Genomic DNA, 55,833 nt, shown 5'->3' on the forward strand with positions numbered 1-55,833 from the left:
GCATGCGGCTCGAGGAGGAGAAGGTGATCGCGGGCTATCATGCCGACCTCTCCAGCGAGGCGCTCGGCTTCGGCGTCGTCGCCTTCATCCAGGTGACGCTGGCGACGCACTCGCCCGACAATGCCAAGCGATTCCGCACCCTCGTCGGCCGCATCGACGAGATCCAGGAGGCCTATTCACTCACCGGCGATGCCGACTATGTGCTGAAGGCCGTGCTGCGCGATCTCAAGGGCCTCTCCAACCTCGTCAACGACGTGCTGATGCCGCACCAGAGCGTGGCGCATGTGCGCTCCTCGATCGTGCTCGACCGCCTGAAGGAAAGCTCGCGGCTGCCGTTGAAAGGGCTCGCACCTGGCTGAAATCGAGGGAAATGCGGCATTCGCGCATGGTGCGCGATCTGCGATGATCGATGCCGACCTAATTGTTTGAGCATGATCTTTTCGGAAAACCGCTGCACACTTTTGCGGATCATGCTCCGGGAGATTGCGTCATGGCCCTGCAGCTTCGGCCGAACTGCGAATATTGCGACTGCGACCTGCCGCCGAATGCTGCGAACGCGCGGATCTGCTCGTATGAATGCACGTTCTGTGCAGACTGCGTGGAGACGAAACTCTTCAATGTCTGTCCGAACTGCGGCGGTGGTTTCACGCCGCGCCCGATCCGGCCCGCCAAGGAATGGCGGCCGGGCGTGTGCGTGGCCAAGCACGTGCCGTCAGACAAGCGGGTGCATTTGAAGTACAGCCCGGAGGATGTCGCGGCGCATTGCGCAAGGATTCGCGGCGTACCGCCGGCGGAGCGCTGAACTCGTAGGGTGGGCAAAGGCGCGTCAGCGCCGTGCCCACCATCTCTCCGCGAATGCAGCAGACGTGGTGGGCACGGCGCGCGAAGAGCGCGCCTTTGCCCACCCTACAATTCGTGGCGCCGTCCTATTCCGCCGGAAGAATCGTCCCCTCGACCTCGCCGAAGCCGACGCGGTAGCCGTCGCCCTGGCACCAGCCGCGCATCACGAGGCTGTCGCCATCCTCCAGGAACGAACGTTTGGTGCCGCCGGGCAATTCCACGGGCTCGGTGCCATTCCAGGAAATCTCCAGCAGGCTGCCGCGCTGGTTCTTCTCCGGCCCTGATATCGTGCCGCTCCCCAGGAGATCGCCGACATTCATCGCGCAGCCTGAGGAGGCGTGGTGCATCAATTGCTGGACCGAGGACCAGTACATGTACTTGAAATTGGTGCGGCTGATGCTGGCGGGCGCGTTCGTGCCGGCGGCGCGCAAGGAGACGTCGAGCTCGACATCATAGTTCTGCGGCCGGGCTTGCGCGAGATAATCGAGTGGCGCCGGGCTCTGCTCGGGACCTTTAGTGCGGAACGGCTCCAGCGCCTCGCGCGTCACCACCCACGGGCTGATCGAGGTCGCGAAGGCCTTTGCGAGGAACGGGCCGAGCGGCACATATTCCCATTGCTGGATGTCGCGGGCGCTCCAGTCGTTGAGCAGCACGAAGCCGAAAATCATCTCCTCGGCCTGTTGCTCGCTGAGCATGCCGCCCATCGGCGACGGCTGTCCGATGACGACGCCCATCTCCAGTTCGAAATCGAGCCGCTTGCAGGCTGCGAAGCTCGGTACCTCGACATTCGGCGGCTTCAACTGCCCCCGCGGCCGCCTCACCTTGGTGCCGCTGACGACGACGGTCGAGGCGCGTCCGTTATAGCCGATCGGCATGTAGAGCCAGTTCGGCTGCAGCGCGTTGTCCTTGCCGCGGAACATCACGCCGACATTGGTGGCGTGCTCCTTCGACGAGTAGAAATCGGTGTAGCCGGAAACCGCGAATGGCAGATGCAGCCGCACGTCGCGCATCGGCAGCAGAGCCTGCTTGCGCAGCTCCTCGTTGTCGCGCAGCTCCGGATGGTCGTGGCGGAGCAGCTCACTGATCCGCGCCCGCGTCTTTGCCCAGACTTTTGGCCCCAGCGCCATGAACGGATTGAGCGACGGCGCCGAGAACACGCCGAGCGGGCCGACATCCAGGCGGGAGTCCTGCTCGAGCTCCCAGAGGTCGAGCACGTAGTCGCCGATCGCAACGCCGACGCGCGGCGCCGGATAGGCCGCGGTCGAGAACACACCATAGGGGAGGTTCTGGATCGGGAAGTCGGAGGAGGGATCGACGTCGATGAAGGAGCGGAGGCTGGGGTCGTTGGGGTGGGGCACTCATTTCTCCAATCGGAAAATCGTCGTGCCCGGGCTTGACCCGGGCATCCATCACCTCGAAGAGTGATGGATCGCCGGGTCAAGCCCGGCGATGACGAGCAAAACAAATCATCACAGCCTGTTCGGATCGAAGCGCTTCTCCAGGCCTTTCCAGCAATCGGCATAATCGTCCTGCAACATCGACGACTTCGCGGCATGCGCGGTGACGCGCTGGGGGTAGCGGGTCTCGAACATGAAGGCGAGCGTGCCGGTGAGCTTGACCGGCTTGAGCTCGCCGTTGCTGGCGTGATCGAAGGCGTCGCGGTCGGGGCCGTGCGGCAGCATGCAATTGTGGAGCGAGATACCGCCCGGCACAAACCCTTGCGGCTTGGCATCGTAGACGCCGTACACCAGCCCCATGAACTCGCTCATGATGTTCATGTGATACCAGGGCGGCCGGAAGGTGTTGTCCGCGACCATCCAGCGTTCCGGAAAGATGACGAAGTCGATATTCGCCGTGCCCGCCGTCTCCGACGGCGAGGTCAGCACCGTGAAGATCGAGGGATCGGGATGGTCGAAGGCGATCGCGCCGACCGGCGAGAAGGTGCGCAAATCGTATTTGTACGGCGCGTAATTGCCGTGCCAGGCGACCACGTCGATCGGCGAATGGGCTAGCTGCGTCTTGAACAGCGAGCCGCCCCATTTGACGTAGAGCTCGGTCGGCGTGTCCTTGTCTTCGTAGCAGGCGACCGGCGTCAGGAAGTCGCGCGCATTGGCAAGGCAATTGGCGCCGATCGGCCCACGCTCGGGCAGCGTGAAGGCGCCGCCATAGTTTTCGCAGAGGTACCCGCGGGCCGGACCGTTCGGAATCTCCACGCGGAATTTTACGCCGCGCGGGATCACCACGATCTCGCCGGGCTCGGCGTCGATGCGGCCGAACTCGGTGACGAGACGAAGATTGCCCTGCTGGAGCACGAACATCAGCTCGCCGTCGGCATTGTAGAAATGCTGGTCCACCATCGATTTGGTGATGAGGTAGACGTGCGCGGCCATGCCGGCCTGCGTATTGACGTCGCCGGCTGTCGTCATGGTCTGCACGCCCCCAAGGAACGTCACCTCCTCCTGCGGGATCGGCGTCGGGTCCCAGCGCAATTGCGCGATCGGCAGGTCGTATTCATGACACGGCGCCGAGCGCCACAGTCCGGCGTCGACTTTCTCAAAGCGTCCCGAATGCTTGACTGACGGGCGGATGCGATAGAGCCAGGAGCGCTCATTGGTGCCGCGCGGCGCGGTGAAGGGCGAGCCTGACAATTGCTCGGCGTAGAGCCCATAGGCGCAGCGCTGCGGCGAGTTGCGCCCCATCGGCAGCGCGCCCGGCAGCGCCTCCGTTTCAAAGCTGTTGCCGAAGCCGGACATGTAGCCCGGCGTGACCTGGGCCGTGCTGCGAACGATCTGGTCAGGCGAGGTATTGACGTTCATGACTATCCTCCTCCTTGCAAGGCAGCCCACATCTCCTGGTCGCGCTTGTCGGTCCAGATCACGGGGTCGTCGATCCCGGACGCCTCGTCAAAGGCGCGCGACACGTTGAACGGCAGGCAGTGCTCGTAGATGGCAAAGCTCGAAAACTTGGGATCCATCACCTCGCGCGCTGCCGCCATCGTCTCCTTCAGCGTGCGGCCCTTGGCGACGGAGATTTCCGCCGCGCCATAGAGCGTGGTGACGAAGTCGCGTGTCATCGCGATCGCTTCGCGCGCGGTGGTGGTGCCTTTCAGCGCATCGCCGCGGCCCGGCGCGATCGCCTTGGGATTGAAGTTGCGGATCTCGGTCAGCGTCAGCGGCCATTCGCGCAAATGCGCGTCGCCGCAATAACAGGCCGAGTGGTATTCGATGAGATCGCCGGAGAACATCACCTCGGCATCCGGCACCCAGGCGACGATGTCGCCGGAGGTATGGCCGGCCCCGAGCTGCAGCAGCCGCACCTCGCGCTTGCCGAGATAGAGCGACATCTCGCCTTCGAAGGTGAGCGTCGGCCAGGTCAGCCCGGGAATGCTCTGCGCATCCTGGAATAGACGAGGAAATCGACCATACTCGGAATCCCAGTCCTGCTTGCCGCGCTCCTCGATCAGCCGATAGGTCTCCTGTGAGGCGACGATACCTTGCGCCTTGTAGGCGGATGCGCCGAGCACGCGCACGGCGTGATAATGCGACAGCACGACGTATTTGATCGGCTTGTCGGTGACCGTGCGCACGCGCTCGATCACCTTGTTCGCCATCGCCGGCGTTGCCTGCGCGTCGAACACCAGACAGCCGTCCTCACCGACGATGACGGCGGAGTTCGGATCGCCCTCGGCGGTGAAGGCATAGAGATCGGGACCGATCTCGGAGAAGGTGACCTTCTTCTCCGCGAGATCGCCGGTGGATGCGAAGTTCTTCGCCATCAGTTCGTTCCTTGCACGGTTATTGTTGTTGCTGTTGCTGCTGCTGGCCATCGACCATGCGGCGCCTGGCGAGCACGATCGCTTCCTTGAGCACCTCGATGTCGCCGATATGGTTGGCGAGGATCAGGACCAGAGCGGCATCAAAGTCTGCACTCTGCTCCTCCGTCAGACCGCGATGCGCCTCGACGATGGCGCGGAAGGCGTCATCAGGCCGCGCGAAGTTCGAGCTGGTGGAGAGAGCCATTCGCAAAACCTTCAATTCAAGCCTTGAGCGCGCGACAATGCCGCTGCGATTTTCGCTTGCGTTGGATGGCGGAATCGCGCTGCGACGTAGCCGTCGGGCCGCAGCAGATAGGCCGTGTCAGGCTCGGCGTCGTAGCGCTTCGCCAAGAGCCCGTCGGGGTCGATCAGTCCGTTCTCGCGGCCGATACGGATGTCCTTCAAGCCGTCGGGCAGCTCGATGGCCGCATCATTGCCAAACCCGAGCACGGCAAATCCCGTTCCACCCTTGCGGAACATATCGGTCAGATACGCGCCCTCGCCCGCACGCGTCGTGATCGGCGCATCCAGCATGGAACAGCCGGGACGCGGACCACCGCTCCACGGCTCCGCGTCGGCGGAGGACAGCGGCGAGTCATAGCTGCAAGGCACCGAGAGCCGACCGCCATTGACCATGCGCTTGCCGAACTCGGTTTCCTTCGCCAGCGACAGCACCGCCTTGCGCAGCCGCGCCTCCTGATGCGAGTTCGGCGCCATGAAATCCGTCGAGCGGGTCGATTCGCGGATGTTCTCGTCCGCCGCCATGCTGCGTTCGACGTGGTAGCTCTCGAGCAAGGTCACCGGCGATTGGCCGCGCAGCACCCGATCGAGCTTCCAGGACAGATTCTCTGCGTCCTCAAGCCCCGAATTGGCGCCGCGCGCGCCGAAGGGCGAGACCTGGTGCGCGGAGTCGCCGGCGAAGATCACGCGGCCATGGATGAAGCGATCCATACGCCGGCACTGGAATTTGTAAAGCGAGATCCATTCGAAATCGAACTGGTCGTGCCCAAGCATGCGCGCAATCCGCGGCCGCACGTTTTCCGGCTTCTTCTCGACGCTGGGGTCGGCATAGCGATTGAGCTGGAGGTCGATGCGCCAGACGTCGTCAGGCTGCTTGTGCAAGAGCGCCGAGCGCCCGGCATGAAACGGCGGATCGAACCAGAACCAGCGTTCGGTCGGGAATTCTGCGGTCATCTTGACGTCGGCGATCAGGAATTGATCCTCGAACACCTGGCCGGCGAATTCCGCACCGACCATCTGCCGCAGCGAGGAGCGCGCGCCGTCGCAGGCGACGACGTACTGCGCGGAGATGCGATAGGCGCCTTCGGGCGTCTCGATCGTCAGCACGGCGGAATCGTTGCGCTGCTCGAGCGCCGTCACCTTGTTGCGCCAGCGCAGGTCGATCTCCGACAGATCCCTAATGCGATCGACGAGATAGGCTTCGGCGTAATATTGCTGGAGGTTGATGAAGGCGGGCCGCTTGTGCCCCTCCTCCGGCAAGAGGTTGAACTGGTAGAGCTGGGACTCGCCGTGGAAGATCCTGCCGACGCTCCACACCACGCCCTTCTCGACCATGCGGTCGCCGACGCCGAGCCGATCCCAATATTCCAGCGAGCGTTTTGAAAAGCAGATCGCACGCGAGCCCTCGCCGATGCGATCCGCGTCATCCAGCAGCACCACGCGCTGGCCGCGCTGCGCCAGATCGATCGCAAGCGACAGCCCAACCGGCCCGGCACCCACGACCACGGTCGCGTGCTCGGCCGGAGTCTGGTCGGGGCGATCCTGGTCGGGGTGGCGGCGATAGCCGAACTGGGTTTTTGCCTGCGCCATGCGCTAACCTTTCGCTCTGGTCAGGAGGGGACTTATCTGCTAGATAGTCTCACGTGCAACTATCTTGGACCGGCGACCGCCGTCCGTCAACTGGCATTCGGAGCGATTTTTGACGAGGACATTGGGCGATACCGCGCTGAAGGCGAAGGAAGCGGAAGAGGCATCGCCGAAGCCCAAGGCGCGGCTCGATCTGTTCAAGTTCGTGCCGTTCCGCCTCAACCGGCTGGCGGCGGAGGTGAGCTCCGCGCTTGCGGTCGAGTACCAGGAGCAGCACGGGCTCGACATTCCGGCCTGGCGCGTGCTTGCCACGCTGGGCTTCCGCAACGACGCCTGTAGCGCGCAGTTCATCTCGCAATGCACCCGCACGCACAAATCCACGATCAGCCGCGCGGTCACTGCGCTGCTGCATGACGCCCTGATCGAGCGCGTCGAGAACGAAGCCGACCGCCGCGAATTCCGCCTGCAGCTCACGAAGAAGGGTCGCGCGCTCTATGAAGAGCTGTTCCCGCAATTGTTGCGGCGGGAGGACGAAATCCTCAGCTGCCTTTCCACGCAAGAGCGCAAGCAATTGTCGGCGCTGCTCGGCAAGATCGAGCAGAGTCTGGATCTGATCCAGACCAGCGAAGAGGCGGATGCCAAGCAGGCGTATTAGTACTCGTAAGCATGGGCGAAATCGCTCGGCACCTCGCTGAGATCTGCTGTCCGTGAGCGAACCCGGTTCGTCCGCAACGATCCCGGCGCTTTTGCCCCCGCCGCATTGTCAATTTCCCAGACGCTCGCAAACGTAACTAACGCTCTCTTCGATCGAAATCTTCGATGTGTCCAACAATTCGAATCCGCCCGCCTCGGCCTCGCGTCGAAGAAATTTTGCCCAATTCATCATCTCTGCATTGGCCAAATCCGGTTGGTTGCGCTCGCTACAAAGGCGATGCGTTCGGGTCGCATCGTCACAATGCACCAGCACTATGCGAGCCCGCGCAATTCCAGCAATTGCCAGCCCCTCCTTTATGAACGACAGGCGCATCTGGCCTTCAAACAGGATAGGATGAGCGTCAGGTTCGTTCGCGATCCGAACCAGCCACTCAATGGTCATCGCGCGCTGCCAACCGCCTCCGGACCCCCACCCCGCTAACCGTTCCTCTGGTGACGGCACACCAATGCTATCGAACAGGAACACGCGAGCCAGTTCGGGATGTTGCTGCTGTATCCTGTCTGCAATCGTCGTCTTGCCCGAGCCCGATGCACCTGTAAGGATGACTAGCCCCATAGTCGACTCACGCGCGACGACACTGCGCAATCATCGTTCGGCGCCATCATCGCCTTCTCTAAGTCCGCACGCATGGCAGTACCGTATTATACTCGACCGATTTACACAACTTACGCTTGCAACCCCAACTGGGGCCCGCATCCTTCGTGACGGCCGCTGCGCGGCCTCCTCAGGATGGGGGATTGAGAGCGGGGTTTCGCTCCCTCACCTCTTCATTCCGGGGCGCGACGAAGTCGCGAGCCCCGGAATGACGGAGATACATCACTTCACAAACGACCGCGTCGGCGGCAGATGCAGCGCCCAGGCATCGACCTTGTCGCTGGCGCGCGGATAGAGCTCGGTGACGAGTGGATCATGTCCGGGGATGAAGCGATCTGGATGACCGGCGAGGCGCTCGATCGTTTCCCAGCCTGCGGCCATGTCGCCGACATTGTAGACGATCGGGAACGGGCTGCGCCGCTGCAGATTGGCGTAGTAATGCGCGGCGTCGGAGGCGAGCACCACAGGCCCGCGCGCCGTCTCGACCCTGACGACCTGCAAGCCGTCGGAATGGCCGCCAACGCGGTGCACGGTCACGCCGGGCGCGACCTCGCCATCGCCCGCATAGAACGTGACGCGCTCGCCATAGACATGGCGCACCATCTGCGTGACGTGCTCGACCGAGAACGGATGTCGCAATAAGCCGTTGCATATGCAGCGGCCTGTCGCGTAAGCCATCTCGCGCTCCTGCAGATGGAAGCGCGCGTTCGGGAAGCGATCGAGATTGCCGGCGTGGTCGTAATGCAGATGCGTCACGATGATGTCGGCAATGGCTGATGCCTTGACGCCAAAGCGCTCCAGCGCGTCGACCGGATTGAGCGTCAGCTTGCGGGCGCGCAAGGACGCTTCCTCGGCGTTGAAGCCGGTATCGACGAGGATGTCGCGGCCCTGCCCTCGGATCAGCCAGACGAAATAGTCAAGATCCTGCGCGGCGCTCTCATGCGGGTCCGGCGACAGGAAGTTCATGTGGGGGGTGCGGGGCGACATCGTCGCGTAGCGCAGCGCGTAGACTTCGTAGAGGTTTCCCATGGTTGCACTTTTTTCGTTGAGGGGAGCCTGAAGATCACCAAGCCACCGCCGGACGCAAAGGTCAAACGCGCCTCGCGTGCGGCCGAGATGTGAGACCGATCACATTTTTGTCGCGATGGCTGCGCTAAGAGATATATCCGCCGGACCCTCCCCCTCCGATCGAGCAATGCCGTGACAGCCGCTTTGGCCCCTCCATCTTTCCCCAGCGTCGCGGTCAATTGTCGCGATAATGCCGTGTCTCCAAGCGGTTGACGCCCCCACCCCCCGGTTTGATAATGCAAATTGCGTAAGTTAAGGTCGCCGCGGCGCAAAGCTTGCGAACGGCGCCTTTTTGGCTGGACCGCGCTCGTTATGAAGATTCGCTTTCTTTCGCTTCTGCTCCCGATGTTCTGGGTCGTCCTGACCGCGCCATCCTTTGCCGCCGGCGACCGCTATGCGCTGGTCATCGGCAATGCCAAATACCCGGATGCCGACAGCCCGCTGAAGGAGCCGATCAACGACGCACGCGACGTCGCCGACGAGCTCAAGCATGACGGATTTACCGTCGATGTCGGCGAGAACCTGACCGGCGACGGCATGCGCCGCGCCTTCGACAAGCTCTATGGCAAGGTCAAGCCCGGCGCGGTCGTGCTGGTGTTCTACAGTGGCTTCGGCATCCAGTCGGCACGCCAGAGCTACATGATCCCGGTCGACGCCCAGATCTGGACCGAGTCCGACGTGCGCCGCGACGGCTTCAGCATCGAGACCGTGCTCGGCGAGATCAACACCCGCGGCGCGGGCGTCAAGATCGCGCTGATCGATGCCTCCCGGCGCAACCCGTTCGAGCGTCGGTTCCGCAGCTTCTCCGCGGGCCTCGCCCCCGTGATCGCGCCGAACGGCACGCTGGTGATGTATTCGGCGGCGTTGAGCTCGGTGACCTCGGATGCCGGTGGTGACCGCAGCCTGTTCGTCCAGGAGCTTTTGAAGGAAATCCGCGTCCCCGACCTGATGGCGGAGGAAACGCTGAACCGCACCAAGATGGGCGTCACCCGTGCCTCGCGCAACGAGCAGGTGCCGTGGATCTCGTCCTCGCTGGCCGAGGATTTCTCCTTCATTCCCGGCGCCGGCGGATCGCGGCCGACCGCCACGGCGCAGCCGCCGAACCCACCCGCGCCCACGCCGCCGGTGGTTGCCAACAACCCGCCGCCTGCGCCGACGCCTGCACAAACTCCGGCACAAACTCCCGCTGCCCCGGCACCGCCCGCCCCGCCGAAGCCGCAGGTCGAAGCAAATGTCGCTCCGCCTCCCGCTCCCGCGCCGGCTCCTGCGCCGTCACCGAAGCCGCAGGTTGAGGCGGCTATTCCCCCGCCGCAGCCGCCGGCGAAGCCGGCCGACGCCGGCACCAGCCCCAATACCGGCGACACCGGACCGAGCCAGGCCACGCTGGCCGACGATCCGACCATCAAGGGCCTGACCGCCAAGATTGCGGCCAACCCCGACGACGTGAACGCGCTGTACCGGCGGGGCCAGGTCTATGCCAGCAAGGGCGCCTATAACCTTGCGATCAAGGATTTCGACGATACGATCCGGATCAATCCCAAGGACGTCGAGGCCCTGAACAACCGTTGCTGGACCCGCACCGTGATCGGCGACCTCCAGGGCGCGCTGAAGGATTGCAACGAGGCCCTGCGGCTGCGCCCGAACTTCGTCGATGCGCTCGACAGCCGGGGCCTGGTCAACCTGAAATCCGGCGCGGTGAAGAACGCCATCGCGGATTTCGATGCGGCGCTGAAGATCAACCCGCGCCTGACCTCATCGCTTTATGGACGGGGCCTTGCCAAGCAGCGCAACGGCTCGGCCCCAGAAGGCGCGCTGGACATTGCGAACGCCAAGGCGATGGATCCGAACATCGTCCAGGAGTTTGCAAGCTACGGAGTCCGTTGATATTTTTTTGAGATTCGAGGCGCGGCCTCGAACCCCCGAGAGCCCCGCGGAGACCAAGGGAAGGATGCCGCAAGGGCTCTTCCGGGCTCGTTGCAGGAATTTTTTGCAGGAGGGACTGGCAATGAGATTGGCTGCAAAGGGTGTGACCGCGATCCTCTCGATCCTCACGATCGGCGCCGCACTGACGCTGCCGCTATCGAGCGCATTCGCTGGCGACGACAAGGACACCAATAACAACGTCACCGAGGACCAGATCGTCCGGGCGCTGGCGCCGCCGAAGAAGCCCCTGACCCGTGGCCTCTCGATCGGACCGCAAACCACCGATCCAGCGCCGAGCGCCGCCGAGACCAAATTGCTCCAGAGCGTGCGGGGCCGCGCCACGCGCTCGCTCTCAGTGGCCGAACGCGAGGAAATCGCAACCGCCGCCAAGGACAAGCCGAATATCGATCTCGAGATCACCTTCGACTACAACTCAGCCAACATCAGTGCCAAGTCGATGCCATCCGTGCAGGCGCTCGGCCGCGCGCTGACCAATCCCGACCTCAAGGGCTCGACCTTCGTCGTCGCCGGCCACACCGACGCCGCCGGCGGCGAGGCCTATAACCAGGACCTGTCGGAGCGCCGCGCGGACGCGATCAAGCGCTACCTCATCGACAAGTACAGCATTTCCGCAGGTGATCTCGTCACCGTCGGCTATGGCAAGAGCAAGCTGAAGGATCCGAGCCAGCCGATGGCGGAGGTCAATCGCCGGGTGCAGGTCGTCAATATGGAAAACAAGACTACTGCGGCCAAATAACCCCGACACGTTGTGCAAGTGACCGGTCGTGTGGTGTAAGTTCGTGCGTCCGACGCGCGTCCCGCAGCCTTGCGGGACGCAGCTTCGTTTCGGGGAAACTCTTTCAGTGGCAGGCCGCGAGCCGGCGACAGCGAGCCAGGCCAGGATGATCCGGCGATGAACATCACCGAATATATCAAGCCCGCGGGAACCGCGGCGTTCATCGTTGTGCTCGGCGTCGGCTATTACTGGTTCGAGAACCGCCATCGCCCGGAGGTGAAGGAAACACCCGGAGACGCCGTCGTGGTCGTGACGAAATCGACCAATGCCTGCTTTTCCGATCTGGTGCGCGTGACCGGCTTTTTCGTGCCGCGCCGCGAGGCCGTGGTGACCGTCGACCAGGAAGGGTCGCGCGTCACCGACCTCTTCGTCGCCGAAGGCGCCACGGTCACTGAGAACCAGGAACTGGCGCGATTGAGCCCGCCCCCGCAGATGCCAGGACAGCCGGCACGGCCGGGACCGCAAGGACCGATCTCGCTCAAGGCGCCTGCCGCGGGCCTCGTCACCGAAGTCCGCACCGTCGTCGGTGCCCCGGCCTCGCCGCAGGCGGGTCCGATGTTCCGCATTGCCGTGGGCGGTGAGATCGAGCTCGATGCGCAGGTGCCGGCCGTGCATATGACCAAGCTCAATCCCGGCGCCACGGTGCGGATCAGCAGGGACGATGCTCCCGACCTGATCGGGCGCGTCCGGCTGGTCTCACCCGAGATCGACCGCGCCACGCAGCTCGGCCACGTCCGGATCAGCGTTGCCAACAATCCGTCACTGAGGGTCGGCATGTTCGCCCGCGCCTCCATCGACGCCAAGCGGAGCTGCGGCGTTGCGGTTCCCAAAACCGCCATTGACCATCTCACCGTCCAGGTGGTCAAAGGGAACACGGTCGAGACGCGACGGGTGCGGGTCGGGCTGACGTCCGACACCGCAACGGAAATCCTGGAAGGTCTCGACGTCGGCGAAATCGTCGTGGCCGACGCCGGCTCTTCGCTCCATGACGGCGACCAGATCAAGACCGTCTTCGCCGATGAACTCGATCGATCGCGAGTACGCTGATGGCTCTCAATATCTCGGCATGGTCGATCCGCAATCCGCTGCCGTCGGTCGTCTTCTCCATCATTCTCCTGATCCTGGGCTGGGTGTCCTTCACCAAGCTCGCGGTGACGCGATTGCCTTCGGCCGACATCCCCGTGATCTCGGTCGCGGTGTCGCAATTCGGCGCAGCTCCCGCCGAGCTTGAATCCCAGGTCACGAAGACGGTTGAAGACGCGGTCTCCGGCGTCGAGGGCGTGCGACACATCACTTCGCAGATCACCGACGGCCTGTCGGTGACCACGATCCAGTTCGCGCTCGAAACCAACACCGACCGCGCGCTGAACGACGTCAAGGACGCGGTCACGCGGGTGCGCTCCAACCTGCCGCAGAACGTCACCGAGCCCTTGATCCAGCGCGTCGACGTCATCGGCCTGCCGATCGTCACCTATGCCGCGATCTCGCCCGGCAAGACACCAGAACAGCTCTCCTATTTCGTCGACGACGTGGTCAAACGCGCGCTGCAGGGCGTGCGCGGCGTCGCCCAGGTCGAGCGCATCGGCGGTGTCGAGCGCGAGATTCTGGTCTCGCTCGATCCCGACCGGTTACAGGCCATGGGGCTGACGGCCGTCAATGTCAGCCAGAGCCTGCGCGGCACCAATGTCGACGTCGCCGGTGGCCGCGCCGAGATCGGCAAGAACGACCAGGCGATCCGGACACTGGCCGGCGCCAAGACGCTGAGCGATCTGGCCGGCACCATGATCCCGCTGTTCGGCGGCGGCGAGGTCCGGCTCGACGATCTCGGCACCGTCACCGACACCATCGCCGACCGCCGCACCTTCGCCCGCTTCAACGGCGAGCCGGTCGTCGCCCTCGGCATCAAGCGCTCCAAGGGCGCCAGCGACGTGGTGGTGGCCGCCGCCGTGCAGAAGCGCATCGATGCGCTCAAGATCGCCTATCCCGACGTCGACCTGAAATTGATCGACACCTCGGTCGAATATACCAAGGGCAATTACGAGGCGGCGATCTCGACCCTGTTCGAGGGTGCGATCCTTGCCGTCATCATCGTGCTGCTGTTCCTGCGCGACCTGCGCGCCACCATCATCGCCGCGATCTCGCTGCCGCTGTCGATCTTCCCGGCCTTCTGGGCGATGGACCTGCTCGGCTTCTCGCTCAACCTCGTCAGCTTCCTCGCCATCACGCTGTCGACCGGTATTCTGGTCGACGACGCCATCGTCGAGATCGAGAACATCGTGCGGCACATGAACATGGGCAAGTCGCCCTACCGTGCCGCGCTGGAAGCTGCCGACGAGATCGGGCTCGCGGTCATCGCGATCTCGTTGACGATCATCGCGATCTTTGCCCCCGCGAGCTTCATGTCCGGCATCGCCGGGCAGTTCTTCAAGCAGTTCGGCATCACCGTCTCGGTACAGGTGTTCTTCTCGCTGCTTGCCGCGCGCTTCGTCACCCCGATGCTGGCCGCCTATTTCCTCAAGCATCACAATCACCAGGAGCCGCCACCCGGCCGCGTGCTGCGCACCTACCACAAGATCGTGGCATGGTCGGTGAAGCACTATTTCATCACCGTGCTGATCGGCTTCGGCATTTTCGCTGCCTCGATCTGGAGCATCACGCTGTTGCCGCAGGGCTTCCTGCCGGCGCAGGACAGCGCACGATCGCTGCTTGCGATCGAGCTGCCGCCGGGCACCCAGCTCTCCTATACCGAGAAGGTCACCGAGGACATCGTCGCGCGCCTGCGCCAGCGGCCCGAGGTCAAGAGCATATTCGTCGACGGCGGCCGAGTCCCGCCGGGCACGCAGGAGGTCCGGCGCGCCTCCCTGATTATCAACTATACACCGAAGCGCGACCGCAAGATCACCCAGCGCGAGCTGGAATCCTCGATCAGCCAGGAGCTCGAGAGCATCCCCGACATCCGCTTCTGGTTCCTCGACGAGAACGGCCTGCGCGCAATCTCGCTGGTCGTCACCGGCGTCGACGCCAACATCGTCAACAACGTCGCGAGCGAGCTTGCGACGCAGATGAAGCGGATCCCGACCATCTCCGACGTGATCTCGGAAACCGCGCTCGAACGGCCCGAGCTGCGTATCGAGCCCCGCGCCGAGCTTGCGGCGCGGCTCGGCGTCTCGACCGAAATCCTGTCGCAGACCATCCGCGTCGCGACCATCGGCGACGTCGGACCTGCGCTCGCGAAGTTCGACGTCGGCGACCGGCTGGTGCCGATCCGCGTTCAGCTCGAAGATGCCGCGCGTGGCAATCTGAAAACGCTCGAACAGTTGCGGGTGCCGCTCGGCGAGCATGGCGAGAAGGGCGGCGTGCCACTCTCGGTCATCGCCGACGTCAAGCTCGACCAGGGTCCGACCACCATCAACCGCTATGACCGGGAACGCCAGGCGACCGTCGCCGCCGACCTCGTCGGCCACGCCGCCCTCGGCGATGCCACCAAGAAGATCTACGAGCTGCCGGTGATGAAGAGCCTGCCGAAGGGCGTGAGGGTCAGCCCGTCCGGCGACGCCGAAAGCCTGAACGAGCTGTCGGATGGCTTTGCCACCGCGATCACCGCCGGCCTGTTGATGGTCTACGCCGTGCTGGTGCTGCTGTTCGGCACCTTCCTGCAGCCGATCACCATCTTGTTCTCGCTGCCGCTGTCGATCGGCGGCGCGATCGCGGCGCTGCTCGTGACCGGCAAGCAACTGACCACGCCGGTGTGGATCGGGATTTTGATGCTGATGGGCATCGTGACCAAGAACGCGATCATGCTGGTCGAATTCGCGATCGAAGCGATCCACGCGGGCAAGCCGCGCGACGAAGCCATGATCGACGCCGGCATGAAGCGCGCCCGCCCGATCGTGATGACCACGATCGCAATGGTCGCCGGCATGATGCCGAGCGCGCTCGCGGTCGGCGCCGGCGGCGAGTTCCGCTCGCCGATGGCGCTCGCGGTGATCGGCGGCCTGATCTTCTCGACCGTGCTGTCGCTGGTCTTCGTGCCCGCGATGTTCATGGTGATGGACGACATCGGCGCGCTGATCTGGCGCTTCGGCAAGCGACTGATCGTGCACAGCGCCGATACGGACGCCGACGAGCACCATGCTGCGCCGACGGCTGCGGCTGCGCCTACTCAAGCGACGCCGGTGCCGAAGAGCATTGTGCATCCGGCCGCGGAGTAGGTGTTACCTACCCCTATTCATTCCGCGCGATCGACGTCAGCTTGGGCATGTTCTTGAGCAGGATCCGACCGCGCTGCAGGTCGAGGATCGCTTCCTTGCGCCAGGCCTGGAGCTGACGGTTGACGCTTTCGCGGGCGGCGCCGACGAAGATGCCGAGCTGCTCCTGCGAAATATGCACCTCCGAGCCGAAATCGGCGGCGAGCGCGCAGAGCCTGCGGGCAAGCCGCACCGGCAGAGGCTGGAGCATGGATTCTTCCATGCGCTCGCTCTGCCAGCGGATGCGCTGGCAGAGCAGCATGATGATCTTGATCGCGACCTTCGGCTCGCGCTCCAGGAAGGTGAGGAAGTCCTCGCGCCGCAGCACGAACAACTCGCTGGCCTCGCCCGCGGTTGCATCCGCGGTGCGGTCCTGGCCGTCGAGCACGGCGACCTCGCCGAACAGGTCTCCCGGTCCCATGAAATTCAGCGTCAGCCGACTGCCGTCGGAGGCACCGGTTTCGATCCGGACCTGGCCGCGGCGGACGCCGAACAGCGCATCGCCGGGGTCGCCCTTCTGGAACAGCACTTCGCCATTCGCCAGATGCTGGGTGTGGCAGAGATTGGACAAGCGCTGAAGTTCGTCCGCACCGAGGTCGGCGAACATCGCATTCATTTTCAGAATGACCGCAAATTCGGCCTGTTTGCTCATTGCAATTCCCTTTTTCAGATTTCTTGGTAGTCCCCCTGGCAAATCCCCCTCGGCAATCCCTTGGCAAACCCTTGGCAATTCCCTTGGAACCATCAACATCAGATTTCGCGGAAAACCCGCGGAGGGAAGTGTGTCATAAGTCACATAACTTTGCAGCACCCCCTGTTTATTTTTGGCAGCTTGGAGCGGTTTCCCCTCCCGGGATAGACTGACGGGCAACGGACGGGTTATCGGCCCGGCCGGGTTCGACGCCGCTATCCGTTTGGAAAGTCGACATGAGAGCAGTGAAATTCGCCGGCGCTGCGGTCGCCGCCGTCATCATCGTCATCGCGCTTCTACTGGTGATCGGGGTCCCCTCCGGATTCCTGACCTCGGCGATTACCTCGCGGGTGGAAAGCGCGACCGGCTACCGCCTGACGATCGCCGGCAACACGAAGGTCAGCCTGTGGCCGACGCTGAACGTGACGCTGAGCGACCTCACGCTCCAGGATCCGAAGGACCGCACCGGCATCAGCCGCCTCACCGTCGATAGCGTTCAGGCCGACATGTCGCTGGCGAGCGTGTGGTCGGGCCATCCGAGGATCGGCGATCTCCTCGTCACCCATCCCGTACTCTACCAGCCGCTGCTGCGCGAGCGCATGCCGAACGCGGCCGCGGCATCGAAGCCGGCGGTGCCGCTGGCCGCCGGTGACGTCAGCATCGATCGCATCAAGGTCACCGACGGTGAAGTGGCGTTCTCGGTCGCGCGCGACCGTGTCGAGAGCCGGCTCAGCGCGATCAATGCGGACGCGACCGTGAATGCCGATCGCAAGGTCAACTTCAAGGGCACGGCGCGGGCTGGCGATCACGGGATCAAGTTCGACATCAAGGCCGTGGTGCCCACGGCGCCGGTCGAGCGGCAGACGATTCCGCTCGACTTCGCCGTCGACGCGCCGAGCCTGCTGCAATCGCAGCTCGGCGGCCACGCCGAGGCGCGGCTGAACGGCTCAATCGTGATGATCAACGGCATCACCGGCACGCTCGGCGATGGCGCGTTCAACGGCTGGGCCTCGGTCGACATCGCCAGCAAACCGCTGCTCAAGCTCGATCTCGACTTCCAGCGGCTCGACATTCCCCTGTCGAAATCCGCCGACGGTGCCGCCGGTCAACCCTGGAGCGATGCGCCGATCAGCGTCTCCGGACTCAACTATGTCGACGCGCAGATGAGGGTCTCGGCGACCGAGGCCAATATCGGCGAAGCACGTTTTGCGCCTCTCGCGGTTGATGCAAAGCTCGCCGGCGGCGTGCTGAAGGCCGGCACGACCGATCTCGGCGCCTATGGCGGCCAGGTCTCCGGCGAGGTGATTTTGGATGCGACCGGCGGTGCGCCGAACTTTGCCATGCATTCCGACCTCGTCGGCGTGCGCGCATTGCCGCTGCTCAAGGGGCTCGCCGATTTCGACCGGCTCGACGGCAAGCTGCAGGCAAAGATCGCGGTGCGCTCCGCAGGCACCAGCCAGCGCGCGCTGATGGCGAACATGCAGGGCACGGTGTTCGCCAACTTCCAGGACGGCGCCATCCGCGGCATCAATGTCGCGCAGATGATCCGATCGCTAACCACGTCCACCTTGTCCGGCTGGCAGGACAGCCAGGAGCAGAGCACGGATCTGACGCAGCTCTCTGCCTCCTTCCGCATCGACAAGGGCCAGGCGGTGACGACCGATCTCAACCTGATCGGCCCGCTGGTGCGCGTGACCGGCGCCGGCACGATCGCGCTCGACACCAAGATGATGGGTTTTCGCGTCGAACCGAAACTGGTGATGACCACCGAGGGCCAGGGCCGCACCTCCGATCCCGTCGGCTTCGGCATTCCCGTGATGATCGAGGGCTCCTGGTCGCAGCCGAAAATCTATCCGGACATGGCGGGCGTGCTCGACAATCCGGAGGCGGCCTACGCAAAGCTGCGCGAAATGGGCAAGGGCCTGTTTGGTCCCGATGGCGCCGGACTCGGCAACATCCTGGGCAGCTTCGGTCTCGGCGGCACTGCGCCAAGCGGAAACAATGCCGGCAATGCCAATCCTCAAGGCCAGCCGTCGCAAAACAATCCGCTCGGCGGCGCGCTGGGCGAGGCGATCGGCAATCTGATCCAGCAGGGCCTGTCCGGCGCCGCCCCCGGGACCAGCACCGGCCGCAGCCGCGGCCTGCCCGGAACGCCGGCGCATCCGGCGCCGCAAGCCTCGCCGACGCCGCCGGCCCAGAACACCCCGCCCGACAATCCGCCCGCCGAGCAGCAAGACAGCCAGCCGATGAATGACGTGCTGCGTCAGTTGTTTAACCGGTAGTTTTTGCAACAGCGGGTGTTCCTTTGGGCAGCCTTTGCCGGGGTACTGCCCTCCCCCGCAACGGGGGGCGGGAACGGAAAGAGCTGGGTTGCAGCGACAATTAATCTCCTGTTCGGCCAGCGCCTTATCCCATATCCGGCAGGCTTGGGCGGCTGTGCAGGCGGAACTGTGCTAGAACGGCCGGCAGCCCCTGCATCGGCCGTGGCGCGTGAGGATCTGGATGGCGGGAGCGAAAGACAAGACCTGGTTTTTCCGCGAGGGCCTGTTCGCCAAATATGTCGCGTCCCTCGTCGGCCTCGTCGTGTTCGTGCTCGCGGTCAATGGCGCGATGGAGACCTGGATCTCTTATCGCGCCACCAGGACAAGTCTGACCGACGGCCTCGAGGAGAAGGCGCAGGCCGTCTCCAAGCGCATCGAGCAATCGATGTTCGATCTCGAGCGCCAGATCAGCTGGGTGACGCGCGCCTCGCAGGACACCATCGAGAAACGCCGCGCCGACTATGTCCAGCTCCTGAACCAGGTTTCGGCCGTGAGCAGGCTCACCCAACTCGACGGCGAGGGCCAGGTGGTGCAGCGCGTGTCGCGCGCCGCGGTCTCCAGCGGCAGCAGCACGGACTACGCGCGCGACATGCGCTTCACCGACGCCGTCGCCCGCGGCACCAGTTACGCACCGGCTCATTTCGTCGACCAGGAGCCGTTCATGTCGATCTCGGTCGCTCATTCCGGCTTCAAGCCCGGCGTCACGCTCGCCGAGGTCGACCTCGGCTTCATCGCCGACTTCCTGTCCGACGCCCAGGTCGGCAAGGTTGCGTTTGCCTATGTGGTCGATCCGCATGGCAGGGTGCTGGCGACATCGTCGAAGGGGCCCGAAGTCGCCGCCGACCTTTCGAAGCTGCCACAGGTCGCAGCCGCGATCGCCTCCGATCGCGACGGTGCGTCCTCCGGCACCGACTTCAACGGCCACGCGGTGCTGACGGCCACAAGCGAAGTGCCAAAGCTCGGCTGGACGGTGCTGTTCGAGCAGCCGACTGCGCAGGCGCTGACGCCGATCCGCGACCAGCTGGTGCGGGTCGCGCTCCTGATCGGCATGGGCCTGCTGGTCGCGATCCTTGCCGGCACGCTGCTGGCGCGGCGCATGCTCATCCCGATCACCGCGCTCAGCGCCGGCGCGCATCGGCTTGGCGAGGGCGATTTCAGCCACCGCATCGACGTGCGCACCTCCGACGAGCTGGAGGGACTGGCAAATCAGTTCAACAGCATGGCGAACCAGATCCAGGAGACCTATTCGAGCCTGGAGACCAAAGTTGAAGAGCGCACGCGCGACCTCGCACAGTCGATCAACGAGCTCAAAGTGCTGGAAGAGGTCGGCCGCGCCGTCGCCTCCTCGCTCGATCTCGATGCCGTGCTGCCGACGATCGCAGCGCGCGCGCTCGAGATCACCCAGGCCGATGCGGTCTTGATCTACGGTTACGATGCCGAGAAGCACCAGTTCAACCTGGTCGAGGCCAATGGCATCGACAAGTCGGCCGACGGCGCGCACGTCACCATCGACGAGGGCGCGAGCCTGCTCAGCGATGCCGCAAGGAGCGGCGAGCCGATCGCGCTTCCCGATCTCGATGAGGCGACCGGGCAGCCATTGCGCGACGTCGCCGTCAACGCCGGCTTCCATTCCGTGCTCGTGGTGCCATTGGTCGACCAGCAGGGCACGCTCGGCTCGCTGGTGGTCTTGCGTCGCGCGAGCGGCGAGTTCGCAAGCAGCCTCACCGGATTGATGCGCACCTTCGCGCATCAGGCGGTGCTGGCGATGCGCAATGCGCGCCTCTTCACCGAGGTCGACCACAAGGGCCGCGAGCTCGCGGCTGCCCATGAGACGGTGCAGCAGCAAGCTGCGAAGCTTCAGGAGCAGACCGAGCAGCTGCGCAACTGGAACCGCTCGCTGGAGGAGCGCGTCGAGAAGCAGCTCGGCGAGATCGGCCGCATCAAGCGCCTCGAGCGCTTCCTCGCCCCGCAGGTCGCGCAGCTCATCGCCTCCTCCGACGGCCACGATGCGCTGCTCGACAGCCACCGCCGCGAGGTCACCGTCGTATTCTGCGATCTGCGCGGCTTCACTTCATTCACCGAAGCGACCGAGCCGGAAGAGGCGATGAACGTGCTGCGGGAATACCACGCAGCGCTCGGCGAATTGATCCATCGCTACGAGGGCACGCTCGACCGCTTCGCAGGCGACGGCGTGATGATCCTGTTCAACGCACCGATTCAATTCGCCGACCACACCAAGCGCGCGGTGAAGATGGCGGTCGAGATGCGCGATGCGGTCGGCAAGCTGACCGAGAAATGGAAGAACCGCGGCCATTCGCTCGGCTTCGGCGTCGGCGTCGCGCTCGGCTATGCCACGCTCGGCCAGATCGGCTTCGAGCAGCGACTGGAATATGCCGCGATCGGCAGCGTCACCAACCTCGCCTCGCGCCTGTGCGACGAGGCCAAGGCCGGCCAGATCGTGGTCGCGCGGCGCGTCTACGGCATCGTCGAGCCATGGGTCGAAGCCCGCCCGCTCGACGATCTCCAGCTCAAGGGTTTCAATCACCCCGTGCTCGCAATGGAGATCCTGAGCTGGCGCGAGGAAGTCGACAATGTCGTGGATGCGTCGGCGGCGCGGCGGAGGATGTGAGCTATTGCGGCTCCCTCGGCCGTGAGGAGCGCCAGATCGTCTCCAGGGTCGTCCTGGCGAAGGCCAGGACGACGACTAGATACCTTGAAGCTGCCGGACGACTATCGCGTCCATGGCGAGGACATCGTCGCGGGGTCGTGCGGAGACGCAGCCGGGCATTCTTCCCTGGCGCCCGCCGGCGTCCGGGCAAATCAATTCGTGTCGGAAGTCCACAGCCGGCTGATCAATCGTCATCCCGTCGTCATGCACTCCCGCTACGGCTCGCGGCCGCAATGAACATCATGCGCTGACGCCGTCCGGCGTCGATTTTTTCGGGACACAGGGAGGGATCATGGCTTCGTTCACCGTGGCGAGCGGCGTGACAGACACGAAAGCGAAAACCGTCGGCAATGGCGACATCGGCACGATTGCCGCCGGCGGCACGCTAACCGACACCACCGACATCACCTGGACCGGCGGCACGACCGAAATCGACAATTTCGGAATCATCAGCGCCACGACCCGGGGCATCGACACCGGCAAGAATTCGCTCACCGGGGGCAGCAGCCTCACCTTCAACAATGCGAGCGGCGCCGAGCTCGTGTCGCTGACCAATGACGGCATTCGCATCAACACCGATATCGCTCCCGCCGCCGACGGCCATGCGGGATCAGTCACCGTCAACAATTCCGGCGTCATCGTCTCCGGCAGCTACAGCGGCGGCACGATCAGCGGCACCGCCAGCGGCCAGGCGCTCGATTTCGACAATCTCAAATCCGCGATCGTCACCATCAACAATTACGCCGGGGGACTGATCGGCGCAGCCGACGCCGACGCCATCCGGCCCGGCGCGCACGCCACGATCAACAATTGGGGCGCGATCGTCGCGCAGAACGGCGCCGGCGACAGCGGCAACGACGGCATCGATTTCCAGTCGAATGCGGGCGGCGGCATCGTCAACAACTTCGCTGGCGGCACCATCGACGGCGCCCGCCACGGCATCACGGGCGAGCAGCCGATCACCGTCTACAACGAGGGCACGATCACCGGGCATCTCGGAAGCGGCATCAACATGGACACGCCGAGCCTCTCGATGACGTACGTGACCAATCACGGCACGATCGTCGGCACCGGCGGCTATCTCGGCGGCGATCCGTCGCAGGCCGTGGACGGCGACGGAATCGACGTGGACGGCCTTTTGACGCTCGACAATTTCGGCACCATCCAGGCGACCGGCGTGCATGTCGTCGAGTCGGACGGAACGGTCGATCTCCAGGAGGCCGTCACCATCGGCGGCGGCACGATCATCAATGAGATCGGCGGCGTCATCACCAGCTTCGAGCGCGCGATCACCGTCAACGACAGCGACGGCGCCGGCGGACCCAACGGCAGCAACGGCAGCAACGGCGGCAATGGCTGGGCGCCCACGACGATCCAGAATTGGGGCCTCATCCACGGCGGGAATGGCGAAGCGATCTCCATCACGGACACGTTCGCCGATACCATCACCAATCACGGCACGATCGAGGGCAGTGTCGCGCTTGGCGGCGGCGACGATGTGCTCAATGACTACACGGGGTCGACCTTCACCGCGACGATCGACGGTGGCGACGGCACCGATACGTTCAACCTGCTCGGCACGGGCTCCGGCACGCTGGCGCATGCGGTGAACTTCGAGGTGCTCGACGTACAAGGCGGCAACTGGACCGTCACCGACGCGGAAAGCTTCTCGTCCGGCATCACGGTGGCGCATGGCGCGGAACTTGCGATCGCCGACGGCGGCTCGCTGACGGGCAACGTCACCGACAACGGCAAATTCGCCGTCGAGCATTCGGACCTGTTCCAGTTCAACGCCGTGATCTCCGGCGGCGGCGCCTTCGACCAGGCCGGTGCCGGCACCACCGTGCTCACGCAAACGAACAGCTACAGCGGCGGCACCACGCTGCATGCCGGCACGCTGGAGCTCGCGGCGCTGGATGCCGCGGGCACCGGCGCGATCACCTTCGAGGACGGCGCGCAGACACTGAAGATCGACCAGGTAGCGCTCGACCACGGCCATCTCGACAATACGATCGAAGGCTTTGCCGTCGGCGACACCATCGATCTTGCCGGCATCGGCAAGGCGACGCATGCGACGCTATCGGCCGACAATGTGCTCACCATCACCGGCGGCAACGCGGGGACGATCACGCTCCAGCTCGACGCACATGCCTATGCGTCGGGGCTGAATTTCCAGCTCGCCTCCGACGGCAACGGGGGCACCAACGTCACCGTCGTTTCGGACAATCTGGTCGAGGGAACGGATGGCAACAATCTGCTCGTCGCACGACTGTTCAGCCCGGTCGGCAGCTTCCTCGACGGCAAGGGCGGCAATGACGTCCTTATCGGCGGACAGCACTCCGACGTGCTCAATGGCGGCGGCGGCAACGATCTGCTCTATGGCGGCCGTGGCGCGGACCAGTTCCGCTTCAACGGCACCGACCAGACGGCTGGCCAACACGCCACCGACGCGGTGTTCGACCTGAACTTTGGCAAGGGCGACAGCCTCGTGTTCTACGACTACGAGGCCGGCACATTCGCCTCGACTGGCACGCACCCCGCAACCGTGCTCGACACCGGCGAGGGCGCTGGATCCGGCGCGGTGGTGAACTCGATGGCGGCGCTGGTCGACCTCGTCAAGGATTCCGCCGATGTTTCCGCCCATCGCGGCGGCGCCAACGACCTCGTGCTCGATATCAGCCAGAGCAATGGCAGTCATGAGACGATCGTGCTCGATCATCAATGGCAGGCCTACGCGCTGGCCTCGGGCGGGCACTTCTTCAGCTGAGCAAGAGAGCTGTGATACGGAGAGCGCTTGCGCGCTCTCCGCGGCTTTTGCGCGCGCAGCATCCGATCACACCCCGCGCTTCAGCCCCATCGCCTCGAACTGCGTCTTCTGCTCGTCGGAGAGGCCCCACTCGAAATCGTCGAGCGCGTCGCCCACGGTCTTCACCGCCTCGAGCATGGCATCCAGCCGCGCCCTCACCGTCTTGAGGCGGGCTTGCGGGGTGTGCAGGTTCTGCGGCGCACAGGGAGATAGGGCTTCCATGGTGCCCATGGTGGTGTCTTGCAGCACCTCCAGCGCGGCGCGCTTGGTATCGTCGAGCCGCAGCGCGGCCCCGATATCGTCGGCCGGCCATTGCTGCTTCGCGAGCTGCTCGTACTGGCGCTGGGCCTGCTCGTCGCTCATGGGCTCGCTGGGCGCCCTGCAGGCTGCAGCCTGCATCTCCTTGCGCTTGGTCTCGGCGGCGTTCCCGCGGCCCTCCTTGCCGAGCGCGTTGAGGCGCGACTTCTGCTCGTCGTCGAGCAGGCCGTAGAATTTTTCAAGCTGCGGCGCGACCGCATCCACCGCGTTGATCATTGCCTCGAGGCGGCGCTGCATCAGCGCGAAGCGATCGCGTGCATTGGCGGCCGCCTCGGTCGGGCAGGAGGCGCGGATAGTCGCGCCTGCCGAGGCCCAACCACTTGCGAGCTCGTCGAGGCCGGCGCGCTGGACCTCGTTCGGCTGCACCGTGCGCAGGATCGCATCGATCGGAAGGCCCACGGCATCGCCGGTGTCGCAGAGCTGCTGGAGCTCGGGGACCTTGCGGTGACGGCGGCCAGGCGCCGTGTAGGCGGCGAGCTCGGTTGGGGCGTAGGGCGCGAAGATTGCGGCATAGATATCGCCGTAGCCATAGGCCCACAGCGCGGTGCCGTCGCCGCGCATCGTGAAATCGGTGATGTCGTCATCAGCAAACGGCCAGAACAGGGGGCCGACCCAGCCATAGGTCCCATCGCCGTGCTGCCACCAGCCTTGCCCGGCGCGGCCACCGCGCCAGCCTGCGAGTGCAGCAACCGCCGTGAGCTGGGCGCGAACGGTAGGGCGCACGGCGTCCGCGGCGGGGCGGAGGTCCTGCGGGCGCAGCGCGGCCATCCGGGCACGATTGTGCCGCGCGGCCATGCGCATGTGGCGAATTCCGGCGACACCCAGCATCCGCCCCATCGCAAAACGCGCGACGCCGAGAGGACCGCCGACCCGCAGGCCGAAGCCGGCCTCGGCGACGCCCGGCAGCAGCGCGAGAATGATCAGCGCGATGCCGGCCACCGCGAGTCCAAGGCGGGATTTCGACATGATGGTCACCTTGGCTCCCTCCTTCGCGCCAAGCCGCATCTCGTCATAACGTCAATGACGCGCGTTGGAACAGAAAGTTCCCACGCTCAGGCAACCCACCTTAGGATTTGCGGGATCGAGAACCCCTCACCTTGCCTTGCGCGGCAAGACGAATGTCTGGCCGGGATAGATCCGGTCCGGGTTGTGGATCTTGTCGCGGTTGGCGTTGTAGATCAGGGCGTAGCTGAGGCCATCGCCGTAGGCGCGGCGGCTGATCTGCCAGAGGCTGTCGCCCCGGATGACGATGCGGTTGGAGCTAGTCGAACCCGTCGTCTCCACCTTGGAGCGCAACGGACCCTTCTCGGCGGACGGCGCGGCGGCGAGTGCCAAAGTGGATTGCGCGGTGCTCGGCGCTGCGGCCGGTGAGGCTGCCGCGCTGGCCTCCTTCACAGGAGCTTCGCCGGTGGGCGTGTCCTTCGCAACCTTGGCGACATCGGTACGCGCTTGTGCGGCGCGCGGTGGCTGCGCCATCGCGTTCAGCGTCACGGGAACGTCGGTTCTCGATTTCGTCACGCTGCCGTCCGGCGCCGTCGATTGCAGGCTGAGCTTGTAGCTGCCCGGCGGCAGCTTTGGCGGGGTCATCACGAACAGGCCGGACGCATCGGCAACTGCGGAGGCATGGCTCTCGCCATCGCGCAGCAGCTCGACGCGTGCGCCCGGCGCGGCGCGGCCGGCGATCACCGCCTCGCCGTCATCATCGACGCGAGCGACATCGAAACGCGGCCCGGTCTCCTCGCTAGCAGCCGGCGGCGGAGCGGTCGGCGCCGGCAGATCGGCGAGCGCGGACTGCGCTTTGCCGAGCGCGGTGGCGACGTCATTGCTGGGCGCCGCTGACGGTGCGACGGACGGCGCGCTCGGCGGCAGGAATGTCGGCGCCGCGAGCGCCGCCCCGGCTTCCGGCTTGGATTCGACCTGGGCCTTGCCGTCGGCGACCTTGACCTCGGCCCCGCCGCGCAACGCCTGCCACAGCCCGCCGGTGCCGACAGCGATCGCGGTACCGCCGGCCGCAACCAGCAGGAACGAGCAAACGGCAATTGTCGCCCTCGATGCGATCACCATGAATCCCAAAGCCCCTTAAGCCCTTCACGACAAATCACGGGCGCAAACCTGCGCTCAATTCGCTCCCGCATCAAGTCGACAAAATGGACGATCGGCAATCGGTCACAGATTCTGACCGATAGGGCCGCAATGATGCGCGTTCCCAAATAGGATCAAACCTTCGACCCGTGGGTTGTCGCAATCGCTGATGCGGAACAGTCCGGCCGGGGGGTGTCAGCTGAAAATGCATCACGTGCGCACCGGGCCTTCGGGGCCGGACGTTTTGTTTTGCGTGCGAAACCCAAGAGGCGAAAGGATGTCTGTCGGCTATCGGTTACCCCCTCTCGTTGTGGCGCTTGCCGTGATCGGCGCCCCCGTACAAGGCCGCGACGACGGCCGGTTTGCGAATTCCCCCCTCAAAGGCTGGTTCGAAAGCCTGCACAGCAAAGGCGGCGGCCCGTGCTGCGCGGACGCCGACGGCACCGCGGTAGCCGATGCCGACTGGGACACCCGGGACGGCCATTACCGCGTTCGTCTCGAAGGTATGTGGGTGGAGGTGCCGGACGACACCGTGATCACCGAGCCGAACCGCGCCGGTCGCACCATGGTCTGGCCGTACTACGTCAACGGCCGCACGCTGATACGCTGCTTCATGCCCGGCAGCATGACGTGATGCGCTGCTGAACCGGGACCTCGCTTTGCCGTTCGGTGTGGGCCCCGGATCAGCAACGCATCACGCCGCGAAGGGCGGCGCGCTGCGCAGCATCCGGGGCACGGAGAGCGGAGCGGAGTCGCGCTACGCTGCCCTGAGATCTTCGACGAAGCTGTCGACCTCGCGTTTCAGATCCTCCGACAGGCGCGCCAGCACCTTGGCGGAATCGAGCACCTCGCCGGCGGCCGCGCCGGTCTGGCCGGCGGCCTGTGAGACGCCGGAGATATGGCGCGAGACTTCCGTAGTGCCCTGGGAGGCCTGCTGCACGTTGCGGGCGATCTCGCGCGTGGCGGCGCCCTGCTCCTCGACCGCGGCGGCAATTGCGGCTGCGATCTCGTTGACGCGCTGGATGGTGGTGCCGATCGACTGGATCGCAGTCACGGACGAACGCGTCGCGCCCTGGATTGCGGCGACCTGCCCGGTGATCTCCTCAGTCGCCTTCGCGGTTTGCGTGGCGAGGTTCTTCACCTCGGATGCGACCACGGCAAAGCCGCGGCCGGCTTCGCCAGCACGCGCGGCCTCGATGGTGGCGTTGAGCGCGAGCAGATTGGTCTGCTCGGCAATGCCCGTGATCAGCGCAACGACATCGCCGATGCGCTGGGCGGCGTCCGCCAGCGCCTGGACCTCGCCATTGGTGCGATCAGCTTCCGTCGCGGCGGCCCCGGCAATGCTCGACGATTCGGCGACCTGGCGACTGATCTCGGCGATCGAGGCCGACAGCTCTTCCGTGGCAGCGGCAACCGTCTGGACATTGGACGAGGCGTCGCCCGACAGGGACGCAACGGAGGCCGCTTTCGACGAGCCCTGCTCGGCGGTTGACGACATCGAGTGCGCGGTGGCGTTCAGTTCGCCGGACGCCGAGGCTAGCGTATGCAGCGATTCCGTGACGGTCTTCTCGAACTCTCCGATCAGCCGCTCGACGGCAAGTTGGCGCCGCTCTTTGCGCGCCTGCTCTGCCGCCTGCTCCTCGGCGAGGCGATCACCCGTGATCATGTTCTCCTTGAAGACCGACACCGCGCGCGACATCTCGCCGATCTCGTCGCCGCGCTCGATGCCGGCGAGCTCGATCGCATAGTCGCGCTCGGCAAGCCGGCGCATCGCCTGAGTCAACTTCCGGATCGGGACGCTGACGCGGCGGTTGACGAGGATGAAGCCGAACACGGTGATGGCAAGCGCGACCAGCATCATCGCGCCATTGAACACCAGGCTCCACTTCGCCGAGCTCATCTGCTGCCCGGCACGCGCGACCATCTCGGCCAGCGCGACCTGACCGGCCTCGACGCTGGAGTTGAGGATGGCGGTGTTGAGCTTGGAGAGATCCTCGATCTTGATGTCGATCGTCTGGTTGTTGCTCAGCGCCTTGATGAAACCCTGCTGGCGCTCGACCATGGCCGCGGCTTCGCCCTGCTTCGAGCGCGCGACAACGTCGGTGAGGCTGGCGGGCGCATCGGCGCGGCCGGCTGCATCCAGCACCTGGCTCCAGGCCTGCTTGGCACGGCCGGTATCCTCGGCGGCGCCGACCATGTCGGCGGCGCTCCAGGGTTTTGCACTGGCCGCCGCGGCTTCCAGGCGGATCGCGATCAGGCCGCCGAAATTGCGCGCGGCCCAGGCCGACTGCTTCACGCCCAGGAGATGATCGACCACGGGATCGCTCAGCTTCAGCGCATTCTCGAGCTCGCCCGTCAGCGCCAGAATCGCGTCGAGATAATCCTGCGCGATCTTGCGGAAATCGTCGGCGAGCTTCGTGACGCGCTCGGCCTTCGCCTGGTGGATGGCGGCTTCCGCCTTGGGCCGAAGCGACACGAGCGCGTCATGAATTGCGACCAGCCGGCTCAGGGCACCGGCGAGACGGGAATCGGTCACGCCCTCGAGACGCTCGAGCACGCTCTTATAGGCGGCTTCCGACAATTGCCGGTTGCTGGCGATGCGATTGTCAGCATTGGCGTTGGCCGGCCCCTCCGCCAGCAGCGCCGACAGGAATGTGCCGCGCTCCAGGCGAAAGCCGAGCAGGGTCGCAAAGAGCTGCTGGTCGGTGCCCGCAAAGCGCTCGAGCTTTTGCGCCGCGGCGTTGCGCTCAACCGCGCCATAGAGTCCGGTCGCGAGCTGGGCGAGCAGAAACAGGCCGAGGATGCCGATGATGGCGCCCAGAACCGAACGAATGGAGGGATTGCCAGACAATTTCATTGCGGGCCGCATCCTATGAAAGATGCGGAAAATTACCGTCGCGCGCCTAAGATTTGGTTCACCTCGATACGGGCAAAGGCCGTCGCATCGAACAACGACGCGCGGCGGCGCTGACTCCGCAGAACTACGGAGACACGCGGCCCCGACGCAGTGCAGGCCTCAGGATCGTTTTGCCGCGCGCACTTCCGCGAACTCAGCGTCGGGATGCGCGACGATGGTCGCGAACATGATGCCGCTGATGATGATCGACCAGGCGGTGTCCCAATAAATCCAAAACACGTCAGCCTCCGCAAAAGCCTCCCGCCGCAAGCAGGAATTCTAGAACAGCCGAACGACGATGCCGTTCCTCTTCTGCTGCGGCCTGTGAGCGCACCCAAGGCCATTATCCTGGGGCCAATATCTTGCCGAACTATCTCTTGTTGGTCGGTGGCGGCCTCTGATCGGTTTGATGGCCCCGATGCTTTGCCACCGCGTCTTCATCGCGCTGGCTGGTTTTTGGGCGTGGCGGAGATTTAGGCTGGCCGGCCTGGCCGCCATGCTTGCCGCCCATATCGGGCTTACCCTCAAGATCGTTTTCGCGGGGCAATGACCAAGCTCCTCTGAGGCCTGCCCGGACTCAATTCATGCGCACCACATTGGTTCGCGTCACGGTGCCGGCTTTGCGACACCCGACCGATACAATTTCGACATCGATCGATCCAACGTGGATTTTGGCGGAATGGCAGGGAGCCCTGTATCCTCGCCGGCAACCAAGAAAAGCCATGCCGGACGGCAAGGGCGATTTTGGAAAGCTGGAGGAAGCCTGATGTCTCGACCGCCCCCCCGTACTATCCTGCAACGACTGCCGCTTGCGGCATGCGCCGTCATTCTTGCCACCCAATTCGGAGTCCGCGCCGGTATGGCCGACACATTTGCCTATGTCGGCAATGCCGACAGCAACGACATCTCCGTCTTCCGCATCGACGACAAGGGCGAGATGAGCCCGGTGCAGACCGCGCCTTTCGCCGGCATAGAGAAGCCCGGCTCCTCGACGCCGCTGGCGGTGACACCCGATCACCGCGTGCTGATCGCCGGCGTGCGCTCGCAGCCGTTCTCGGCGGTGAGCTTTGCGATCGATCCGAAGACCGGCACGCTCAAGCACATCGGCAACGGGCCGCTCGCCGACAGCATGGCCTATGTCATGACCGATCGCACCGGCAAGTTCGTGCTCAGCGCTTCCTATGGCGGTAACAAGGTCACGCTCAATCCGCTGCTTGATACCGGCGTCGTCGGCGAGCCCAAGCCGGTGATCCCGACCGGGCTCAATGCGCACGCCTTGATCCCCTCGCCCGACAATCGCTTTGCGTTTGCGACCAATCTCGGCTCCGACCAGGTGCTGGCCTTCGTCTTCAATGCCACCACCGGCGAACTGACGCCGAGCGATCCGCCGGTCTACAAGGTACCTGAGAAATCGGGTCCCCGGCACTTCGTATTCCACCCCAACGGCAAATACGTCTATCTCATCCACGAACTGAACGGCGACGTCGCGGCGTTCAGCTATGACGCCAAGTCCGGCGGGTGGAGCGAGATCCAGCGGACTACGGCGCTCCCCGAAGGTTTCACCGGCAAACCCTGGGCCGCCGACATCCATGTCACGCCCGACGGCCGCTTCCTCTATGCCTCGGAGCGGACCACCAGCACGCTGACAGCCTACAAGATTGATCCGGCAAGCGGCAAACTCACCACGGTAGGCACCGTGCCGACGGAGAAGCAGCCGCGCGGCTTCAACATCGATCCCACCGGCCGCTATCTCGCCGCCCTCGGCGAATTGTCCGACGGCATGTCGGTCTATGCGATCGACCAAACCAGCGGCGCGTTAACCAAACTGAAGTCCTATCCGACCGGCAAGAAGCCGAACTGGGTGGAGTTCATCGCGCTGCAGTAAGAGGGCGGGAGCTGCGACCGACCTACGCAATCATCCGTAGTTTCGGTCGCGGCTCGCTGCCGTCATATTCCGGCACGCGATGGACCGTCATATTGTCTTCAAATGCCCGCAGACCGGCATGAACGTTCAGCATCGGCTTACGGCCGAGCTGTCCGATTCCAGGAATACGCACGATTCGGTGACGTGTCCGGCGTGCGCGCGCCTGCACCTGATCAATCGCACGACCGGTAGGCTGCTCGGCGAACGCCCTAGCTGACGGATGGCGCGAGGCGCCGAACCTGATCTTCAATCCCGCGACTAATCAAAGGCTTGCCGTGACCTGCACCTGCGGCGATCCGTCCTGCCACTCGGGCGCCATGGTCTGTGCCCCCGCCATCTGCTATCGAGTGAAGCGTTTGATCCCGTGGATTGGTCCGATGCGTCGTTGCACCCGCAAATCTCGCAAAACCCTGCTTCCAGCGGCCACCGCACTGGGGCTTGGCCTTTTTCTTGGCCTTCTCCCGGCCCGAGCCGCCGATGAGGAGGCACCTAAGGGACCGGCCGTCACGGTGCTGAAGGCGGCAAAGTCCTGTTTCTCAGACATCGTGGAGGCGAGCGGCACGATCATCGCGCGCGAGGAAAGCTCGGTGCGGCCCGAGCGTCCCGGATTGAAGGTGACGGAGGTGCTGGCGGAAGCCGGCGACACCATCACCGCCGGCCAGGTGCTGGCGCGGCTGGCCTTGCCCGAAGGTGGTACAGTCCAGGTGACGGCGCCGGTCGCGGGTGTGATCTCCGCTTCGACGGCACAGATCGGCGCACCGGCCTCGGCGCGCGGCGAAGCGCTGTTCTCGATCGTGGCGCGCAGCGAATATGACCTCGTCGGCCTGGTCGCCACCGCCGACATGAAGAAGCTCGCGGTGAATCAGCCGGCCACCGTGCGCGTCGCGGGTGCCGGCGACATCGACGGCAAGGTGCGCAAGATCGGGCCGACGGTCGAGCCGAACATCCAGCAGGGCATGGTCTATATCGGCATCTCGACGCCGCGGCGGCTGCTGCTGAATTCCAGCGGACGCGCGCTGATCAAGACCGGGCAGAGCTGCAATGTCGCAGTCCCCTTGACCGCCGTGCAGTACAGTCCCGCCGGCACCGTGGTGCAGATCATCCGCCGCAACCGCGTCGAGACCAAGCGGGTCGAGATCGGGCTGATGTCCGGCGGCAATATCGAGATTCGCGACGGCGTCAATGAAGGCGACATCGTCGTCGCCCGCGCCGGCGCGCTATTGCGCGAAGGCGACCCAGTTCGCCCGGTAACGGCGAGCGCGGAGACGAAGTAAACGCGTAAGAAGGGCTCTTGTCCCGGACGCGCAGCAGCGTGCACGCTGCTGCGCTGGGCCGGGACCCATCTCTCCCGAAAGCTCCGCATGAAGGCATGGGCCCCGCTCAGCAGCGCATCATTTCATGATGCGCCGCGTCCGGGGCACGAGACCTTGCAGGGTGTGAGGAACTAGCCGCCAGCCTGGTCGAACTGAACGTCTTCCAGGAGCGAGGACGACACCGTCGGGACCTGGTCGCCTTCGGAGGCGCGGGAGATGGCGACGCGGGTCTTGTTGAAGACGATTTCGGCGCTGCCCTGCGCATTGAGGTTGTTCAGGAGCTCGCTGACCAGCACGCTGTGCTCGCCCTTGCCGTCGTCGGCGACCTTGCCCGGCGAGGCAGAGGAGAGGATCAGCGCGTTGTCCGGCGCACTGATCGGCGCCAGCCCGTGGCTGTATGAGCGGAAGCGGCGCTCATAGGGATTACGGCGCGAAGCATCGACGACGACGAGCTTGGCCTTGGCGCCCTGCTCCTTCATCATCTCGAGCACGCTCTCGATCGACACGCCGTGGCGGCGGACGTCGCTTTCCTTCCAGATCACGGCATCGACCGGCAGCATGTAGCTCTCGCGGCCGGCTTGCACGCCGTAGCCACCGAAGAACAGCATGACGACGCTGTCGCGCGTGATCTTCGACTTCAGGCGGTTGACGGCGCGGACCATGTCGTCCTTGCTGGCGTCCTCCACCATGTCAACGTCGAAGCCGCCTTTGCGCAGCGAGGACGACAGCGCACGTGCGTCGTTGATCGACTGCGACAGCGGCGCATTGGCGTCGGGATAATGACCATTGCCGATGACGAGGGCGAGACGCGAGGTGTGGCCGACCGAGCCGGTGACCTCAGCGGTCGAGACCGCCTTGGCGGCATCGAGGGCGCGCATGTTGAGGGCAGCGTGGGCGCCGATCGCCAGCGACACCGTGCCGATCAGGGCGGCGGCGACCGCAATGGTGCGTCGGGAAATGTCGAGCTGCCTTACATTCATCTCGGTTCATTCCTGTCAGGAGCCATCGCGGCGCGCGCACTTGTCTGAGTAGCGCGATGGCGTCTTTAGGTTTGAGGGATTGGCCGGGGATGTGTCCCCGAATTGCGCGCAATTTGCGGCGCCGCACCAAACAAACCCTTAACCGGATATCGCCCCCACGGCAATAGATTGCCCTTCTTTTTAGCTAAAGCACTGAATATGCTGGTTAATTGGCAGCGTCACAGATGAGGATTTTGTCATCCTTTGAGCCCCTTTTCAGCCCTGATCGGGCAGCTCCTGTGTCCAATTTTTCCGTGACATTGGTCACATTTGTGTTCCCCGCGAATTCGTGACACTTTTCAATCACTTGCGGAGACATGGGCGCGCTGCCGGGACGGCGTGCCGTGAACCCCGGCAAGGCCCCGCGCGACCAGGTAATTCATGAGCTTTCATTATTTCGCCGGGCACGCCTTCCGCGCCCTGACGGCACGGAAGGACGGCCCCTCGCTTTACGACGTCTGCGATCCCGTGCTGGCGGGCCCGGCCACCGGCGATCCGCATCTGGCAAAATTCTACAAGACCGCGCTTGGCAATCCGGCCCTGCGGGCGCTGCTCCGCCGCGCCGGTCTGCCCGACCTGCGCGATGAGGCGAGGCTGACCCGGCTGCGCACGGCACTGACCCGCGCGCGTGACGATGCCATGCCCGACTGGGAAACGGTCGGCCGTCCCGTCGCCGACCTCCTCGACACCATCGCGCTCGACCATCCCAAGCCGCCACCGATGCCGTTCAACGGTGTAGCGCCGGCGCTGGCGGAAATCGACAGCGTGATCCGCGACTGCGCGCATCATCTGCTCCGCAGCTACCGCCAGAACGGCTTTCTGCCGACCTTTGCCGCGTTCAACCTGATCGGCGACCCCGACCTGCGCGGGCGCGAGCTGATCATGGCGCTGACCGGCTTGAACTCGCGCGGCTACAAGAACTCCTCGCTGCTGTTCAACCTGGCGCGCGTGTTCATCGCGCGCTCGAGCGCAGGCGCCATCATCAATCCGCCCTGGCGGGGCATCGCCGAGCCGATGTGGGAGCCGGTGCAGATCCGCCACCGCTCGGCCTATTACGACGCCTTCTTCATCGAGGCGTTGCTCGCCTATCGCGAGACCGGCCTCGCCTCGCCCGCGGACGCCACCGCCGCGCAGGCCGCGATCGCGGACATGGTCGATTTCTGCATCAACATCAGCCGCGAGGCGGTGAGCGGCACGGACGGCACGCGCTTCGACGTCATCACCGCGCTCGCACCGCCGCCGCATCCGCGCTTCTCCCGCTTCTTCGCGCAGATCAAACAGGACCTCGGCTTCGGCGTCTACGTGCCGGACTGCGACACCACGGCGTGTTCGTTCTCGGCCGCGACGCAGGCCGGCTCCGAGGATCCGATCCTCGCCCAGCCCCTGCTCGATTTCTACGTGGGCTACCAGGTGCGGGAGGGCGTCAATGAGCCGCGCGTCACCGTGCCGCTCAACGACAACATCGATTACGAAGGCGGCGTCGCCACCTGGATCGACAATCTCGCCGGCGAGCGGCCCTATGGCAACGATCTCGATCCAACGCTGAACCTCGACATCCTCGAAGTGTCCTTCCGCAATCTTAAACGCTGGAAGATTCTGGAGACGCCGGCGCGGCTCGCCACCGTGCATCGCATCATCGCCTTCCAGAAGCGGCTGGCGGCGAGCGGTGCCTTCGCCAATCCGCGCTCGCACATCTACTATCTGCCCGAGCTCTACAGCGCCTATTTCGGCCGCTGCTACGCCGCCTTCCTGTCGCTGCCGCTGGCCGCCCAGGCCGCGATCGATCCCGACGGCACCTTCGATTTCATCCGCGCCCGCGTGCTCGGCTATGTCCAGGGCGAGATGCTCGTCGCCGAGATGAACGCATTCGACGCGGCGCTCGCCTTGATCGCGCTCGGCCATCTCGGCGCCGATCCCAAGACCTTCGCGCCGGCGCTGAACTGCATCGTCAGAGCTCTCGGCGAAGGCGGCCGCCGCGGCCCGTTCCGTGCCTATGAATGGAACAAGATGAAGACCCCGACACGAATTCTGGTCGGCGGCCCCGAAGTCACGTCGGCCTTCGTCCTGATGGGGCTGGCGGTTGCGAGGCGGCGAATGGTGAATGGCGAATAACGAATGGGAGCCACCATCAGTCTCCCTACTCGCTATTCACAATTCGCCACTCGCCCCACCGATGACAGGAAGTTGAAAGCCCATATGTTGGGCAGGTGCTGGCCCGGCGGCCAAATACCGACCACAATTGCTGGGCTTATCGGAATTTTCATTACGCGCGGACCGGCATGTCGCGAACATTTCTTGGCTTGATTTTCCTCTTCGCCTTGCCGTCGCTGGCGCAGGCTGCCGACATCACCGGCACGGCAAAGATCCGCGACGGCGATACACTCCAGATCGGCAATACCCGCATCCGGCTCGGCGGCATCGATGCACCCTCGACCGACCAGCTCTGCCTCAACACCAAGGGCGAGCGCTGGACCTGCGGCGTGGCGGCGCGCGAGGAGCTCGCCAAATACGCCGAGGGCAAGAACTGGGTCTGCCATGCGAGGTCGATCGACCGCCGCGGCCGCACCGTGGCGCGCTGCGAGGTCGACGGCGAGGACATCCAGAAATGGCTGGTGCGCAACGGCTGGGCGCTGGCCTTCACCCGGATCTCCCACGACTATGAAGCCGACGAAGCGGTCGCGCGCGAAGCCAAGGCCGGCATGTGGCAGGGCGCCTTCATCGCCCCCTGGGACTGGCGCGTGCGCAACAGGAAGACCGCGATCCTCGGCGCCACCAAGCCGCCCGAAGGGGCCCATGCGATCCTGCTCGCCTCGGCATCGGGCGCCGTCGCGCCGTCCCCGGATTGCACCATCAAGGGCAACGTCAACAGCGCCGGCGAATGCATCTTTCACCAGCCGACCAGCCGGTGGTACGCGCAGATCAAGATGAAGATCAGCAAGGGCACCCGCTGGTTCTGCTCGGTGGAGGAAGCCGAAGCCGCAGGATGCCGCGAGACACGGCGATAGTCATGTCCGAACGATCGGCTTCTTGCATGATTATCCCGCGTTTTACGTGCTTTTCTTAGGGCCCGACGGCGCGTAAAAGCGTAAGTCGATGACCCTCCAGATCGTCTTCATCACATAAGGAAGAACAACAATGACCGTTCGCGCGGGCCGGGAATTTCTGGCCATCCCCGGGCCCACCACGATGCCCGACGAGGTGCTGCGGGCGATGCATCGTCCGGCGATCGACATCTATTCCAAGCAGATGACCGACCTGACCGAGAGCCTGATCAGCGATCTTTCAAAACTGTTCGCGACCAAGGGCAAATCCTACATCTACATCGCCAATGGCCACGGCGCCTGGGAAGCCGTGCTCAGCAACGTGCTGTCGCGCGGCGACAAGCTTTTGGTGCTGGAAAGCGGCCGCTTCGCGATCGGCTGGGGCCACGCGGCATCCCTGATGGGCGCCGAGGTCGAGGTGCTCAGGGGTGACTGGCGCCGCGCAGTGCGGCCGCACGAGGTCGAGGAGCGCCTGCGCCGTGACAAGGAGCACAAGATCAAGGCCGTCGTCGTCGTGCAGGTCGATACCGCCTCGGGCGTACAGAACGACATCGAGGCGATCGGCAAGGCGATCAAGGCGAGCGGCCATCCCGCGCTGTACATGGTCGACACCGTGGCTTCGCTCGGCTGCATGCCGTTCGAGATGGACAAATGGGGCATCGACGTCGCGATGTCCGGCTCGCAGAAGGGCCTGATGACGCCGCCCGGGCTCGGCTTCGTCGCGGCGAATGATCGCGCGCTCGAGGCGCACAAGAAGGCGAACATGGCGACGCCCTATTGGAGCTGGAGCGAGCGCGAAGGCACCGAGCATTATCGCAAATATGCGGGCACCGCGCCGGTGCATCTGTTGTTCGCGCTGCGCCAGGCGATCGACCTCTTGCACGAGGAGGGCCTCGAGAACGCATTCCGTCGGCATAGTCTGCTCGGCGAAGCCGCGCGGCGCGCGGTCGCGATGTGGTCGGAGGGCCAGGTGCTCGGCTTCAACATTCTGGAGAACAGCGAGCGTTCCAACACGGTGACGACCGTGACCGTGGGCAACGGTCATGATCCCGCGGTGCTGCAGCGCTATTGCAAGGACAAATGCGGCGTGGTGCTCGGCACCGGCATCGGCGATCTCTCCGGCCAGGCCTTCCGCATCGCCCATATGGGCCACGTCAACGCACCGATGCTGCTCGGCACGCTCGGCGTGATCGAGGTGGGCCTCAACGCACTGAAGATCCCGCACGGCAAGGGCGGGCTCGAGGCCGCGGTCGCCTATCTCGGCGAGCAGGTCGGGGTGTAGGCTTGGGTTAGGCTTGGGCGTAAGCCAAACACTCCAATGTCGTCCCGGCGAAGGCCGGGACCCGGTACCACAGGATGTGGTTGGGCGAAGACTCGGGGTTACCAGCTCGTGCGACGACTTCTCCCTGGGGGTATGGGTCCCGGCCTTCGCGGGGACGACGGCGGAGTTTGACGCGACCTTCCAGCCCCACAGCCGCATTGAGCTTCTTTAAATCCCCCACTTTCGCTCCGATATAAAGGCAGGACACGCCCCCTGACGCGAGGATCGACTTGACCAAAACCGCCAGCCCCACCAAGCCCCCCGTCGCGCCGCAGCGGCCGCATTCGTTCACCCGACACGGCATCACCGTGAGCGACGACTATGCCTGGCTGAAGGATGCGAAATGGCAGGAGGTGCTGCGCGATCCCCAGGTGCTCGATCCCGACATCCGCAAATATCTCGATGAAGAGAACGTCTATACCGAGAGCCTGCTCGGCCATACTGCGCCCTTGCAGAAGACGCTTGTGCGCGAGATGCGCTCCCGGATCAAGGAAGATGATTCCAGCGTGCCCTCACCGGACGGCCCGTTCGCCTACTTCCGCAAGTTTCGCGAAGGCGGACAGCATGAGCTGTTCGGCCGCCTGCCGCGCAATGGCGGCGACAGCGACATCGTGCTCGACGGCGATGCGCTCGCAAAGGACCACAAATACTTCAGGTTCGGCGGCAGCCGGCATTCGCCCGATCACAAGCTGCAGGCCTGGACAGCCGACACCAAGGGCTCCGAGTATTTTTCGATCCGCGTGCGCGATTGGGCGACGGGAAAAGATCTCGACGACCTCGTCGAGGAAACCGATGGCGGCGTGGTCTGGAGCAAGGACGCCAAAAACTTCTTCTATGTGAAGCTCGACGACAATCACCGACCGATGCAGGTGTGGCGGCACCGGCTCGGCACGAAGCAGGCCGACGATTTCCTGGTCTATGAGGAGCAGGACTCCGGCTGGTTCACCCATCTGCACGAGAGCACCAGTGGACGTTTCTGCGTGATCGCCGGCGGCGACCACGAGACCTCCGAGCAGCGGCTGATCGATCTTGCCAATCCCGACGCACCGCCGCGACTGGTTGCGGCGCGCGAGGAGGGCGTACAGTATTCGCTCGCCGATCGCGGCGATGAGCTCTTCATCCTCACCAATGCCGATGATGCCATCGACTTCAAGATCGTCACCGCACCGCTCGCGACATCGGAGCGAAAGAACTGGCGCGATCTGATTCCGTATCGTCCGGGCATCTACATCATCGATATTGATCTCTATGCCGGCCACCTGGTGCGGCTGGAGCGCGCCAACGCGCTGCCGGCGATCGTGATCCGCGATCTCGGCAACAGCGAAGAGCACGCCATCGCCTTCGACGAAGCCGCCTATTCGCTCGACACGATGGGCTCCTACGAGTTCGAGACGACGAACTTGCGCTTCTCCTATTCGTCGATGACGACGCCGTCGGAAGTCTATGACTACGACATGGCCAGGCGCTCACGTGTCCTGCGCAAGCGCCAGGAGATTCCTAGCGGTCACAATGCGGCCGACTACGTCACCACCCGCATCATGGCGAAGGCCGATGACGGCGCCGAGGTGCCGGTCTCGATCGTGTATCGACGCGGCCTTGCGCTCGACGGCACGGCGCCGCTGCTGCTCTACGGTTACGGCTCCTACGGCGCGGCGATGCCGGCCTCCTTCAACACCAACCGCCTGTCGCTGGTCGACCGCGGCTTCGTCTACGCCATCGCGCATATCCGCGGCGGCGCCGACAAGGGCTGGGGCTGGTATCTCGACGGCAAGCGCGAGAAGAAGACCAACACGTTCGACGACTTCGCCGCGAGCGCACGCGCGCTGATCGCGGCAAGGTACACGAGCGCAAGGCGCATCATTGGTCACGGCGGCTCGGCCGGCGGTATGCTGATGGGTGCGGTCGCAAACCGCGCCGGCGAACTGTTCGCAGGTATCGTCGCGGAGGTGCCGTTCGTCGACGTGCTCAACACCATGCTCGACGACACGCTGCCGCTGACGCCGCCGGAATGGCCGGAATGGGGCAACCCGATCGAGAGCGAGAAGGATTTTCGTACCATCCTGTCCTACTCGCCCTACGACAACGTTGCGGCGAAGGACTATCCGGCGATCCTGGCGATGGGCGGCTTGACCGATCCGCGCGTCACTTACTGGGAGCCCGCCAAATGGATCGCGCGCCTGCGCGCCACCATGAGCGGCGGTGGCCCGGTCCTGCTCCGCACCAACATGGGCGCGGGCCACGGCGGCGCATCGGGGCGCTTCGACCGGCTGGATGAAGTCGCGATCGTCTACGCGTTTGCACTGTGGGCGGCGGGGATGGCGGAGGCATAGGCCTCGCTGCCTCCCCGTCGCCGTCCTGGCGAAAGCCAGGACGACATTGGAGATTAAGGCGCAAGCTACCGCCACATAGTTCCCTTACACCGCCCCGTGCGCCTCCACGTAGAGCGCGTAGATGGAGTGACAGCTTGCCATATAGAGGCGGTTGTTCTTGGGACCGCCGAAGCAGAGATTCTCACAGCGCTCGGGCAGCTTGATGAAGGCGAGCGGCTTTCCTTCCGCATTGAACACCATCACGCCGTCGAGATCCTCGGACTTGCCCTTGAGCTGGTAGACCTTGCGGCCGCCCACGTCGTTGGGCTCAGACTGCAACGCGCCGTTCGAGCCCCAGCCGCACCACAGATTGCCGTCGCGGTCGACGCGAAAACCGTCGAGCGAGCCCTGGTCGGCGGCGTCGATCAGCTTGGTCTTGCCGCCAAGGCTGCCGTCGTCGCCGACATCGTAGCTCCAGATGCTGCGGTTGGGCGTGCCCTTCCATTCGACGATGTAGAGCTTCTTCTCGTCCGGCGAGAACGCCAGGCCATTCGGATTGACCAGATCGGTGAGGACGGCGGTGAGCTTGCCGTCCTTGGCAATGCGATAGACGTTGGTGGTGGCCTGCTCTGGCTTTTCCTTCTTGCCTTCCCACTCGCCATTGATGCCGAACGTCGGATCGGTGAACCAGATGCTGTCGTCGGATTTCACCACGATGTCGTTCGGCGCGTTCAGCCGCTTGCCCTCGAACTTGTCGGCCAGCACCGTGATCTTGCCGTCCTTCTCGGTGCGGGTGATGCGGCGGGTGACGGAGTGCTCGCAGGTGACCAGGCGCCCCTGGCGATCACGTGCATTGCCGTTGGCGTAGTTGGCATTGCTGCGGAAGACGCTGGTCTGCCCGGTCTTCTCGTCGAACTTCATGATCCGGTTGTTGGGAATGTCCGAGAACAGGAGATAGCCGCCCTCCGGGAAATAGGCCGGCCCCTCGGCCCAGCGCATGCCGGTCGCGACCTGCTCGATCGTCGAGGAATAGAGCCGGTATTTCGCAAAGCCCGGATCGAGGATCTGCACGGCGGGATCCGGATAGCGCTGGTTCGGCGAGAACGGGAAAGACTGCGCGCCCGCGGTGCGCGCCAGCAGCGTGGAAGCCGCCGCTGCACCAGCACCGGCCAAGAGATCGCGTCGTGACAGATTCATTGAGGTTTCCTTCCTGATTGGCTCTGAACCGACCGTTATGACGGCCGGCCCGTGTGACGATGTGGTTGATGCGGACTAAAGCGCGATGAGGATCGTCATCGCGCTTCAGGTCGTTGTTTGAGCATGATCTCCGCACAAACGCGTTCCGCGTTTGTCGCGAGGGAAAACCGCGTCACACTTTTCCGGATCATGCTCTAACGGCCGTTCGCCTTGCGCCAGGCCGCGAAGTCGGTGAGTGTCTGCGGGTCGGTGGCCGGATAGAGCCCGAAGATACCATGGCCCTTGCCGACTTCTTCCGTGACGAAGTCCTCGAACGCGGTCATCTCGAACGTCTCGTTGGCAATCTCATCGGCGAGATGCGCGGGAATGACGATCACGCCATCAGCATCACCGAGGATGACGTCGCCGGGAAACACCGGCGCGTCGCCGCAGCCGATCGGGACGTTAATCTCGATCGCCTGGTGCAGCGTGAGGTTGGTCGGCGCGCTCGGGCGGTGATGGAAGGCCGGGAAGCCGAGCTTGGCGATCTCGGCGGAATCACGAAAGCCGCCGTCGGTGACGACACCGGCGACGCCGCGCTTCATCAATCGCGTCACCAGGATCGCGCCGGCGGATGCGGCGCGCGCGTCCTTGCGGCTGTCCATCACCAGCACGGCCCCGGGCGGGCAATCCTCCACCGCCTTGCGCTGCGGGTGGGAGCGGTCCTTGAACACATCGATGGTGTTGAGATCCTCGCGCGCCGGCATGTAGCGCAGCGTGAAGGCCTCGCCGACCATGGTCGGCTGATCGGGGCTCAAGGGGTGCACATCCTGGATCATCTGGATGCGCAGGCCACGCTTGAACAGCGCGGTGGCGACGGTGGCGGTGGAGACCGACTTGAGCTTGTTGCGGGTGGCGTCGCTGAGTTTTGTCATTTTGTTCTCACTCTCTCTTTCGTCATTCCGGGGCGCGCGAAGCGCGAACCCGGAATCCATCGGGCCGCAAACGCTGCGGAGCAATGGGTTCCGGGTTCGATGCTTCGCATCGCCCCGGAACGACGGGCGGATCAATAAATCGACGGCTCGCCGATCGGTGCGCCGAAACCGGTCTCCAGGAAATCAAAGTCGCAGCCGTCATTGGCCTGCTTGATGTGTTTGGTGAACATCCAGCCATAGCCGCGCTCGAAGCGGCGCTCGGGCTGCTTCCATTCCGCGCGGCGTTTGGCGAGCTCGGCCTCCGGCACATCCAGATTGATGGTGCGCGCGGCGACGTCGAGCGTGATGCGGTCGCCGTTCCTCACCAGCGCGAGCGGGCCGCCGACATAAGACTCCGGCGCGACGTGCAAGATACAGGCGCCATAGCTGGTGCCGCTCATGCGCGCGTCCGAGACGCGCACCATGTCGCGCACGCCCTGCTTCACGAGTTTCGTCGGGATCGGCAGCATGCCCCATTCCGGCATGCCCGGCCCGCCCTGGGGCCCCGCGTTGCGCAGGATGAGGATATGATCCTCGGTGACGTCGAGGTCGGGATCGTCAACCGCCTTCTTCATGGACGGATAGTCATCGAACACCAGCGCCGGCCCGGTGTGCTTGAGGAAGCGCGGCGCGCAAGCGCTCGGCTTGATCACGCAGCCGTCCGGCGCAAGATTGCCCTTGAGCACGGCGAGCGCGCCCTCTTTGTAGATGGGATTGTCGACTGGGCGGATGACATCATCATTGTGGACCTCAGCGCCGGTGATGTTCTCGCCAAGCGTTTTCCCGGTGACCGTGACGCAATCCAGATGCAGGTGCTGCTTGATCTGCTCCATCAGAGCCGGCAGGCCGCCGGCGTAGAAGAAATCTTCCATCAGATAAGCATCGCCGCTCGGTCGCACGTTGGCGATCACGGGTACCTTGCGGCTGGCCTTCTCAAAGTCATCGAGGCCGATGTCCTGGCCGGCGCGGCGCGCCTGCGCGATCAGGTGGATGATCGCATTGGTCGAGCAGCCCATCGCCATCGCAACCGCAATCGCGTTCTCGAACGCCTTTCGCGTCTGGATCGTCTTCGGCGTCAAATCCTCCCAGACCATCTCGACGATGCGGCGTCCGCATTCGGAGGCCATGCGGATGTGGTTGGCGTCAGCGGCGGGGATCGAGGAGGCGCCGGGCAGCGTCATGCCGATCGCTTCCGCAATCGCGGTCATGGTCGAGGCCGTGCCCATGGTCATGCAGGTACCGTAGCTGCGGGCGATACCGGCTTCGATATCGACCCAGTCCTTGTCGGAGATCTTTCCGGCGCGCCGCTCGTCCCAGTACTTCCAGCCGTCGGAGCCCGAGCCCAGCGTCTTGCCCTTCCAGTTGCCGCGCAGCATGGGACCTGCCGGCAGATAGATCGCGGGGATGTTCATCGAGGTGGCGCCCAACAGCAGCGCTGGCGTGGTCTTGTCGCAGCCGCCCATCAGCACGACGCCGTCGACGGGATGGCTGCGCAGCAGCTCCTCCGCGTCCATCGCCAGCAGGTTGCGGTAGAGCATCGTGGTCGGCTTCAGCAGCGATTCCGACAGCGACAGCGCCGGCAACTCGATCGGCAGACCGCCGGCCATCAGGATGCCGCGCTTGACGTCGTCGACGCGCGACTTGAAGTGCATGTGGCAGGGCTGCGCGTCCGACCATGTATTGAGGATGGCAATGATCGGCCGGTCCTTCCACTCCTCCGGCGCGTAGCCCATCTGCATGGTGCGCGAGCGATGGCCGAACGAACGGAGGTCATCAGGGGCGAACCAGCGCGCGCTGCGGAGCTGATCGGGCGTCTTTTTCTTGGTCATGATTGGGTACCCCATTTCTGGACGGTATTCCGCTCGATGGCGCGGAAGATCAGGTTCTCGACAAAGAGCCCGATGATAATGACGGTCAAGAGGCCTGCGAAGACCGCGGGGATGTCGAGCAGGTTGCGATTCTCGAAGATGAACCAGCCGAGGCCGCCCTGCCCCGAGGACACGCCGAACACCAGCTCGGCCGCGATCAGCGTGCGCCAGGCGAAGGCCCAGCCGATCTTCAGTCCCGTGAGGATCGAGCCGAATGCGGCCGGGATCAGGATCTTTGCGACATAAGGCAATCCGCGCAGGCCGTAATTGCGCCCGACCATGCGCAGCGTGTTGGACACGCTCTTGAAGCCGGAGTGAGTATTGAGCGCAACCGGCCACAGCACCGAATGGATCAGCACGAAGACGAGGCTGCCATTGCCGAGCCCGAACCAGATCAGCGCCAAGGGCAACAACGCGATCGCCGGCAGCGGGTTGAACATTGCCGTCACCGTCTCCAGGAAATCGGTGCCGATACGGGTCGAGATCGCGAGCACGGTGAAGATGGCGGCGAGCGCGATGCCCGCCGAATACCCCATGAACAGCACCTTGAGCGAAGTCCAGGCGCGCAGCGGAATGGTACCGTCTTTGACGCGCTCGAACAGCGTGGCAATGGTGTCGTGCAGCGTCGGGAATAGCAGGGGGTTATCGAGATAAACGCCGTAAGCTTCCCAGATTGCGGCCAGGAACAGGATGATGACGGCCTTGCGGATGAAGCCGTCGTTCCACAACAGCTCAAGGGCGTTCAGCTTGCGCTCGACTTCCCCGGCACTGACGGCGTCCGCAGCCGATGCGGCTCGCAGCAGAATTCTCGCTTCGCTCATGACCGGCTCCCTCAATGTGCCGTTGCCGCGGACGAGAATAGGAGATCATGAATCTCCTTCTCCAGCCGCCCGGCGCTGCCATCGTCGGTGGAGACGCGGTCGACATCGACGACCTCCGCCTTGACGCGTCCGGGATGCGGCGACAGCAGCAGGATGCGGTTGCCGATCCGGATCGCCTCCGCGATCGAATGGGTGACGAACAGCACGGTGAATTTGGTCTCGCTCCAGAGCTGGAGCAATTCGTCCTGGCAGGTTCGCCGCGTCAGCGCATCGAGCGCCGCGAAAGGCTCGTCCATCAGCAGAATGTCCGGCTCCATCGCCATGCCGCGGGCGATGGCGACGCGCTGCTTCATGCCGCCGGAGAGCGTGTGCGGATAGGCATCGACCACGCGGGTCAGCCCGACCTTCTCGATATAGGCTCGCGCACGCGCCTCGGCCTCCTTGCGCGGCAGCCGCCGTGCGGTCAGGAGCGGAAACATCACGTTGGCGAGCACGGTCTTCCAGGGCAGGAGCTGGTCGAACTCCTGGAAGATCATCATCCGGTCCGCGCCGGGACCGACGATATCGCGTCCCTGGATCGCCATCCGCCCTTCGCTCGGAATCATGTAGCCGCCGACTGCCTTGAGCAGAGTCGACTTGCCGCAGCCGGACGGTCCGAGCAGCACGAAGCGATCGGACTTGTCGACGGTGAAAGAGACCTTTTCGGTCGCGGTGACGACGGCGCTCGAGGTCTTGTAGCGCAGCGTCACCCCGCTGACATCGAGAAGCGCCATGGGCTCAGCTGCCCTTCAGATCGTGCGCAACGGGGAGATAATAGTCCGTCCACGCCTTCGGCTGGGTCTTCAGCGTTCCGGTCTTGAACAGGTGGGCGGCGAACTTCATCGTGCCCTGCGGTTCGAGATTCCATTCCATCATGCCGGGCTGCTTGAGCAGATCCAGCAGCTCCTCGACCGAGGTCTTGTCGCCGGTGACCTCCTTGTAGATCTCGACCGCTTGCCTGGTGTCGCTGCGGATCAGGTCCTGCGCTTCCTTGGTCGCGTCGCGCACGGCCTGGATGATCTTTGGATTGGCGTCGGCAAATTTTGTGGTGGTGAAGAACTGCGCCTGGCTCAGAGGTCCGCCCATCACGTCGGGTGAATTCAGCACCACATGCGCGCCCGGCACGTTCTTCAGCTCGAGGAAGCTGAACGGCGGAATCGAGAAGTGACTGTGCACCTCGTGCTTGGGATTGACGAGCGCGGCATAGGCGTCGGGGTGACCGAGCTGCACCGTGTTGGCATCGAGCTTCGACCACTGATCGGCGCCAAAGGCTTCGGCAGCTGCGATCTGCAACACGATGGCCTGGGTCGAGACCTTCACCGTCGGGACCGCGATCTTGTCGGTCGGGCCAAAATCCTTGATCGACTTGATATTGGGATCCCTGCTGATCAGCGTCATCGGCTGCGCCGAGGTGGCGACGATGCCCTTCACACCACCGCGGGTGCGATCCCACAGCAGCAGGAGATTGCCGGTGCCGGTGTTGAGGATGTCGACGCCGCCCGCGAGCAGAGCGTCGGTCTGCGCGCCGCCGCCGGAAAAGGTGATCCATTTGGTGGTAACGCCTGATACGCCGAGCGAAGCCGCATGCTTCTCGATCAGCTTCTGCTTTTCCATGATGTGGCTCGGCATGTAGAAGATGCCGGGCTGGCGCGACAGCGCGACCTCGGACTTCTGCTGCGCTCTCGCGGGGGCCGCCGATACGGCCAGAGTGGCGCTTACGGCGACGATCAGGGCGACGGCAACGAAGCCATGCTGGAACTGCTTGATCATTGTTGTTCGTTTCCTCCGGCCGGCATTGACGAGCGGCGCTACTGATGCACTAATGCATTAGTGCATCAAAGGCAAGCGCGCGGAGCCGCCGCCATGGAAGTGCCCCATACCGCGCCTCGCGCGGCGACCCGTCCCGGCGCGCGGCTCGACCGCGCCCGGCAGGCCGCCCCACAGGTGTTCGAGCGGCTGCGCAATGCGATCCTGTCCCTTGATCTGCCGCCGGGCTCGCCGCTGTCGCGCGCCGCTCTCGCCGCGCAATTCGGCGTCAGCTCGACGCCGATCCGCGACGCATTGATGCGGCTTGAGGAAGAAGGGCTCGTCGACGTGTTTCCGCAGCACGCGACGGTGGTCAGCCGGGTCGATGTCGGCCGCGCCCAGCAGGCGCATTTCCTGCGCCAGGCGCTGGAGCTCGAGATCGTGCGGCTGCTCGCGGAGAACCATGACGAATCCCTGATCATCCGCCTCGACCACGCGATCGCGCTCCAGCAGCAATTCGCCAAGGGCGGAGATTTCGAGAGCTTCATCGCTGGCGACAATGATTTCCACGCCCAGCTCTACACGGCCGCGGGGAAGCAGGAGCTCTGGACGCTGGTGCGCAGCCGCAGCGGACATATCGACCGTTTGCGGCGGCTGCACCTGCCCTCCCCCGGCAAGGCCCAGAACATCGTGCGGCACCACAGATTGATCACCCGCGCGATCGAGGCCGGCGACGCCGTTGCCGCGCAGCAGCACTTGCGTACGCATCTGTCAGGCACGCTCAGCGAGCTCGACAGGATCCGGGCGCGTTATCCGGAATATCTGAGCGACTAGGCGCGGTACAGCCACCGGCTGTAACATGGTAGGCTTACAAGCGCGCATATGGGTAGCTCTCGTCCGAGCCGCGCCACAGGACACATTCCATCGTCGCGAAGTGCTTGCAGGTTACGCGGAATCCGCGCAACAATTTCCCAGTCCCTGCTTCGACCGACATGGTCGACCTGGACCAGGCTCGGGGGACTGGAACTTGGCCAACATCCTGATCGTGGATGACGATCCGGCCGTGCAGATGACGATCCGGCTGCTGCTGGAGAGGGCTGGTCACCGCGTAACGGTCGCCGGCGACGGCCGCCAGGGCCTTGCACTGTTCGAGGCAGGTCAGTTCGAGCTGTTGTTCCTGGATATTTTCATGCCCGGAATGGATGGACTGGAGACGATGCGGCACATCCGGGCGCGAGCGCCGGCGGTGCCGATCATCGTGATTTCCGGCCGGTCGGCCGCGCCCGACGCCTACGCCGAGCCGGACTTCCTGAAGATGGCGACGAGGCTCGGCGCAGTGGCGAGCTTGCCCAAGCCGTTCCGCCCCGGGGCGCTGCTTGCGGCCGTCGACGATTGCCTCCAGGCGAGGAAGCCAAGGACTCCTGATGCCAGCACCAGCGGCAGATGATGAGGGCAGCGGTTCTGCGACGCACCAGGACAAGCCGAACCGTGCCCGAAACCGCGAGACGCGCGACATGACGCTGGCGACGCGGCTCGCTATCGCCATGACTCTGCTGGTTGCGGTGACCGTGGCTGCGGTGGGCTGGCTGAGCTCCTCGAGCGTCGAGCAGGCCGTTCTGCCGCGGGTGATCGATCGGCTCGAGACCCACTCGCGGCTGCTGGCATCCGACATCGAAGGCTACGTCGCCGGCGCGCGCGGCGATATCGCCAGCTACCGCGCGGCAGCCGCACTCAACGGCCTGATCCGCGCGCATATTGCGGGCGGGACCGACACGCAGGATGGCGTGTCCGAGAAAACCTGGCGCGACCGCCTCGCGGCGCGCCTTGCCGCCGAGATCGATTCCAAGCCGGCTTACGCGCAGTTTCGTATTATCGGTGTCGAGGAGAGCGAGCCGGAGCTGGTCCGGGTGGACCGAACCGGCCCCGGCGGCTCGGCGCGGGTTGCTCCGAATGACGAGCTCCAACGCAAGGGTGAACGCACCTACTTCCAGGACACGATTCGTCTTCCCCCGGGCGAGCTCTACGTCTCGCAACTCGAACCGGCGAGTGATCGGGGCGGCACGACGACAGCCCACACACCGACGCTGCGCGTGGCCTCTGCGCTGTTCACGCCGGACGGCAAGCCGTTCGGAATCATCCTCGTCAATGTCGATATGCGTCCGGCGCTGGAGCGTCTCCGTTCGCTGGTCCGCCCGGGCGAGCAGCTCTACGTCGTGAATGCGCGCGGCGACTATATCGTGCATCCCGACCGCAGCCGCGAGTTCGGCCTTGCGCGCGGCGAGCCCAACAATTGGGTGAAGGATTTTCCCTATTTTGCGGGTCTGATCGGGGCCAGCAAGGGTGCTGGCCAAGTCGTCAGGGATGCGCGAGGCCGGGTTGGCGGCGCAGCTTTCGCGCCGGCGCTACTAGCCGGCAAAGAGTGGCTCGGAATCATCGAGATTGCCCCCAACACGACTTTCGCCCGTTTCGCCGCGGCGATCCAGAACACGACGTTGTCGGTCGGCTTGATTGCGGTGCTTGGCGCAGCCGCGTTGGCGCTCCTCCTCGCGAGAACCCTGACACGGCCGGTCGTGCAACTGACGCGCGCCGTCGAGACCGTCGGCCGAGGCGGCGAGATCGCCATTCCGGTCGATGCGCCGGGCGAAACCGGCGCACTCGCACGGGCCTTCGCGCGCATGGTAGCGGAGGTGCAGGCCAAGACCGCGGCTCTCGAACGCGAGGTCCGCGAGCACCGCCGCACTGAGGCCGCGCGAAGCCATCATGCCGCGCGCGAGCGCCTGTTCAATGCTGCGGTCGAATCCTCCGACGATGCAATCGTCATGCAGTCGCTCGACGCCATCATCACCGGCTGGAATCCCGCGGCGGAACGGCTCTATGGCTATTCGGCGGACGAGGCGATCGGCAAGCACACCTCGATCATCGTGCCTCCCGACCGCCGCGAGCAGGGCAAGGATTATCTGCGACGGATCGCACGCGGCGAGCCGATCGAGCGCTTCGAGACGGTGCGCCTGCGCAAGGACGGCACCCCTGTCGAGATCGCGCTCAGCCTGTCGCCGATCAAGGGTCCTGGCGGCGAGATCATCGGCGCGTCCGGATCGGCTCGTGACATCACCGAAGCCAGACGCACCGAGCGGGCGCTACAGCAACAGCTTGAGGAACGCCGGCGGATCTTCGACGCCTCGCAGGACCTGATCATGATCATGGATGCGAGGGGCTATGTCGCCCAGATCAGTCCGAGCTCCGAAGCCATCCTCGGATATCGGCCGCAGGAGATGGTCGGCCGCAGCGGCGCCGACTTCATCCATCCCGATCATCTGGAGCGGTCACGCGAGGATATGCGGGCCTTGCGGCGCGGCGAACGGCCGAAGCTCGCCGACACTCGCTGCCTCCACAAGGACGGGCACGAGGTCTGGCTCTCCTGGCTCGGGACCTGGTCTGCCGAGATGAAGCGCTTCTATTTCGTCGGGCGCGACATGACCGAAGCCCGGCTTGCACAGGAATCGCTACGGGAAAGCGAGCAGCTCGCCCGCAACATCATCGAGACATCGCTCGACGCCTTCGTCCAGACCGACGAGAACGGCACCATCCTGGCCTGGAACTCGCAGGCAGAAAAGCTGTTCGGCTGGTCGCGTGACCAGGCACTGGGCAGGAACAACATCGACCTGATCGTCGCCGAGAGCGAGCGCGAAACGATCAAGGCCGGTCTGCAACGCTTCGTGACCTCGGGAGACGGCACGCTCCTCGAGCGCCGGCGCGAGATGATGGTCCGCCGCCGAGACGGCAAGGAGTTCGAGGCCGAGCTGAGCGTCACCGCGCTGAACCGTCGCGAAGGACTGCTGTTCAATGTCTTTTACCGCGACCTCACCGACAAGATCGCGGCCGAGGAACGTATCCGCCACGCCGAGAAGATGGAGGCGGTCGGACAGCTCACCGGCGGCGTGGCGCACGACTTCAACAACATCCTCACCGTCATTACCGGGACGATCGAGATTTTGGCGGAAGCAGTCGAGAAGGAGCCGCAGCTTGCCGCCATCACCAAGATGATCGACGAGGCCGCAGCGCGCGGCGCCGAGCTGACCCAGCACCTGCTCGCCTTTGCGCGCAAGCAGCCGCTGCAACCGCGCGAGATCGACGTCAATTCGTTGATCGTCGACACGGCCAAGCTGCTGCGCCCGACGCTGGGCGAGCAGATCCAGATCGAATCCGTGTTCGAGGCGGAAGGCTGCGTGGCGATCGTCGATCCCAACCAGCTCACCACCGCCCTTCTAAATCTGGCGCTCAATGCCCGCGACGCCATGCCGAACGGCGGCAAGCTGATCCTGGAGACGGGAGCTGCCTATCTCGACGAGGTCTACGCCAACATCAACGACATCCGCCCCGGTCACTACGTGCTGATCGCGGTCAGCGACACCGGCGCCGGCATTCCGGCAAAGCTCCTGGACCGGGTGTTCGATCCCTTCTTCACCTCGAAGGGACCCGGCAAGGGCACCGGGCTCGGCCTCTCCATGGTCTATGGCTTCATCAAGCAATCCGCCGGCCATATCAGGATCTACAGCGAAGAGGGACACGGCACCACGATCAAGATGTACCTGCCGCCCGGCGTGACGGCGACTGCGAGCAGCGAGGGCGTGACGCCGGCCACGATCGAGGGCGGAGACGAGACGATCTTGGTGGTCGAGGACGACCGCCTGGTGCGCGACTATGTGTTGGCGCAGCTGCACTCGCTGGGCTACGCGACGTTGCAGGCGGCCAATGCGGCTGACGCGCTGGCAATCGTCGCGGCCGGAAAGCCGTTCGACCTCCTGTTCACCGACGTGATCATGCCGGGCAAGATGAACGGCCGGCAGCTTGCCAACGAAATCCTGAAGACCAGGCCAGATCTCAAAGTGGTCTACACATCAGGCTATACCGAGAACGCGATCATCCATCACGGACGATTGGACTCCGGCGTGCTGCTGCTCGCCAAGCCGTACCGCAAGTCGGATCTCGCAAGGATTTTACGCAAGGCGCTGGGCGGCTGAGGTAAGCGTTTCGCGCTTTCTCTCGTGTCCCGGACGCACTGCAGCGCGCCAGCGCTGCTGTGCAGAGCCGGGACCCACAACGCTTGCTCTAAACTGGAGAGATGGGCACAGCTCAGCAGCGCATCACTGCGTGACGCGCTGCGTCCGGGGCACGAGAGAGGATCGTCTACGACGCGCGTTGCGCGGCCGTCATCACGATGCGGATCAGATCGGCCGCGTTCCGGGCACCGAGCTTCTTCATGATGTTGGCGCGATGGTCCTCGATGGTGCGCGGACTGATCCCGAGCGTGCGGCCGGCTTCCTTGTTGGAGGCGCCCGCGGCGAACTGCTCGAGCACCTCGCGCTCACGCCGGGTCAGGGGCTCGCGTCCGGGAAAGTGGAGCTGACCGAACTTGGGCGAGGCGCTCTCCGCCTGCCGACGTGCATACGCCCCAATTGCCTCGTCGAGCCGGTTGACGATCTCGCTGCCGCGGAACGGCTTCTCGATGAAGTCGAGTGCGCCGTTCTTGATGGCGCTGACCGCCATCGAGATATCGCCCTGCCCGGAGATCATGAAGATCGGCGCGGGATAATCCTCGCCGTGCAATTCTCTCAAAATGTCGAGGCCCGACTTGCCGGGAATGTGGACGTCGAGCAGGATCGCGGCGGGCGTGCGGTTTCGCGCGACCGCGAGCAGCGCGGCGCCGTCGGCAAAACAGATCACCTCATAGCCCGCCGCCTTCAACACCATCGACAGGGTGTCGCGAACGGCAGGGTCGTCGTCGACCACAAAGATCTCGCCACGGGAGGTTTTTTCGGCCATGTGCCACGTCCATCCGGCATGAGAAGACTTGTGTCCGCGCCAAGCGTTTTGGCGATCGGCACGGATTCGGCCCACCCCGCATTTGTACGGGACATGAAGTTAACGCACAAGTAGCGGCGTAGTGCCTAATGGCTGGGGGACGGAGAATATCCATGCAAAATTTTGCTGGCACCGATCCGCGTGTCGCGGCGGCCATTTCCGACAGCCGTCAGTTGATCGCGGCCGATCTTCGCTCTTTGATCGCGCAGATCGAGACCAGCATACGCCGGATCGAGGCCGCGATCACGCTGGTTGACGCCTGCGATCCGCCGGGTTCCATCGACGTCTTCGTGCTGGACGACGTCACGCCCCGCTACGCCACGGCGAGCGCGGCGCTCGGCGCCTGCTGGGTCGGTCTCGACGTCGCCTTAAAATCGCTCTCTGATTCCGGCAGATTGGCTGAAACCACGACCGCAGCGGCGGGGCAGCCGCGCCTGATCGGCTGAGTCCGCGCGTCTTAGGCGCGGTGACGCTCCACGATTGCATCGGTGGCGACGCCGCCCCAGGTATGCATCGTCGGCAGACCCATCGCGGTCTTGCCGAGATTGGCGAGGCTGATACGGAGCGCCGCGAGATCCAGCGGCTTCGGCAGGCTCTGCAGTTCGATCCCCACGGAGCGGGCAAAGTGGCGGGCGGCACTGCGGCGCCGGGCATCCATGCCGCTGATGACAATCACGGAGCCCGCGAATTTCGCCTCCGACATCACGCGCAGCACCTCGATGCCGTCGCCGTCCTCCAGCACGAGATCGAGCGTCACACAGTCGAAGCGCCCGGCGCGAAGCTTGCTGATCGCCTCCGAAACAGAGGACGCCACGGTCACCTCATGGCCAGCATGCTTGGCTGCGACCGTGATCAGGCTGCGCTGCGTGGCATCGTCATCGACGACCAGAAGCTGCAGCGGGCGCCGTTCGCCGGCATCAGACAGGTTTGACGGGAGAGAGGAGAAGGAGCTTCTTGGCATCACCGGATCCTGCGATTGAGACCGGCAATTCATACAGCGCACGCGCTTAGGCCGCGTAAAATGGAGGCCGCGAATTCAATCGGATGTTTTGAGCAAATCCGACACAACGCGTTAAGAAAGCGAGCAAGAGGCCGCTGCCGTGCTCAGACTATTGCGTCATGACCCGCGGCGGCGCGCTTCTTCTTGTTCTTGCCGCGCAGGAACTGGATGTCCATTTCCGCGCCGTTGACGCGCACCAACTCGCAACGGCGATAGGCAAGGCCCGTCGAGGACAACAGGAGAAAAAATTCCTTGAGGTTCAGACCCTGGATCGAGCCTTCGACCGTGAGGATGGCATCGGTGTCGGAAATCGCGTTGAGCTTGCAATCGCGACGCCACGTTCCGCACCCTTGCCATCCTCGCTCATGCGCGCAGCCCTGCCATCGCAGCGGTCCTCGGAGGCGCCGCAGCGATCACGGGCCTTGCGCCGGCGCTGCGTGCGTCATTGGGCTTGTAGAGGCCGCGCCGTTCCGGAACCGGACGGAAGCTGTCGGTCAGCCCGACCACGGTTTCCGCCGCCCCGAGCACCAGGAAGCCGTCGCCCTCGACCTGACGCGCGAGGCGGTTGAAGATGTTGATCTTGGTCTCCTGGTCGAAATAGATCAGCACGTTGCGGCAGAAGATCACATCGAAGGTGCCGAGCTGGGAGAAGTCGTGCAGCAGGTTGAGCTGCCGATGCTGGATCATGGCCCGCAGCTCGGGATTGATCTGCCAGGTCTCGCCGGTCTGCTTGAAATATTTGACCAGGAGCTGGATGGGCAGGCCGCGTTGCACCTCGAACTGGCTGTAGATGCCCGCCTTGGATTTCTCCAAAACCTCCTGCGACAGGTCGGTGGCGATGATCTCGACCCGCCAGCCGGTGAGCGCCGCGCCCATCTCCTTCAGGCTCATCGCCAGCGAATAGGGCTCTTGCCCGGTCGAACCGGCGGCGCACCAGATGCGCACGCTCCGGCGCGCCGCGCGCGCCTTCAGCACCTCCGGCATGATCGTATCGCGGAAATGATCGAACGGGACCTTGTCGCGGAAGAAGAAGGTCTCGTTGGTGGTCATCGCTTCGACCACGCTGGTGATCAGCGCGCTCGAACCAGCTTGCAGTTTCTGGACGAGCTCGCCGATGCCGGAGAGTCCGGCCTTGCGCGCGAGCGGCAATAGCCGGCTCTCGATCAGATATTGCTTGTCGGCAGACAGGTCGAGACCGGAATGGTCTCTCAGGAACTTCCGCAGATACTCGTACTCGGGCGGGGTCACAGGGCAGCCTCTTTCAGGATTACCGGAACACTCAAGCCAGGAAGGCTTAGGCAAAGGCTTGTCCGACCGGGATCAAGCCGACTTCAGCGAACTTGTCGGCGATGATGTCCTTGTCGAACGGCTTCATGATGTACTCGTTGGCGCCGCCGCTGAGCGCCTGGGCGATGTGGGCGACGTTGTTCTCGGTGGTGCAGAACACCACCTTGGGCCGGTCGCCGCCGGGCAAGCGGCGCATGTGGCCCATGAATTCGAAGCCGTCCATGACCGGCATGTTCCAGTCGAGCAGCACGGCATCGGGTAGCTTCTGCTGGCAGATCTCCAGCGCCCTCGAGCCGTCCTCGGCTTCTGTGACTTCGAATTCCAGGCCTTCCAGGATGCGGCGCGCGATCTTGCGCACGACGCTGGAATCATCGACGACCAAACATGTCTTCATTTTTATTCTCCGGCTTCGATGTTGTTGGGCTCACGCAGCCATTTGCACTTTGGTTTCGAGTTCGAGGACGCGATCGACGTCGAGGACGACCATGAGCTGGCCGTCGAGACGGTGGACGCCGCCGGCGAGCTTG

General features: G+C 64.6%; 46 protein-coding genes and 2 pseudogenes. 23 read left to right on the forward strand and 25 right to left on the reverse strand.

What is annotated here, in order from left to right; all coding sequences use genetic code 11:
- Positions 1 to 359 (forward strand): Lrp/AsnC family transcriptional regulator (locus tag SO139_RS27135; protein WP_498540954.1); only part of this gene is annotated, 359 nt, incomplete at its 5' end.
- 131 nt (positions 360 to 490) lie between these two features.
- Positions 491 to 802 carry a DUF1272 domain-containing protein gene (locus SO139_RS27140; protein ID WP_449379760.1) on the forward strand — a complete coding sequence of 104 codons (312 nt, stop codon included), beginning with the start codon at positions 491 to 493 and terminating at the stop codon, positions 800 to 802.
- Between the two features lie 124 nt (positions 803 to 926).
- Here SO139_RS27140 and fahA read toward each other — a convergent pair whose 3' ends face one another.
- The 5 genes from fahA to SO139_RS27165 form a co-directional block, all read right to left on the reverse strand.
- Positions 927 to 2,198 (reverse strand): fumarylacetoacetase, encoded by a 1,272-nt coding sequence (gene fahA / locus SO139_RS27145; RefSeq protein ID WP_449379759.1) that lies wholly within the window; start codon positions 2,196 to 2,198, stop codon positions 927 to 929.
- Between the two features lie 111 nt (positions 2,199 to 2,309).
- Positions 2,310 to 3,656: a homogentisate 1,2-dioxygenase gene (hmgA, locus tag SO139_RS27150; protein ID WP_449379758.1), complete on the reverse strand. Its 1,347-nt coding sequence runs from the start codon at positions 3,654 to 3,656 to the stop codon at positions 2,310 to 2,312.
- A gap of 2 nt (positions 3,657 to 3,658) precedes the next feature.
- Positions 3,659 to 4,615 carry an MBL fold metallo-hydrolase gene (locus SO139_RS27155; RefSeq protein ID WP_449379757.1) on the reverse strand — a complete coding sequence of 319 codons (957 nt, stop codon included), beginning with the start codon at positions 4,613 to 4,615 and terminating at the stop codon, positions 3,659 to 3,661.
- Between the two features lie 19 nt (positions 4,616 to 4,634).
- Entirely contained in the window at positions 4,635 to 4,859 is a 225-nt protein-coding gene (locus tag SO139_RS27160; RefSeq protein WP_449379756.1) for a DUF2783 domain-containing protein, read from the reverse strand.
- Positions 4,860 to 4,870: 11 nt separating this feature from the next.
- A complete protein-coding gene (locus SO139_RS27165) occupies positions 4,871 to 6,484 on the reverse strand; it encodes an FAD-dependent oxidoreductase (protein WP_449379755.1) in 1,614 nt (537 codons plus the stop codon).
- 109 nt (positions 6,485 to 6,593) lie between these two features.
- On the opposite strand from SO139_RS27165, the gene SO139_RS27170 reads away from it, so the two are divergent.
- A complete protein-coding gene (locus SO139_RS27170) occupies positions 6,594 to 7,136 on the forward strand; it encodes a MarR family winged helix-turn-helix transcriptional regulator (protein WP_449379754.1) in 543 nt (180 codons plus the stop codon).
- A gap of 108 nt (positions 7,137 to 7,244) precedes the next feature.
- Here the strand turns inward: SO139_RS27170 and SO139_RS27175 are convergent, their stop codons facing one another.
- Together SO139_RS27175 and SO139_RS27180 are read right to left on the reverse strand one after the other, a co-directional pair.
- The gene (locus tag SO139_RS27175; RefSeq protein WP_449379753.1) at positions 7,245 to 7,751 is read right to left on the reverse strand and encodes an ATP-binding protein; all 507 of its coding nucleotides are present in this window, start codon (positions 7,749 to 7,751) and stop codon (positions 7,245 to 7,247) included.
- Between the two features lie 261 nt (positions 7,752 to 8,012).
- Positions 8,013 to 8,819, reverse strand: a complete 807-nt coding sequence (locus tag SO139_RS27180) for an N-acyl homoserine lactonase family protein (protein WP_449379752.1) — start codon at positions 8,817 to 8,819, stop codon at positions 8,013 to 8,015.
- 351 nt (positions 8,820 to 9,170) lie between these two features.
- On the opposite strand from SO139_RS27180, the gene SO139_RS27185 reads away from it, so the two are divergent.
- The 4 genes from SO139_RS27185 to SO139_RS27200 all read left to right on the forward strand — a co-directional run bounded on the left by SO139_RS27185 (position 9,171) and on the right by SO139_RS27200 (position 15,788).
- Complete coding sequence (locus tag SO139_RS27185) at positions 9,171 to 10,742, forward strand: caspase family protein (RefSeq protein ID WP_449379751.1); 1,572 nt, start codon at positions 9,171 to 9,173, stop codon at positions 10,740 to 10,742.
- Positions 10,743 to 10,863: 121 nt separating this feature from the next.
- A complete protein-coding gene (locus SO139_RS27190) occupies positions 10,864 to 11,538 on the forward strand; it encodes an OmpA family protein (protein ID WP_449379750.1) in 675 nt (224 codons plus the stop codon).
- A 156-nt stretch (positions 11,539 to 11,694) separates the two neighbouring features.
- Positions 11,695 to 12,624, forward strand: a complete 930-nt coding sequence (locus SO139_RS27195; protein ID WP_449379749.1) for an efflux RND transporter periplasmic adaptor subunit — start codon at positions 11,695 to 11,697, stop codon at positions 12,622 to 12,624.
- Positions 12,624 to 15,788 (forward strand): efflux RND transporter permease subunit, encoded by a 3,165-nt coding sequence (locus SO139_RS27200; RefSeq protein WP_449379748.1) that lies wholly within the window; start codon positions 12,624 to 12,626, stop codon positions 15,786 to 15,788. The genes SO139_RS27195 and SO139_RS27200 overlap by 1 nt, the downstream gene beginning before the upstream one ends.
- 13 nt (positions 15,789 to 15,801) lie before the next feature.
- Here the strand turns inward: SO139_RS27200 and SO139_RS27205 are convergent, their stop codons facing one another.
- Positions 15,802 to 16,476: a Crp/Fnr family transcriptional regulator gene (locus tag SO139_RS27205; protein WP_449379747.1), complete on the reverse strand. Its 675-nt coding sequence runs from the start codon at positions 16,474 to 16,476 to the stop codon at positions 15,802 to 15,804.
- A gap of 275 nt (positions 16,477 to 16,751) precedes the next feature.
- Between SO139_RS27205 and SO139_RS27210 the strand changes: the two genes are divergently transcribed.
- From SO139_RS27210 to SO139_RS27225, 4 genes are all read left to right on the forward strand, one after another.
- Entirely contained in the window at positions 16,752 to 18,797 is a 2,046-nt protein-coding gene (locus tag SO139_RS27210) for an AsmA family protein (protein WP_474802277.1), read from the forward strand.
- Positions 18,798 to 19,017: 220 nt separating this feature from the next.
- Complete coding sequence (locus tag SO139_RS27215) at positions 19,018 to 21,465, forward strand: adenylate/guanylate cyclase domain-containing protein (protein ID WP_498540955.1); 2,448 nt, start codon at positions 19,018 to 19,020, stop codon at positions 21,463 to 21,465.
- Positions 21,466 to 21,549: 84 nt separating this feature from the next.
- On the forward strand, positions 21,550 to 21,741 hold the full coding sequence (locus SO139_RS27220; protein ID WP_498540956.1) for a hypothetical protein: 192 nt from the start codon (positions 21,550 to 21,552) through the stop codon (positions 21,739 to 21,741).
- A gap of 55 nt (positions 21,742 to 21,796) precedes the next feature.
- A complete protein-coding gene (locus tag SO139_RS27225) occupies positions 21,797 to 24,271 on the forward strand; it encodes a beta strand repeat-containing protein (protein WP_498540957.1) in 2,475 nt (824 codons plus the stop codon).
- Between the two features lie 66 nt (positions 24,272 to 24,337).
- Here the strand turns inward: SO139_RS27225 and SO139_RS27230 are convergent, their stop codons facing one another.
- Positions 24,338 to 25,594 carry a Spy/CpxP family protein refolding chaperone gene (locus tag SO139_RS27230; protein ID WP_498540958.1) on the reverse strand — a complete coding sequence of 419 codons (1,257 nt, stop codon included), beginning with the start codon at positions 25,592 to 25,594 and terminating at the stop codon, positions 24,338 to 24,340.
- A gap of 126 nt (positions 25,595 to 25,720) precedes the next feature.
- Positions 25,721 to 26,692 carry a LysM peptidoglycan-binding domain-containing protein gene (locus SO139_RS27235; RefSeq protein WP_449379741.1) on the reverse strand — a complete coding sequence of 324 codons (972 nt, stop codon included), beginning with the start codon at positions 26,690 to 26,692 and terminating at the stop codon, positions 25,721 to 25,723.
- Positions 26,693 to 26,987: 295 nt separating this feature from the next.
- On the opposite strand from SO139_RS27235, the gene SO139_RS27240 reads away from it, so the two are divergent.
- Entirely contained in the window at positions 26,988 to 27,344 is a 357-nt protein-coding gene (locus tag SO139_RS27240; RefSeq protein ID WP_449379740.1) for a hypothetical protein, read from the forward strand.
- A 123-nt stretch (positions 27,345 to 27,467) separates the two neighbouring features.
- Here the strand turns inward: SO139_RS27240 and SO139_RS27245 are convergent, their stop codons facing one another.
- Positions 27,468 to 29,567 (reverse strand): methyl-accepting chemotaxis protein, encoded by a 2,100-nt coding sequence (locus SO139_RS27245; protein WP_498540959.1) that lies wholly within the window; start codon positions 29,565 to 29,567, stop codon positions 27,468 to 27,470.
- A 623-nt stretch (positions 29,568 to 30,190) separates the two neighbouring features.
- On the opposite strand from SO139_RS27245, the gene SO139_RS27250 reads away from it, so the two are divergent.
- On the forward strand, positions 30,191 to 30,373 hold the full coding sequence (locus tag SO139_RS27250; protein WP_498540960.1) for a hypothetical protein: 183 nt from the start codon (positions 30,191 to 30,193) through the stop codon (positions 30,371 to 30,373).
- Positions 30,373 to 31,491 carry a lactonase family protein gene (locus SO139_RS27255; protein WP_498540961.1) on the forward strand — a complete coding sequence of 373 codons (1,119 nt, stop codon included), beginning with the start codon at positions 30,373 to 30,375 and terminating at the stop codon, positions 31,489 to 31,491. The genes SO139_RS27250 and SO139_RS27255 overlap by 1 nt, the downstream gene beginning before the upstream one ends.
- 22 nt (positions 31,492 to 31,513) lie before the next feature.
- Here the strand turns inward: SO139_RS27255 and SO139_RS27260 are convergent, their stop codons facing one another.
- Positions 31,514 to 31,780, reverse strand: coding sequence for a hypothetical protein (locus SO139_RS27260; protein WP_449379736.1), 267 nt, complete (start codon positions 31,778 to 31,780; stop codon positions 31,514 to 31,516).
- A 127-nt stretch (positions 31,781 to 31,907) separates the two neighbouring features.
- Between SO139_RS27260 and SO139_RS27265 the strand changes: the two genes are divergently transcribed.
- On the forward strand, positions 31,908 to 32,804 hold the full coding sequence (locus tag SO139_RS27265; RefSeq protein ID WP_449379735.1) for an efflux RND transporter periplasmic adaptor subunit: 897 nt from the start codon (positions 31,908 to 31,910) through the stop codon (positions 32,802 to 32,804).
- 170 nt (positions 32,805 to 32,974) lie between these two features.
- Here SO139_RS27265 and SO139_RS27270 read toward each other — a convergent pair whose 3' ends face one another.
- On the reverse strand, positions 32,975 to 33,823 hold the full coding sequence (locus tag SO139_RS27270) for a caspase family protein (RefSeq protein WP_449379734.1): 849 nt from the start codon (positions 33,821 to 33,823) through the stop codon (positions 32,975 to 32,977).
- A 420-nt stretch (positions 33,824 to 34,243) separates the two neighbouring features.
- On the opposite strand from SO139_RS27270, the gene SO139_RS27275 reads away from it, so the two are divergent.
- From SO139_RS27275 to SO139_RS27290, 4 genes are all read left to right on the forward strand, one after another.
- Complete coding sequence (locus tag SO139_RS27275; protein WP_498540962.1) at positions 34,244 to 35,974, forward strand: hypothetical protein; 1,731 nt, start codon at positions 34,244 to 34,246, stop codon at positions 35,972 to 35,974.
- 167 nt (positions 35,975 to 36,141) lie between these two features.
- Positions 36,142 to 36,867, forward strand: coding sequence for a thermonuclease family protein (locus SO139_RS27280; protein WP_449379732.1), 726 nt, complete (start codon positions 36,142 to 36,144; stop codon positions 36,865 to 36,867).
- A 130-nt stretch (positions 36,868 to 36,997) separates the two neighbouring features.
- The gene (locus SO139_RS27285) at positions 36,998 to 38,185 is read left to right on the forward strand and encodes a pyridoxal-phosphate-dependent aminotransferase family protein (protein ID WP_449379731.1); all 1,188 of its coding nucleotides are present in this window, start codon (positions 36,998 to 37,000) and stop codon (positions 38,183 to 38,185) included.
- Positions 38,186 to 38,454: 269 nt separating this feature from the next.
- Positions 38,455 to 40,554, forward strand: coding sequence for a S9 family peptidase (locus SO139_RS27290; RefSeq protein ID WP_498540963.1), 2,100 nt, complete (start codon positions 38,455 to 38,457; stop codon positions 40,552 to 40,554).
- Between the two features lie 84 nt (positions 40,555 to 40,638).
- Here SO139_RS27290 and SO139_RS27295 read toward each other — a convergent pair whose 3' ends face one another.
- The 6 genes from SO139_RS27295 to SO139_RS27320 form a co-directional block, all read right to left on the reverse strand.
- Positions 40,639 to 41,730 carry an SMP-30/gluconolactonase/LRE family protein gene (locus SO139_RS27295; protein WP_498540964.1) on the reverse strand — a complete coding sequence of 364 codons (1,092 nt, stop codon included), beginning with the start codon at positions 41,728 to 41,730 and terminating at the stop codon, positions 40,639 to 40,641.
- A 194-nt stretch (positions 41,731 to 41,924) separates the two neighbouring features.
- Positions 41,925 to 42,644 (reverse strand): ribonuclease activity regulator RraA, encoded by a 720-nt coding sequence (locus SO139_RS27300; RefSeq protein ID WP_498540965.1) that lies wholly within the window; start codon positions 42,642 to 42,644, stop codon positions 41,925 to 41,927.
- 131 nt (positions 42,645 to 42,775) lie between these two features.
- Positions 42,776 to 44,512 (reverse strand): L-arabinonate dehydratase, encoded by a 1,737-nt coding sequence (araD, locus tag SO139_RS27305; RefSeq protein WP_449384166.1) that lies wholly within the window; start codon positions 44,510 to 44,512, stop codon positions 42,776 to 42,778.
- Positions 44,509 to 45,372, reverse strand: a complete 864-nt coding sequence (locus SO139_RS27310) for an ABC transporter permease (protein WP_449384165.1) — start codon at positions 45,370 to 45,372, stop codon at positions 44,509 to 44,511. The genes araD and SO139_RS27310 overlap by 4 nt, the downstream gene beginning before the upstream one ends.
- An 11-nt stretch (positions 45,373 to 45,383) precedes the next feature.
- Complete coding sequence (locus SO139_RS27315) at positions 45,384 to 46,145, reverse strand: ABC transporter ATP-binding protein (protein WP_449384164.1); 762 nt, start codon at positions 46,143 to 46,145, stop codon at positions 45,384 to 45,386.
- Between the two features lie 4 nt (positions 46,146 to 46,149).
- Positions 46,150 to 47,181, reverse strand: a complete 1,032-nt coding sequence (locus tag SO139_RS27320) for an ABC transporter substrate-binding protein (protein WP_449384163.1) — start codon at positions 47,179 to 47,181, stop codon at positions 46,150 to 46,152.
- A gap of 93 nt (positions 47,182 to 47,274) precedes the next feature.
- Here SO139_RS27320 and SO139_RS27325 point away from each other — a divergent pair, with 93 nt between their 5' ends.
- The 3 genes from SO139_RS27325 (at position 47,275) to SO139_RS27335 (ending at position 52,178) form a co-directional block, all read left to right on the forward strand.
- A complete protein-coding gene (locus SO139_RS27325; RefSeq protein ID WP_498540966.1) occupies positions 47,275 to 47,991 on the forward strand; it encodes a GntR family transcriptional regulator in 717 nt (238 codons plus the stop codon).
- Positions 47,992 to 48,184: 193 nt separating this feature from the next.
- Positions 48,185 to 48,604, forward strand: coding sequence for a response regulator (locus SO139_RS27330; protein ID WP_449384161.1), 420 nt, complete (start codon positions 48,185 to 48,187; stop codon positions 48,602 to 48,604).
- Positions 48,582 to 52,178 carry a PAS domain S-box protein gene (locus tag SO139_RS27335; RefSeq protein ID WP_498540967.1) on the forward strand — a complete coding sequence of 1,199 codons (3,597 nt, stop codon included), beginning with the start codon at positions 48,582 to 48,584 and terminating at the stop codon, positions 52,176 to 52,178. Before SO139_RS27330 ends, SO139_RS27335 begins: the two co-directional genes overlap by 23 nt.
- Before the next feature lie 166 nt (positions 52,179 to 52,344).
- Here the strand turns inward: SO139_RS27335 and SO139_RS27340 are convergent, their stop codons facing one another.
- Positions 52,345 to 52,980: a response regulator transcription factor gene (locus tag SO139_RS27340; RefSeq protein ID WP_449384159.1), complete on the reverse strand. Its 636-nt coding sequence runs from the start codon at positions 52,978 to 52,980 to the stop codon at positions 52,345 to 52,347.
- A gap of 152 nt (positions 52,981 to 53,132) precedes the next feature.
- Between SO139_RS27340 and SO139_RS27345 the strand changes: the two genes are divergently transcribed.
- Positions 53,133 to 53,465: a hypothetical protein gene (locus tag SO139_RS27345; RefSeq protein ID WP_498540968.1), complete on the forward strand. Its 333-nt coding sequence runs from the start codon at positions 53,133 to 53,135 to the stop codon at positions 53,463 to 53,465.
- 11 nt (positions 53,466 to 53,476) lie between these two features.
- Here the strand turns inward: SO139_RS27345 and SO139_RS27350 are convergent, their stop codons facing one another.
- The 5 genes and pseudogenes from SO139_RS27350 to SO139_RS27370 all read right to left on the reverse strand — a co-directional run.
- On the reverse strand, positions 53,477 to 53,980 hold the full coding sequence (locus SO139_RS27350; protein ID WP_498540969.1) for a response regulator: 504 nt from the start codon (positions 53,978 to 53,980) through the stop codon (positions 53,477 to 53,479).
- 143 nt (positions 53,981 to 54,123) lie between these two features.
- Positions 54,124 to 54,363 (reverse strand): annotated as a pseudogene (locus SO139_RS27355) (PilZ domain-containing protein); the annotation flags it as partial.
- A gap of 19 nt (positions 54,364 to 54,382) precedes the next feature.
- Positions 54,383 to 55,267 (reverse strand): CheR family methyltransferase, encoded by an 885-nt coding sequence (locus SO139_RS27360; RefSeq protein ID WP_498540970.1) that lies wholly within the window; start codon positions 55,265 to 55,267, stop codon positions 54,383 to 54,385.
- Between the two features lie 46 nt (positions 55,268 to 55,313).
- Positions 55,314 to 55,700, reverse strand: coding sequence for a response regulator (locus SO139_RS27365; RefSeq protein WP_449384155.1), 387 nt, complete (start codon positions 55,698 to 55,700; stop codon positions 55,314 to 55,316).
- A 30-nt stretch (positions 55,701 to 55,730) separates the two neighbouring features.
- Positions 55,731 to 55,833: pseudogene (locus tag SO139_RS27370) on the reverse strand (chemotaxis protein CheW); the annotation flags it as partial.

It is taken from the genome of Bradyrhizobium sp. UFLA05-89, from assembly GCF_059803475.1.

Coding starts and splice junctions, on each gene's coding strand:
- SO139_RS27200 (WP_449379748.1), top strand. CDS start 12,624: ATGGCTCTCAATATCTCGGCATGGTCGATCCGCAATCCGCTGCCGTCG.
- SO139_RS27280 (WP_449379732.1), top strand. CDS start 36,142: ATGTCGCGAACATTTCTTGGCTTGATTTTCCTCTTCGCCTTGCCGTCG.
- SO139_RS27350 (WP_498540969.1), bottom strand. CDS start 53,980: ATGCCAAGAAGCTCCTTCTCCTCTCTCCCGTCAAACCTGTCTGATGCC.
- SO139_RS27315 (WP_449384164.1), bottom strand. CDS start 46,145: ATGGCGCTTCTCGATGTCAGCGGGGTGACGCTGCGCTACAAGACCTCG.
- SO139_RS27335 (WP_498540967.1), top strand. CDS start 48,582: ATGCCAGCACCAGCGGCAGATGATGAGGGCAGCGGTTCTGCGACGCAC.
- SO139_RS27345 (WP_498540968.1), top strand. CDS start 53,133: ATGCAAAATTTTGCTGGCACCGATCCGCGTGTCGCGGCGGCCATTTCC.
- SO139_RS27235 (WP_449379741.1), bottom strand. CDS start 26,692: ATGGTGATCGCATCGAGGGCGACAATTGCCGTTTGCTCGTTCCTGCTG.
- SO139_RS27160 (WP_449379756.1), bottom strand. CDS start 4,859: ATGGCTCTCTCCACCAGCTCGAACTTCGCGCGGCCTGATGACGCCTTC.
- SO139_RS27265 (WP_449379735.1), top strand. CDS start 31,908: ATGCGTCGTTGCACCCGCAAATCTCGCAAAACCCTGCTTCCAGCGGCC.
- SO139_RS27205 (WP_449379747.1), bottom strand. CDS start 16,476: ATGAGCAAACAGGCCGAATTTGCGGTCATTCTGAAAATGAATGCGATG.
- SO139_RS27155 (WP_449379757.1), bottom strand. CDS start 4,615: ATGGCGAAGAACTTCGCATCCACCGGCGATCTCGCGGAGAAGAAGGTC.
- SO139_RS27310 (WP_449384165.1), bottom strand. CDS start 45,372: ATGAGCGAAGCGAGAATTCTGCTGCGAGCCGCATCGGCTGCGGACGCC.
- SO139_RS27250 (WP_498540960.1), top strand. CDS start 30,191: ATGCGCACCACATTGGTTCGCGTCACGGTGCCGGCTTTGCGACACCCG.
- SO139_RS27140 (WP_449379760.1), top strand. CDS start 491: ATGGCCCTGCAGCTTCGGCCGAACTGCGAATATTGCGACTGCGACCTG.
- SO139_RS27275 (WP_498540962.1), top strand. CDS start 34,244: ATGAGCTTTCATTATTTCGCCGGGCACGCCTTCCGCGCCCTGACGGCA.
- SO139_RS27195 (WP_449379749.1), top strand. CDS start 11,695: ATGAACATCACCGAATATATCAAGCCCGCGGGAACCGCGGCGTTCATC.
- SO139_RS27165 (WP_449379755.1), bottom strand. CDS start 6,484: ATGGCGCAGGCAAAAACCCAGTTCGGCTATCGCCGCCACCCCGACCAG.
- SO139_RS27255 (WP_498540961.1), top strand. CDS start 30,373: ATGTCTCGACCGCCCCCCCGTACTATCCTGCAACGACTGCCGCTTGCG.
- SO139_RS27180 (WP_449379752.1), bottom strand. CDS start 8,819: ATGGGAAACCTCTACGAAGTCTACGCGCTGCGCTACGCGACGATGTCG.
- SO139_RS27245 (WP_498540959.1), bottom strand. CDS start 29,567: ATGAAATTGTCTGGCAATCCCTCCATTCGTTCGGTTCTGGGCGCCATC.
- SO139_RS27325 (WP_498540966.1), top strand. CDS start 47,275: ATGGAAGTGCCCCATACCGCGCCTCGCGCGGCGACCCGTCCCGGCGCG.
- SO139_RS27240 (WP_449379740.1), top strand. CDS start 26,988: ATGTCTGTCGGCTATCGGTTACCCCCTCTCGTTGTGGCGCTTGCCGTG.
- SO139_RS27270 (WP_449379734.1), bottom strand. CDS start 33,823: ATGAATGTAAGGCAGCTCGACATTTCCCGACGCACCATTGCGGTCGCC.
- SO139_RS27320 (WP_449384163.1), bottom strand. CDS start 47,181: ATGATCAAGCAGTTCCAGCATGGCTTCGTTGCCGTCGCCCTGATCGTC.
- SO139_RS27175 (WP_449379753.1), bottom strand. CDS start 7,751: ATGGGGCTAGTCATCCTTACAGGTGCATCGGGCTCGGGCAAGACGACG.
- SO139_RS27285 (WP_449379731.1), top strand. CDS start 36,998: ATGACCGTTCGCGCGGGCCGGGAATTTCTGGCCATCCCCGGGCCCACC.
- araD (WP_449384166.1), bottom strand. CDS start 44,512: ATGACCAAGAAAAAGACGCCCGATCAGCTCCGCAGCGCGCGCTGGTTC.
- SO139_RS27185 (WP_449379751.1), top strand. CDS start 9,171: ATGAAGATTCGCTTTCTTTCGCTTCTGCTCCCGATGTTCTGGGTCGTC.
- SO139_RS27190 (WP_449379750.1), top strand. CDS start 10,864: ATGAGATTGGCTGCAAAGGGTGTGACCGCGATCCTCTCGATCCTCACG.
- hmgA (WP_449379758.1), bottom strand. CDS start 3,656: ATGAACGTCAATACCTCGCCTGACCAGATCGTTCGCAGCACGGCCCAG.
- SO139_RS27295 (WP_498540964.1), bottom strand. CDS start 41,730: ATGAATCTGTCACGACGCGATCTCTTGGCCGGTGCTGGTGCAGCGGCG.
- SO139_RS27300 (WP_498540965.1), bottom strand. CDS start 42,644: ATGACAAAACTCAGCGACGCCACCCGCAACAAGCTCAAGTCGGTCTCC.
- SO139_RS27225 (WP_498540957.1), top strand. CDS start 21,797: ATGGCTTCGTTCACCGTGGCGAGCGGCGTGACAGACACGAAAGCGAAA.
- SO139_RS27230 (WP_498540958.1), bottom strand. CDS start 25,594: ATGTCGAAATCCCGCCTTGGACTCGCGGTGGCCGGCATCGCGCTGATC.
- SO139_RS27340 (WP_449384159.1), bottom strand. CDS start 52,980: ATGGCCGAAAAAACCTCCCGTGGCGAGATCTTTGTGGTCGACGACGAC.
- SO139_RS27365 (WP_449384155.1), bottom strand. CDS start 55,700: ATGAAGACATGTTTGGTCGTCGATGATTCCAGCGTCGTGCGCAAGATC.
- SO139_RS27210 (WP_474802277.1), top strand. CDS start 16,752: ATGAGAGCAGTGAAATTCGCCGGCGCTGCGGTCGCCGCCGTCATCATC.
- SO139_RS27215 (WP_498540955.1), top strand. CDS start 19,018: ATGGCGGGAGCGAAAGACAAGACCTGGTTTTTCCGCGAGGGCCTGTTC.